A 57,671-nucleotide genomic window follows, 5' to 3' on the forward strand; every position below is an offset into this window, starting at 1 on the left:
GGTTGGAAATACCTCTTTAAAAAATTGTGAAATACACCACAATTGGTTTCATGATGCTACCGCGCCATCATATTCGTATGGTACTGGAGGTTCTGCTAAAGCTGCGGGTATCTATTTAGATAACGACAGTAAGGGCTACGTGGTACACCATAATGTGATTTGGAATGTATCTTGGACTGGCTACCAAGTAAACTGGAACAATACTAATTTAGATTTTTTCCATAATACCATTTGGAATACTGGTGGAGCCATGGGATCCTGGGTTAATGGTCGTGAACAAAAGGATAATAAAGTTTATAATAATTTTGCAAGTGATGGCGATTGGTTTGCTGGCAATGGTCCAAGCGAATTTGATATAAAAGACAATGTGATTTCTAGCACCTCTCCTTTTGAAAATGCCGACGGTCAAAATTTTATGCCAAAATCTGGTAGTGCTGTTATTGATAAAGCACAAGTCATTTCAGGATTTACAAAACCTTTTAAAGGAGCTGCTCCAGATATTGGCGCTTATGAACTTGGAGGCACACGATGGACAGCAGGTGTTAATGCTATTGAAGATACAGGTGAAGGAGAAAAACTTGTGATTTCTGATATTCAGTTCACTATTGCTGCTGCTTCTGAGACTTGCCCAAATAAAGACAATGGTAAAATTAGTATATCTGCAGGTTTTGTAGAAGACTATGTTGCAACTTTTAATGGTTCCAATACAGATTTCACACAAACATTAGACATTGAAAACATTGTTCCTGGGACTTATGATTTATGTATTTCCATTAAAGGTGATAGCGAAAGTAAATGTTTTAGTGTGGTGATTAAAGAATCACCTGCAATAACCAGTAAATCTAATTTGGGTGTCAATAAATTATCCGTAGCCATAGAAACGGGCACAGCACCTTTTACTGTTACTGTAAATAATGAAGTTGTTCAAGAAACTTCAAGTACTTCATTTGATGTTGCTGTAGATCATGGTGATATTGTAAAAGTTAAATCAAGTAAAGATTGCGAAGGTGTAATTGTTGAAAATATCGACTTTTTTGGAAATATTCAACCCTACCCTAACCCTACAACTGGAGACTTTCAGTTTTTACTCCCAATAACTAACGGGCAGGTTGCTATCGAGATTTACAACATTCAGTCGCAGTTGGTTTCTTCAAAAATATATCAAATTAATTCTGGAATAGTTGACCTTAGCTTAAACAATAGACCATCAGGAATCTACTTTGCAAAAATTATAGCAAACAAACCAATCAATGTTAAAATTATAAAAAAATAAAAATATGAAAAATATAAAATTATTATTAGTACTTGTCATTATTATGGCATCTTGTTCTAGCGGTGGTGGTGATGACACACCTCCCATCGAAGAAAACAAAGCTCCGGGAAAAGTAGCTTCGTTAACGTATCCAACTAATAACCTTTTGTGTATTTCAAACACACTTTTATTTGAATGGGCTGATGCTATAGATCCTAATGGAGATCAAATAACCTATCTGCTTGAAATTTCTAAAAACAATCAATTTTCTAGTATTGAAGAGTCAATTACCTCCACAAATAATAATTCAAAACCTGTTACTTTAGAGAAAGGTATTGCTTATTATTGGCGTGTTAAAGCTACAGACAGTAAAGGTTTGTCAAGCGATTATTCTACCGTATTTCAATTTTATACAGAGGGTGTAGCAGAAGTAAATCATTTACCTTTTGCACCAAACTTAACTGCTCCAACTAATAACGGGGCTGTTTCTGGCGCGACTACCAATTTACAATGGAATGCCAGTGATGTTGATAACGACCCATTAACTTATGATGTGTATTTTGACACTGCTAATCCGCCAACAACTAAGGTTGGTGATAACCAAAGTACAAAATCTTTAACAGTAAACATAAACGCTGCAACAACATACTATTGGAAAGTAGTAGCCAAAGATGATAAAGGTGGACAAGCCTTAGGACAAGTTTGGAACTTTAGTGTGAACTAAATATATAACAGCAATATTTTTTAAACGACTGGAGTTAAACTTCAGTCGTTTTTTATTACGAACACATAAGCATGAAGACCATTAGATGATATATAATACCAATTTATCTCCCAGGAAACTCAGCCTTACGCTTCTCTAAAAAAGCTGTGGTGCCTTCTTCAAAATCATCAGTTCCAAAACAGTTTCCAAATTCCTGTATTTCAATATCAAAGCCGTTAACTCCATCTTTAAAATTGGCATTTATCGCCTTTATAGCTGAACTAATGGCCACTGAAGAATTACGAGATATTTTAGTTGCTATTTTTTCGCAAAACGGGAGTAATTCCTCTTGCGTAGTAACATGATTTACCAAACCATAATTTAAAGCTTGGTTGGCATCAATCATTCCAGCGGTCATAATCAATTCCATAGCACGTCCTTTACCAATAAGTTGTGGTAAACGTTGCGTGCCGCCATACCCAGGAATAACGCCCAATGACACTTCGGGCAATCCTAATTTAGCATTATTACTCGCCACTCTAAAATGGCACGCCATTGCCAATTCCAATCCACCTCCTAATGCAAAACCATTAACTGCTGCTATAACTGGTGTTGAAAGATTTTCAACAAAATCGAATAATATTTTTTGTCCTTTTTTAGCTAGCTTACTACCTTGTTTCACATTAAAATCTGCAAATTCGCTAATATCTGCTCCAGCTACAAATGCTTTTTCGCCACTTCCAGTTACAATAATAACTTTGGTGTTTTGGTCTTTATTTGCAACGTCGAATGCATCGTGCAACTCTTCAATAGTCTCTTTATTTAAAGCATTTAACTTATTTGGACGATTTATGGTTATAGTAACTATGCCATTGTTTTGTTGGGAAATTATGTTGTTGTAAGACATTTTTTGTTTTATTAAAAGACCTTTCGACTGCGATCAAGGTGACATTAATTATATATTTATTCTTTAGGAAATGACACTTTAAAAATTGTGCCTTTATCTTTTTCTGAAACAAAGGAGATGCTTCCCTTATAAGTTTCTACTATATTTTTTACCATAGCCAGTCCAAGACCCATACCACTTGTTTTAGTGGTGAATTTTGGTTCAAATACTTTATCTTTATTTTCTTCCGAAACTCCTGAACCATTATCGGATACAGTAATAACTACATTACCATTGTCATCTCCAACATTAATTACAATCTTTGGTATCTGGGTATCTGGAATAGACTGAATACCATTTTTAACCAAATTAGTTACCACACGTATAAGTTGTGTTCTATCAAATTTTGCGATAATTTCTTCTTTATCCGCTGTGAAAACTATATAATCTTCATTAAAAATATCCAATGCTAATTTTACAATTTTCACCACATTCAGCGTTTCATTTTGCTGCGCTGGCATTTTTGCAAAGTTTGAAAATGCGGAGGCTATAGAACTCATGGTATCTATTTGCTGAATCAAGGTTTTACTGTATTCATCTACCTTTGAATGGATATTTTCGTCTTCTGGATTAAACTTTCGCTGGAAATTTTGGACCGTTAATCGCATGGGCGTTAACGGGTTTTTAATTTCGTGTGCCACTTGTTTTGCCATTTCTCTCCAAGCTTGTTCACGTTCACTTCTGGCTAATTGCACGGCACTTTCTTCAAGTTCGTCAATCATGCTATTATACGAATTCACCAAAGTGGAGATTTCTTCGCTCGTATCATCAACATCAATTCTTTTATTGCGCTTTTCTAATCTCGTGGTATTAATTTTATCACTAATCGTTTTTAAAGATTTAGTTATGTACTTGGATAATAAAAACGCAATAGCAATGGCCATAAGTAATACCAGTGCAAAGGCATAACCTATACGCAGTAAAAACTCTTGTAGCTCTTTGGACAGAAAATCATCTTTTTCTAGATATGGTAAATTTAAAATGGCTATAGGTTTAGATTTTTGGTCTAAAATATAGGTATAAGATGATTGGAACGTTTCGCCGTTTTCTTTGTGTTTATCCACAAACCTATGTGAAGCCGTATTGGAAAGCGCATTTAATATATCAGCATTTAAACACTCCTCGGTGGTTTCTTGGTTTAAATCTGCTTTGGAGCTTATTAATAGCCCGCCTTCTAAATCATACAAATTTGTTTGAAGTTTATGTATATCGGCAATATTATAAATTTCTTCTTTAAAAATAAACTGAATGTTTTCGGTTTTTACTTCCCATGTGTTTTGTCTACCGTTCAAAACCCGTTTTAAATGGTTTTGAATGTTTTCTTCTTTACGTTCTAATCGCCCTTTATGATAATCTGAACTTTGCTCTTTGTATTGATAAATCGCTACCGCAGAAATAAGTACAGATGCCAATAACACAAGTAATATCATGGCTAGAAAAATACGGGTACGTAAAGAAGGTGTTTTAAATTTCATTGGCTTAAATATAGCAATAATCACACCAAAAACCGTATAGCGCTGTTTTCAAATTCTAAAAACAAAATTCCAATTACTTCCGCTTGGAATTTTAGTTACGCTTCAGGGTTTTTGTCTCGAATATTTTTGTAAATTTTAAAACCCAACATGATAAAAACACCTAAAATAATGATACCTACAACGCCCCAAATCCAATTAATGGCACTTTTTAGGACGACTAAAAATATAACTGCAAAAAGAATAAATGTGGCTCCTTCGTTCCAAATACGCATAAAACTGGATGATTTTTTTACCACATCGTTTTGTAATTGCTTATAATATTGATGCGTTTTTAGGTGGTAGATAATAAGTAAAACTATAAAGGCTAATTTTACTTGCATCCAAGGTTGCTGCAACCAATAGGGCTGTAAAATGAGTAGCCAAATAGCGAATAGCGTTGCCAAAATAGCCGATGGCCACGTAATGATAAACCATAGGCGTTTTGCCATAAGTTTGAGCTGTTTACCAAGAATTTCTTTATCTGGAGATGGTTTATGATAGGCTTCAATTTGATATACAAACAATCGTGGAATGTAAAATAAACCCGCAAACCAGGTGATGACAAAAATAAGATGAAATGATTTTATATATTGATAATATTCCATGTTTAACTAATTTTTACTGGCGTTTTTGACCATGTATTTATCCATTTAGATAGTAATGCCACAAATTCTTCATCGTCATTTAGGCAAGGTACTGTTGTAAAATCGTTTCCTCCCATTTCATGAAAAATTTCCTGACCTTCCATGGCTATTTCTTCTAAAGTTTCAAGACAATCGCTTACAAAGGCTGGCGTTACTATTGCCATATTTTTGATGCCTTGTTTACCTAAACGCTCAATAGTTCTATCGGTGTAAGGTTGTAACCATGGGTCAAACCCTAAACGGGACTGGAAGGATGTTGAGTAGGTACCTTCTTTAAATTTAAGTTTTTCTGCAACCAAACGGGTTACTTCTAAACATTGGTGCTTATAGCAAAACTCGTGGGCTTTACTTGGGGTTACACAGCAACTTTTATCTATTTTACAATGCGATTTTGTAACATCGCTTTTTCTGATATGCCGCTCTGGAACACCGTGGTATGAGAACAACAGATGTTCATGATTTTTACCTTCCAAATGTTTTTTTATTGAATTTGAAAGCACCTCGATATAATCAGGTTTGTTATAAAACGCCGGAACAGATTCAATTTTTAAATTCGGGAAATGTTGTTGGCGAAGTTCTTCGGCTAATACAGTAATGGTTTCCGTTGTTGCCATAGCAAACTGCGGATATAAAGGGAATAACAACACCTCATCCACACCTTTATCGACTAATTCTTGAAGTCCTTTTTTAATGGTCATACTACCGTAACGCATAGCCAATACAACAGGTTGTTCTACTTGTTTTTGTATTTTCTTTTGAAGCCTTTCAGACAAAACAATTAACGGAGACCCTTCATCCCACCAAATTTTTTTATAGGCTGCTGCCGATTGCTTGGGACGGGTATTCAATATAATACCTTTTACCAAAGCTGTTCGTGCAACAAGCGGGATATCAATAACCCGCTCGTCCATTAAAAACTCTCCCAAATATTTTTTAACATCTTTTGGATTTGGACTATCTGGTGAACCGAGATTAACTAATAAGATTCCTTTTTTCATATTGCAAAAATACAATACAAATTGCAATCATAATATTTAGCTCCAAATAATTCCATCCTATAATTACTTAGTAGATGTTTTCTCTTCCAATTTTTGCTGATGATATAACTTAGGTCTTTGCTCTTTATAATCACAATCTTGAAAAATACCACAAGACGTATTGGAGCGTGCTAATGATTTGGTGATTTTAGTTTTAGACAATGCGGCTATTTCTGGGGTTAGATATTTCATGATTTAAAAGGGCTTTTATATTTAACCTTGGTCTAAGATATACCATAAGGCTTACATTTTCTAACTTAACTCAACGACATCACATATTTCTTTGGAGTTGTACCATATTTCTTTTTAAACGCAGCTATAAAATGGCTAGATGTACTGTAACCTACCTTATGCCCTACTTCGTTTACATTATCGTTTCCAGCTTCCAATAATTTTCGGGCTACTTCCATTTTATAATCAAACAAAAAGCTAAAGACCGAATCGCCGTAAATTTGTTTAAACCCTTCTTTTAGTTTTTTAAGGCTCAATCCTATTTCATCTGCTAATTCTTGTAAACTGGGTGGTTCGGCCATTCTCGACACAATAATATCCTTTGCTTTTCTAATTTTAATCACGTTGGTTTCATCTACTAAAAATGGGCATTGCTCAATATCGGCATCCTCACTTCTATTAAAATACAAACTCAACAACTCATAAGCTTTCCCTTTAAAATACAAAGATTTGATGGATTGATTAAGATTATAATTGATTAACTGGTTTAAAACGATAGCCATAGAAGGTGAAATAACACCATCTTTATAATATTTCTTATCCTTATTATCTTCACTCAAAAAAGTAATATAATCGGCTTCTTGCGAAAATAACCCGTGAAAGGTTTTAATGAATATTAATATGGAAACCATCCACGAATTTGGATTTATTTCTAAATGTATTGGAAGGTCGCGCTGCGGATTATAAAGTAACAATGAGTTTTCCTCAAGAATATTTAGTCGATATCGCCCTTCATTAAAAACAAATTGACTAGAACCCTTGATACAAAAATGGAATTGAATATAGTCGCTATCTATTTCTTTAGCAACAGATTGCATTTTGGTTGTTTCATTTTTATACGCCAGTACTAAAACACCTTCATCAACTTTTGTTTCTTCAAAAGAACTTTTAGCGACACTTTTATTAGCATTCATTTCTTGATTCATAGCTCTGTTATTTAGATTCGTTCTAGATTAACCACTTAAAACCAACCCGATACACCACAAAAGTATGACATTTATCATGTTTTAAGAAAAAACAGCGCTAAAAAACTCGAAACGATACTAAAAGTTCTTTGAGCGTTACTTTTTTTTAAGCCATCCCTATATTTTTGCTTCACATTTTCAGGTATAAACATGCAGAAGTACAATATTTCAAGAAGCAATTACTTTTATGCCATTGGTTTGAGTTATAAAAAAGCCGATGCAGATATAAGAGGGCACTTTAGTTTGGACGAAGAATCTAAATTAGCATTGTTAACTCAAGCTAAAGAAAATGATATTGAAAGTTTGGTGGTTACCTCTACTTGCAACAGAACCGAAATTTACGGTTTTGCGCAACACCCCTTTCAATTAATCCAATTGCTTTGTGATAATACGCGTGGAACGGTTGAAGAATTTCAAGAAGTTGCCTACATCTACAAAAACAAAGATGCTATTGCACACATGTTTCGTGTGGGTTCTGGTTTAGATAGCCAAATTCTTGGAGATTTTGAAATTATTAGTCAGTTAAAAATTAGCGCTAAACTATCTAGAAAACATGGCTTATTAAATCATTTTACTGAGCGTTTGGTAAATGCAGTTATTCAAGCTAGTAAACGTATTAAAACAGAAACCGATATTTCTTCAGGTGCAACATCTGTTTCTTTTGCTTCAGTACAATATATTTTCAAAAATATTGAAAACGTTTCTAATAAAAATATTTTATTATTCGGAACAGGGAAAATTGGCAGAAACACTTGTGAAAATTTAGTAAAACATACCAAAAATGAGCATATAACCTTAATCAACAGAACAAAAACCAAAGCAGAGCAAATTGCTGGAAAATTTAATTTATTGGTTAAAGATTATGCAAATTTACAAGAAGAAATTAGTGAATCTGATATTCTAATTGTAGCTACGGGAGCGCAACGACCTACTATTGATAAGCACATTATCCAAGCAGAAAAGCCGCTCTTAATTTTAGATTTATCCATTCCCAAGAATGTTGACGAAAATGTTCAAGAATTAGAACATGTATCGCTTGTCCATCTAGACCATTTATCTCAAATTACTGATGAAACTCTAGAAGCGCGAAAAGCTCATATTCCTTCAGCCGAAGTGATTATTGAAGAAGTAAAAGCCGAGTTTAATAGTTGGTTAGAAACCAGAAAGTTTGCTCCTACTATTAAAGCTTTAAAACATAAATTATCTGATTTTGCTACTGCAGAATTAGATACACAACGCAAAAAAAATGCTGATTTTAATGAAGCTCAAGCGGAGTTGATTAGCAATAACATCATTCAAAAAATTACTAACCATTTTGCGCATCATTTAAAAGATGATGACGTATCTACTGACGATAGTCTGGAACTTATTAAAAAAGTATTTCAGTTAGAACCTTCTACAAAAAATGTCTAAAACCATAAGAATTGGCACGCGCGATAGTGAATTAGCACTATGGCAAGCCAAAATAGTACAAAGTTTACTTGAAGATGCAGGTCATAAAACAGAACTCGTTCCCGTAAAATCTACGGGCGATTTAGTTTTAGACAAACCGCTTTACGAATTAGGAATTACAGGTATTTTTACCAGAACTTTAGATATTGCCATGTTAAATCATGACATCGATATTGCGGTTCATTCTTTAAAAGATGTGCCTACAGTTTTACCAAAAGGCATTATTCAAGCAGCCGTTTTAAAACGCGGTAACGTAAATGATACGCTTGTTTTTAAAGACAATGAAGAATTTTTAGGTGCTAAAAAAGCTATTATTGCAACTGGCAGTTTACGTAGAAGAGCACAATGGCTAAATCGCTTTCCAACACATACTATTACAGATTTACGTGGTAATGTAAATTCACGTTTACAAAAATTGGAAGATAATGACTGGAATGGTGCCATTTTCGCAGCGGCAGGTATAGGTCGTATTGGTATCAGACCAGAAGAAGCTATCAATTTAGATTGGATGATTCCTGCGCCAGCACAAGGTGCCATCATGATTACTGCTTTAGAGGAAGATGAATTTGTAAAAGAAGCATGTGCTGCACTAAACCACGAAGAAACCGAAATTTGTACCACGATCGAACGTGAGTTTTTAAATAAATTAGAAGGTGGTTGCACAGCGCCCATCGGTGCTTTGGCCTATATTAAAGATGAAGAAATCAACTTTAAAGGCGTTTTATTAAGTCCTGATGGCACAAAAAGAATTGATGTTACCCGAGTTAAAAAACTAGGTGAACATCATGATATGGCCCAGTATTGTGCCGATTTTGTAATTGAACGCGGTGGTAAACGTTTAATGGATAAGATTAAACAATCTAGCAAAAAAACGAATGTGTTTTCTACAAAGAGTTTTACTGAAGACCAACGTTTATTATTTCATGAAAAGGTAGTTGCAGAAAGTACCGATTTTATAAAAATAAGCTTGAATCGTATTCACCCTCGTTTATTAAAAAATGAAATTCAGAATGTTGTGATTACCAGTAAAAATGCTGTTGAATCATTAACTACAAACTATTCTGCAATAGAATTACAATTTAAAAATATCTACTGTGTTGGGCGCAGAACCAAACGTTTGGTAGAAAACAAAATAGGTAAAGTAAAACACACTGAAAAGAATGCTAAAAAGTTAGCTGAATATTTAGTCGAGTATGTAGAAGGCACAGAAGTCACTTACTTTTGTAGCGATATAAGATTGGATGCCTTACCAACTATTCTAACAGAAAACAACATTGAAGTTCATGAAATTGAAGCTTACCAAACTAAATACGATGGCTTTAAAGTAGATGATTCTGTGGAAAGTGTGATGTTTTACAGCCCCTCAACCGTTGAAAGTTTTGTACGAAGGAACAAAGGTGACGTCATTGCTTTTTGCATTGGTGAAACTACAGCTAAAGAAGCAAAAAAACATTTTACTGATGTAAGAATTGCAAAAGTACCAACTGTAGAGAGTGTGATTGAGTTGGTGAACGAATATTATGTATAACGTTTGTCATGTTGAACTTGTTTCAGCATCTCATAATAATTAAGTTTCAATTAATAAGATTTCTGCATTCGCAGGAATGACAAGATATGATAAAGAACGATTTATTTTTAAGAGCATTAAAAGGAGAAACAGTAAACCGTCCACCCGTTTGGATGATGCGTCAAGCAGGACGTTACCTTCCAGAGTTCATGGAAATCAAAGCTAAATACGATTTCTTTACACGTTGCCAAACTCCAGAATTAGCAAGTGAAATTACCGTGCAACCCATCCGAAGATACGGAATGGACGCTGCTATTTTATTCAGCGACATTTTGGTTATTCCTCAAGCTATGAATATCGAGGTGCAAATGAAACCAAATTTTGGTCCGTATTTACCAAATCCTGTGCGCTCTCAAAAAGACGTTGATAACGTTATTGTACCAGACGTTAAAGAAGCTTTAAATTACGTTTATGAAGCCATAAAAGCAACCAAAGAAAAGCTTAATGACGAAATTCCGTTAATAGGTTTCGCTGGCTCACCATGGACCATTTTGTGCTATTGTGTACAAGGTCAAGGCAGTAAAAACTTTGATAAAGCCAAAGAATTTTGCTTTACAAACCCAATTGCTGCACACCAACTATTACAGAAAATCACAGATACTACTATTGCTTATTTAAAAGAGAAAGTAAAAGCAGGCTGCAACGCCGTTCAGGTATTCGATTCTTGGGGAGGTATGCTCTCGCCAGTTGATTACCAAGAATTTTCGTGGCAGTACATCCAGCAAATTATAGACGCGTTAAAAGACGATGCACCCGTTATCGCTTTCGGTAAAGGCTGCTGGTTCGCACTTGGCGAAATGGCAAAATCTGGAGCTTCGGCTTTAGGTGTAGATTGGACGTGTTCTCCAAGAAATGCACGTTATTTAACTGGTGGCAACATTACGCTACAAGGAAATTTTGACCCAACACGTCTGTTTTCTCCACCTGCAGAAATCAAGAAAATGGTACACCAAATGATTAACGAATTTGGTAAAGACAAATACATCGTAAACCTCGGCCATGGTATTCTACCCAACATTCCGCTAGATAATGCCAAGGCGTTTATAGATGCTGTAAAAGAGTACAAAAGCCCCTCTTAATCTCCCCGATGGGGAGAAACTCGTACTCAATTGAATACATTGTAAAATGACTTTTAAATTAGGAACGAAACTTAAACAATAAAACGACCCAAACTCCCTCTGCTTTAGAGAGGACTGGGGAGAGGCCTTATGATTAAAAACATCATTTCAGGAATTAAAGCATACTTCGGTGCTTTCGGTTTAATTTCAAAATTAAAACTTTGGAAGTATTTTGCTATTCCCATGATAATTAGTCTGGTAACAGCAATTGCAGTATTTGGTTCAGCCTACGGATTATCAGATAATATTGGTGTTTTCATTTCAAAAATCTGGATTTGGGATTGGGGTAAAGAAACCTTTTCTTCAATTAGCAATTTTATAGGCGGACTCATTGTTGTAGTTATAGGCCTCATTCTTTTCAAACATATCATAATGGCATTATCTGCACCATTTATGAGTCCGGTTTCAGAAAAAATTGAAGCCCATTTTACAGGCAATCCACCGCATTCACATAGAGACACCACCTTTGTTCAACAACTTTTCCGTGGCATCAAAATAAACGGCAGAAACCTAATCATGGAATTGCTTTTGACTATTCCAATTTTGCTTCTAAAGTTTATCCCAATAGTCAACATATTTTCAACTATTTTGTTATTTATGGTGCAGGCCTATTATGCAGGTTTTGGAAATATGGATTATACTTTAGAGCGTCATTTTCAATATAAAGAAAGCTTACAATTTGTTCGTAAACATCGTGGTTTAGCAATCGGTAACGGCATTGTATTTATACTGTTTTTATTAATTCCAATAATTGGCGTAATTTTAGTGCTGCCGCTATCAGTTACAGCAGCTTCAACAAGAACTGTAGAAGCACTTCAACTTAAAAACAAACCAATACATGCCGCTTAATTTTGGTTCATATCATATCATCCCAATCCATCCAAAAGATGGTTGGAATATCTGCAATTTTGCAGTAGCTAATGAAGACCGATTAAAACACTATTTCCCAAAAACATTAGAGCAAAATTTAACTCCAGATTTATCAAACATTTTTGTCGCGAAAAAGGTCAAACAGTTCGAAGCTAAAGAAGAATTTTTATTCACTTTAAGAGAAAACAAATCCAATAAATTAATCGGTTTAGTATACATCAAAAAAGTCGATTGGAACAAAAAACAAGGCGAATTTGCATATTGTATAGATTATACGGCTGAGGGGAAAGGGGTAATGACTGAAGCGATAGAACAATTATCTGATTATGCTTTTGATATAATGGGTTTCGAAACCCTTCAAATTATTGTTTACAAGAATAATATAGGAAGCGTTAAAGTTGCAGAAAACAATAACTTTACTTGGATTAAAACGCTCAAAAATGAGTTTACACCTCCAGGAAAGAGCCCACTAAACATGGAATTATACGAATTGTATAACGAGATTGAATAACAAGAAAGACCTACAAGGTTTTAAAAACCTTGTAGGTCAAGTAAAAAAAAACAGGTAATTTACAAGGTATCGAAGACCTAGTAGGTTTGAATGAAACAGAATCAATGAAAGACAAATTCTACCAATACATACAAGATTTACAAGACCGCATTACATCAAAGCTTGAAACCATTGATAGGAAAGCCAAATTTCAAGAAGATATCTGGAAACGTCCAGAAGGAGGTGGTGGACGAACACGAGTTATTGAAAATGGCAATGTTTTTGAAAAAGGTGGCGTTAATATTTCTGGTGTGCATGGAAAGCTACCAAAATCAATGCAAGCTTATTTTAAAGTTGGCGATGTCGATTTTTTTGCTTGTGGATTAAGCTTAGTATTACATCCTAAAAACCCAATGGTTCCAACGGTTCATGCCAACTGGCGCTATTTTGAAATGTATGATAAAGATGGAAACATCATTGATAGTTGGTTTGGTGGCGGACAAGATTTAACACCTTATTATTTATTTGAGGAAGATGCAAAACACTTTCATCAAACCTGCAAAACAGCTTGTGATAAACACAACTCAGAATTCTATCTAACTTATAAAAAGCGTTGTGATGAATACTTTTATAATGTACACAGAAATGAAGGTAGAGGCTTAGGAGGTTTGTTTTTTGACTATTGCAAAGCTTCAGAAACCATGACTATGGAAAATTGGTATAACTTTGTAACTGAAGTTGGCGATAGTTTCCTAGATGCTTATATTCCAATAGTTGAAAAACGAAAAGATTTACCATACACTCAAGAACAAAGAAACTGGCAAGAAATCCGTCGTGGACGTTATGTAGAATTTAATTTAGTACATGATAAAGGCACATTGTTCGGGCTTAAAACTAACGGACGTATTGAAAGTATTTTAATGAGTTTACCACCACATGTGCAGTGGGTTTACGACCATCATCCTGAAGCGGGAAGTGATGAAGAAAAATTAATTGAAGTATTGAAGAATCCAATAGATTGGATATAAATTTAATAAAGTGATGAGACTTTATATTATAATATTTACGCTTCTTTCTGGATACAATGCCTTTTCCCAATATGGTGTGTTTCCGTTTAGCGAAAATGGAAAATGGGGTATTATTGATTCTGATAAAAAAGTTTTAATGAAGCCCTCTTACGGATTTGAAATTCCATTTTTCAAAAATCATGATGGGAAATATCCATTAGCCATATACAAGAAAGATTCATTATTTGGTGTTTTAAACAAAAATGGAGAAGTATTAGCTAAACCTATTTACGAGAATATTAATGCAACTCATGCCCCAGTTATAATACTACAAACAACTCAAAACACAAACGTCTACAACCTTGATTTACGAAAAATAGTATTAACTATCAGCAATACAAGTAAATTGGTTTTATCAATTAATATGCCCCAAAATGAAATAACAATAAGCAATTCTAAAGAAGCTAAAGTATTTGGTTTTAATGGTAAGTATAAAAGGTCATGGAATATTCCAAAAAAGGTTGCTTCTAAATCAGAAAGCCCTAAAACCAATTCTGTCGCAAATAACTGGCATCCCAAAATCTCTATTTTAGGTTCCAAAGCTTCAACTTGTGACAAGGCCTTAAAGCGATTTAAGAAAAAACTTAACAGAATAGATTCAGAAATTGAACTAATTCAAGACGTTGAAAGAACCGATAAATGCTACCCTACCCTATCAATTGTTAGTAAAAACGGAAAACAAGGTCTTCTAAACAGTAATTTTAAAATGATTTTGGATTTTCTTTATGATGAAATAATCTATCTTTATAATCATAACGCTGCTCTTATTAAAGTAAATAACAAATACGGCTATTTTGATATCAATAGAAATAAAATTATTATTCCCATTGAATATGATAAAATTGAAACTACTGGCTTTTATATCGGTTCTTACAACCCATATTATTATACTTTAATGAATTACTTATTAATAGAAAAAGGAAACTTCTCAGGATATGTCGACAAAACTACTGGTGAAGTTTTTCTTCCAAAATAAAAAACTATGTTCCCACTTAGAAGAAACCGAAGATTAAGAACCAACGAAGCAATCCGCTCCTTAGTTCGTGAAACCATAATTACACCAAACGATTTTTTGGTTCCACTTTTTGTAGTTGAAGGCAAAGGTATTAAAGATGAAATTCCATCCATGCCAAATTACTTTCGTTACAGTTTAGATTTGTTAGAAGGTGAAGTAAAAGAGCTTTGGAAGCTAGGTTTAAAATCGGTATTACTTTTCGTAAAAGTCCCTGATAACTTAAAAGATAATAAAGGCACAGAAGCATTAAACCCAAATGGATTAATGCAACGCGCTATTAAAACCGTAAAAAATGCATGTCCAGATATGGTGGTAATGACAGATGTGGCATTAGACCCATATTCAGTTTACGGACACGATGGCATTATCGAAAACGGACAAATAATCAACGATGAAACTGCTGAATTTTTAGCAGAAATGAGTATTTCTCATGCGCAAGCTGGTGCTGATTTTGTAGCACCAAGTGATATGATGGATGGTCGTATTCTTACTATTCGTGAAGCTTTAGAAGATGAAGGTTTTATCAATACAGGCATTATGAGTTATTCAGCTAAATATGCCTCAGCATTTTACGGTCCATTTAGAGACGCCCTTGATTCTGCTCCTGTTGATTTGGTGGATATTCCAAAAGATAAAAAAACCTATCAAATGGATTACGCCAACCGTTTTGAAGCCATTCGAGAAACCGAAATGGATATTGACGAAGGTGCAGACATCGTTATGGTAAAACCAGGTATTTCATATTTAGATATTCTTAGAGACATTAAAAATGAAGTAGATGTGCCTGTAGCCGTTTATCAAGTTTCTGGAGAATACGCCATGATTAAAGCTGCTGCAGAAAAAGGCTGGTTAAACCACGACCAAGTGATGATGGAAACAACTACAGCTTTTAAACGTGCAGGTGCCGATATTATAGCGAGTTATTTTGCTAAAGATGTTGTTAAACTTTTGAATTTGTAAATTCTTATTGTTCAGACAAATAATTCGCATAAAAAAATAAGAATTCTTAACATTTCTTTTCTGTTAATGTAATTATCAACTTATACTAACGACTTAGTACCAAAATATAATGTTATGCGAAAAATACATTTGGCCTTTATTCTAATTACTACTGTTCTCTTATACAATTGCATTGGCGAGGACACAATTGATGATGCTATTCCTGAAGAAATTCGATTTTTAAATCCCATAGAAAGTATTTCTGCTTCTGAATCCTATCAACTTAATATTAGGTTTTTTAATAATATAGGAGAAGAAGAAACTGTAACTATTACTTGGTCTAGCGAAGACCCTTCCATTGCTGCTGTAGACACTAATGGTTTAGTTACCGGTATTTCAGAAGGGTCAACAAACATAAAAGCACAAGTAATTGTAGATAGCAAAACCATAGAAAACACTATCCCTATAATTATAACTGCGGATACTTCTGGTCCAAAATCAGAAGAAATAGTATTTTTAAACCCAACGGGAAGCATTGCCATTTCTAAAACCTACCAATATAATGTTGCCTACTATAATACTTTAGGGGAGGAGGAAGCCACTACTATTACTTGGTCAAGCAACAACCCTTCTGTAGCTACAGTTAATGGCAATGGTTTAGTTACCGGTATTTCTAAAGGTACAGCAACTATAAAAGCTCAAACAGTTGTAAATAATAAAACTATAGAAAATACTACTGCTATAACTATAACTGAGGTTGCCCAAAATCCAAATTCAAAATCTGGAACTATAACAACTACAAGTAGCTATACTTTAAAAGGAGATTTTACTTTATCCGAAATAGATAATTCTAACAGCTTAGAATTATCTATCGCTAGTAATTATGAGGCTTCAACTAGTTTACCAGGGCTTTATATTTATTTAAGCAACAACCCTAACTCTATTGGTAGTGCCCTTGAAATAGGTGCTGTAACCGTTTTCAGCGGTGCACATTCTTATACTATAGAGAACAAAGGTATTAACGATTATTCCTATGTGCTATATTGGTGTAAACCCTTTGGTGTTAAGGTAGGCGAAGGAAAAATAAACGATTAATAATTTACTTTTTTAAAATGATGAATTCAAAAAAAATTCTTTTTGTAATAATACTTGCTTTTTTATTTTCTAACTCTGTTTTTTCTCAATGGACTAAAGAAAAAGGGAAAGGGTACTATAAATTATCTGCTTGGTATTTAGAGGCAGACCAACATTACACAGATACTGGCGAAACTGACCCCAATATCACAAGAAGTCAATTTAATATTAGTTTTTATGGCGAATATGGAATCTCTAATAAATTTGACGTTATCACCTATATTCCATTTTTTTCAAGAGCTGTAGAAAATGATGAGGTATCAGGCACTACAGGTCAAATAATATCTAAAGGCGAAGCATTTAATAGTTTTGGAGACGTAGAAATAGGTCTAAGATACGGCATTCTTAAAACCAGTAACTATGCCTTATCAGCAACTTTAAAATTAGGAATCCCTACTGGTGATAATTCTGGAGGAAGCGATGGTAGCTTTCAAACAGGCGATGGTGAATTTAATCAATTACTACAAACCAATCTTGGAACATCATTTAATCTAGGCACAATACCATCATACGCTAAAACTTATTTAGGTTTCAATAACAGAACTAATGGTTTCTCTGATGAACTTAGAGCCGGCTTAGAAATTGGAAGTAATATTTTAAAAGACAAATTGTGGATAATAGGAAGAGTAGATATTTTAGAATCACTTAGAAACGGTGAATTAAGTGCTCAAAATTCACAAGGGAGCATTTTTGCCAACAACATTGAGTATGTAAGTTTAGGGGCAGAAATTGCTTATTATATTACAAAAAAAGTAGGCGTCTCTTTTAATTATACAGGTGCGGTGTCTGGAAAACTAGTTTATGCAGCACCTTCCATTTCTGGAGGTATATTTTTAGATATCAAATAATAACCCATAAACCCTATCTGGTCTTGATAATGAAATAATCGATTTACATTCTATTCCATCATACAAAGGATGGTATTAAATTACTTTCGTAAATTAGCCTTCAACTAAAACCTATTTAATGACCACATTAATTTTTTGGGCAACTATTTCTATTTTCTTTTCCTTTTTATGTTCTATTCTCGAAGCTGTATTGTTGAGTATTACACCAACTTTTATAAACGTTAAAAAGCAAGAAGGCAAAAACTATGCTTTAACTTTAGAAACTCTAAAAAAAGATGTAGACAAACCACTTATTGCCATACTCACACTTAATACCATTGCGCATACTTTAGGAGCAATGATGGTAGGTATCGAAGCCGAAAAACTACCTTTTAAAATTGAACTTTTTGGAATCAACACCGTGGGTGTGGTATCTGCAATTATGACGTTTTTAATTTTAGTAGCTTCAGAAATTATACCTAAAACCATTGGTGCTACCTATTGGAAACAATTAGCCAATTTTACGTCAAAAGCATTAATCGTTTTAATTTTTCCGTTAAAATGGACAGGGATTTTATGGTTACTTCAACTCACTACCAAACTAATTGGTGGCAAAGGTCACGGTAGTATTTTAAGCAGGGAAGGTTTTATGGTTATGACAGATATGGCACATGAAGAAGGTGTTTTTCATGAAAACGAAAGTAAAATCATTAAAAACTTACTCACTTTTAAAGAGGTATTTGCTAAAGATGCCATGACTCCGAGAACGGTCATGCTAACTGAAGACCAAAACACCACCGTTGAAGACTTTTTTAATAGAAATTTAAATCTACGTTTTTCAAGAATTCCTGTTTATTCAGATAATCCAGACAATATAATAGGACTTGTTTTAAAAGATGAAATTTTTAAAGAAATGGCACTTGGCCACGGCAATAAAAAGTTATCCGAGTTAAAACGAAATATCATAATAATTGATAGAAATTTACCGATTCCTGATTTGTTTGAACAGCTCATTGAAAGCAGAAACCACATGGCATTGGTCGTTGACGAATATGGTTCCGTTAGTGGTTTGGTAACCATGGAAGATGTTATTGAAACGCTTCTTGGTTTAGAAATTATGGACGAAAGCGATAACGTTTCAGACCTGCAACATTTAGCCAGAAAAAGTTGGGAAACACGTGCTAAAAAATTGGGTATTTTTGAAGAAAACAAACCTTCAGAATAATGGAAACCTGTATCATCAATTCGCCTTTAGGTTTCACTAAAATTGTTGGTGATGAGGATGGTATTTCGTCTGTAACGGTTCTTAATAATATAGAACTTTCCGAAGGAAAATCAGATGAATTGTCTTTCCTGCGAAAGCAGGAATCTAAAGAAAAAATCACAGATATTATTCCTATTGCATTGGAAGAATGCGTCATTCAACTCAAGGAATACTTTGAAGGAACCCGTAAAACATTCGACCTTAAATTAAATGCAAACGGTACTGATTTTCAAAAGAAAGTTTGGAGACAATTAGAGCAGATCCCTTATGGAAAAACAACTTCATATTTAGAATTATCAAAACAATTAGGTAATGTAAAAGCAATTCGAGCCGTCGCAAATGCCAATGGTAAAAACCCTTTGTGGATTATAGTACCATGCCATCGTATTATCGGTAGCGATGGTAGTTTAACAGGTTATGCTGGTGGGTTATACCGCAAAAAATGGCTATTGGAACATGAAAGTCCTTATAAACAACAATCTCTTTTTTAACCTTAATTTCAAAGAAATCTCTTATCTTTAATTTCTCCAAATAACGGATTATGAAATTCTTAAAAAAACTCTTAAAATGGATTGTTATCTTATTCGGGTTAATAATCATTGTACTTTATATTACTGACACAGACTATCTCATTAAGGCTGTTAGAACAATATATCTACAAGGTTATACTACGGCTTATTTAGAAGATTACAAGAAATTTGACAACCAAGTTATTGAAAATAGCACGCCTCAACCTTGGCCAAATCACAAGAATTATAATTCGATAAATGAAACGGAAACACTTAATCAAATAAATAAAGCAAATGGAACTATAGCTTATGTTATTATAAAAAACGATAGTATCTGGTTTGAAAATTATTATGATGGCTTTAATGAAAACTCTCAGTCCAACTCGTTTTCAATGGCGAAAAGTTATGTGTCTGGTCTTATGGGAAAAGCCATCCAAGAAGGTTATATTAAAAGTTTAAACCAGCCAGTAAGTAATTTTATTCCTGAATTTAGTGACGGTCTTGCAGCTAAAATGACAGTAGGAGATTTATCTAGTATGGCATCTGGCACAAATTGGGACGAAAAATATTATTCCCCTTTATCTATTACAACACGTGCATATTTTGATGATGATTTAGAAAAAGTAATGCTAGGACTAAAAGTTGTTAACGAACCCGGAAAAAGCTTTAAATACTCTAGTGGTGATACACAAATGCTAGCCATGGTTATTGAGAAAGCTACAGGTAAAAAACTATATAACTATTTAACTGAAAGTTTATGGAAGCCTTTAGGCTGTGAAAACCAAACGCTTTGGCAAGTAGATAGCGAGGCACATGATTTAGTTAAAGCTTACTGCTGTATTGCAAGTAATGCTAAAGATTTTGCCCGTTTTGGCAAACTCTATAAAGATCACGGAAAATGGAACGGGATACAAATTTTAGATTCTACTTTTGTGGCAAAATCTATAAAGCCCCGTTTTACTGATGGCACAATGTATGGCTATGGATGGTGGTTAAAAACTATTGGAACCAAAAACTTTTTTATGATGCGCGGACACTTAGGGCAATACGTGATTGTTGAGCCTAATGATAATGTTATTATTGTACGCCTTGGACACTCAAAAGGTTCTAATAAAGAAGTTGGTAAATTTACTTTAGATATCAATACATATATCGAAGAGGCTTATAAGATGCTAAATAATGATTAGTAAATTAGATCTTGAAAACATTTTATTTTTGGATATTGAAACTGTTCCAGAAACACAATATTTCTCTGATTTAGACGAAGCCAAACAAGTCCTTTGGGAAAGTAAATCACAATATCAAAGGAAAGATGATTTTACCGCTGAAGAGTTTTACGACCGTGCTGGTATTTGGGCAGAGTTTGGAAAAATAGTTTGTATTTCTGTTGGATATTTTACATTTCAGGGAGAAAACAGAATGTTTAGAGTTACCTCTTTTTTTGGTGATGAAATTAAAATATTAAAGGACTTTAAAAATCTACTCATCTCTCATTATAGTCAAACAAAACATCTACTTTGCGCTCATAACGGAAAGGAATTTGACTTTCCTTATATTGCTAGACGCATGATAATCCATAATATTGAACTTCCTTATAAACTTAATTTATTCGGTAAAAAACCATGGGAAGTACCACACTTGGATACTTTAGAATTATGGAAATTCGGCGATTATAAAACCTATACGTCATTAAAATTATTAACCAATGTTTTAGGAGTTCCTTCACCTAAGGATGATATAGACGGCAGCGAAGTGTATCGTGTTTATTATGAAGAAAACGAAATTGATAGAATTGTTATCTATTGCGAAAAGGATACCATTGCAGTAGCACAAATCTTTTTAAGATTACGTGGTGATGCCATTTTAACTGATGATGAAATCATACACATTTAATAAGCATAGATGGCAGAAACTCCAATATTAAAAGTTAAAAACCTCTCTATTTCATTTGGAAATAATGAAGTGATTCATAATATTTCATATCAACTAAATAAAAATGAAATTTTAGGAATTGTTGGCGAATCTGGCTCAGGAAAATCAGTCTCATCTTTAGCTATTCTGGGACTTCTCCCTAAAAATATTTCAAAAATAAATTCTGGAAAAATCACTTATAACCAAGATGATTTAACGATTCTATCTCCTAAATTATTTCAAAAAATTAGAGGCCATAAAATAGCGATGATTTTTCAAGAACCCATGAGTTCTTTAAACCCATCGATGACTTGCGGCAAACAAGTGCAAGAAATATTATTACAGCATACAAAATTATCAAAACAAGACGCCAAAGAAGAAACTATTTCACTTTTCGAAAAAGTAAAACTACCTGATGCAAATCGAGTCTATAATTCATACCCTCATGAGGTTTCTGGAGGCCAAAAGCAACGTGTTATGATTGCTATGGCTATTGCCTGTAAACCAGATATCCTAATTGCTGACGAACCCACTACAGCACTCGATGTTACCGTACAAAAAGATATTATAAGCCTACTAAAAGAATTACAGATTAAAACTAAAATGAGTATCATTTTTATTACCCATGATTTGGCTTTAATTTCTGAAATTGCCGATAGGGTATTAGTGATGTTCAAAGGTGCGATTGTTGAACAGGGTTTAGTGGCAGATATATTCAAAAACCCACAACACAATTATACAAAAGCGCTGATAAATTCTCGCCCTTCTTTAGATACTAGATTAAAAACATTACCAACTATTCAAGATTTTTTAAATGATACTATTTCGACTGAAATCGTTTCAACGGAACAACGTCAAAAAAATCACGAAAAGCTTTATCGCAATCCACCACTTTTAGAAGTTATTAATGTTGAAAAAGAATATATTTCTAAATCTGCATTATTCACAAAAGCCCAATCTTTTAAAGCCGTTAATGATGTCAGTTTTAAATTGTATGAAGGCGAAACTTTAGGGCTAGTAGGAGAATCTGGTTGTGGAAAATCTACGCTTGGAAATGCTATTCTTCAATTAGATAAAGCCACATCTGGACTGATTTTATATAACGGTGTTGACATTACAAAGCTTTCAAAAAACGACACTCGAAAACTTAGAAAAGACATTCAAATTATATTTCAAGACCCTTATTCCTCATTAAATCCAAGAATCCCAGTAGGCGAAGCTATTATGGAGCCTATGAAAGTTCATAACCTTTTTCATTCCGATACCGAACGAAAAGAAAAAGTGATTGATATTTTAAATCGAGTTGGATTGTCTAAGGATTATTTTAATCGTTATCCACATGAATTTTCTGGTGGTCAAAGACAACGTATTGGTATTGCAAGAACGATTGCTTTACAACCCAAGTTAATTGTTTGCGACGAGTCCGTTTCGGCATTAGATATATCCGTTCAAGCGCAAGTTTTAAATCTGCTCAACGAACTTAAAGCCGATTTTGGATTTACCTATATATTTATTTCACATGACTTAGCAGTGGTAAAATATATGTCTGACCAATTGCTGGTTATGAATCAAGGTGAAATTGAAGAATTAGATGATGCAGATATCATCTATAATAACCCAAAAAAGGATTATACAAAAAAATTAATTCATGCTATTCCTAAGGGAATTTAAACAAACTTGAGTTATAATAAATTTTAATTGTCAAAAGCACCCACCCCTAGCCCCTCCAAGGAGGGGAACACTCAAAAACTAAAAACGGATATAGATAATTTTCTATACCCGTTTTTAGTTATATCTGCAATTCTTTATATCCGTAATATTTCCCCTCCTTGGAGGGGCTAGGGGTGGGTTTTCAAAACCATAAATGTTTTTCAATTGCGAATAGTAAACCTTTACATTGAAATAACTAAACAAAAAAAATCCCAAAAAATATTTCGGGATAATCTAATTTTTTCGTGCTACAGAATTATTCCTATAACATAAATATTTTTTTTGTTAAATAAAGTAAGCTCTTTAAAAACTGTAAATTCTCTTTTATAGTTTCCTTGAATTTGCTTTCATTATTTGTAGGAAGTTCAGGTAGATTTGTTGCAAAATTCATAAGTTTTAAGTTTATGGTAGATTTGGGGAAATCTATAATTTATTTGGTTTCTTTGGGGACTGCTAATATCAGACTTATTTTCAATTTATCTGTTTAAAAACATAAAAATTCGATGAAATACACTTTTATTTAACATTTCATAGAGTTTTTATATAACTTGATATTTGTTTTTAACCCACTTTGTCTGGTTGAGTGCAGTGGAAACCTACTTAATTACAAAAGCAAAAAACTGTAGAATAAATTCAAGAAGACAATTTGTGAAATAGTTCGAACAATATATCGGGTGTAGGCTAAAAGATTTTAAAAAAAAGTCCCCTTTCCTTTTTGAAAATATAAATTCTATTTCAAAATGATTATCAGTTAGTTAATATCAAGTCTTGATTCTATTTTCTATCAGCGCAGCGGTCTTGATTCTTTTGTTGAATAACCATGTATCTAAATATCCATTTCTGGAATATCACCTTCAACAATTAACGTGCCTTCTGTAGCTTTTTTTATCTCCTCAACAGAAACCCCTGGGGCACGCTCTAATAATTTAAAGCCTTTTTTGGTGACTTCAATAACGGCTAGGTTAGTCACGATCTTTTTAACACAACCAACTCCTGTAAGTGGCAATGAGCATTGTTTCAATAATTTTGATTCACCTCTTTTGTTAGTGTGCATCATAGCAACAATAATATTTTCTGCACTTGCAACTAAATCCATCGCTCCTCCCATGCCTTTTACCATCCGTCCAGGTATTTTCCAGTTTGCGATATCACCATTCTCTGCAACTTCCATAGCCCCTAAAATGGTTAAATCGACATGTTGACCTCTAATCATCGAGAAACTCATGGCGGAATCAAAAAAACTGGCTCCAGGTAAAGTGGTTATAGTTTGCTTGCCAGCATTTATGACATCTGCATCTTCTTCGCCTTCAAACGGAAAAGGTCCCATACCTAAAACACCATTTTCACTTTGGAATTCAACTTCAATATCATTACGCACATAGTTTGCTACAAAGGTTGGAATTCCAATCCCTAGGTTTACATAATAGCCATCTTGTACTTCTTGCGCTATTCGTTTTGCTATACCTGTTTTATCTAACATTTTCTAAAGTTATAAAGTTTTAAGTATTTGAAGTTATAAGTTGCTCACTCAATCGGAAGTTTAACTTTAGTGCACTTTAGGCACTTGTAACTTTAAGTGCTTTTTGTTCTAACAGTTCGTTGCTCAATACGCTTTTCATAATGTTCCCCTTGAAAAATACGCTGTACAAATATTCCTGGAATATGAATTTGATTAGGGTCTAACGCACCAAGTGGCACTAATTCTTCAACCTCAGCTACCGTTATTTTAGCAGCACCACACATATTAGGATTGAAATTTCTAGCAGTTCCCTTAAAAATTAAGTTTCCAGCTTTATCACCTTTCCAAGCTTTTACAAAAGCAAAATGGGCTTTAAACGCATGTTCTAAAACATACATTTTCCCATCAAACTCGCGGGTCTCTTTACCTTCAGCTACTTCGGTTCCATATCCAGCAGGTGTATAAATAGCAGGAAAACCAGCTTGAGCTGCTCTACAACGTTCTGCTAAAGTACCTTGAGGAATGAGTTCTACATCTAATTCACCAGAAAGCATTTGACGCTCAAATTCATCATTCTCACCAACATAAGACGATACCATTTTTTTGATTTGTTTTTGCTGAAGTAATAACCCCAGTCCAAAATCATCAACTCCTGCATTATTTGAGATACATGTTAACCCGTTAACACCCAGTTTTACTAGTTCTGCTATAGCATTTTCAGGAATACCACTAAGCCCGAAACCACCTAGCATAAAAGTCATGTTGCTTGACACGCCTTCTAGAGCCTCTTGAACATTTGATACTTTTTTATTAATCATAATTATTCGGTTTTTGCATTTGAACTTATTTTCAGTTTTTCTATTTCTTAAAAAATGAAATTAGTTCATTAAATTTACGAATAATTGAATGATATGTCGAAAATATTATCAAATAAAAAAACCATTCTAAATTACAATGGTTTTTTTATCGTTTAATTTAGAATAAAGGATTATCCAAAATCTAAATCGTCGGGCGTTTGTTCATCAGTATTATCATCAGAAGTTTCACTGGTGTGTTTAGAACAATCTACATTTATAGAAAGGTCTATAGGTTCTTCAAATTCTTCTGTAGAAATATTAAGCTCTTCATCTGCATAACAGCTTTTCATATATAGACCCCAAATTGGCAATGCCATTGCTGCCCCTTGGCCGTAAGTAATCGTTTTGAAATGGGCTGCCCTATCTTCTGCGCCTACCCAAACACCTGTTACTAAATTAGGCACCATGCCCATAAACCAACCATCACTTTGGTTTTGGGTAGTTCCTGTTTTTCCAGCTATAGGATTTGTAAATTCATAAGGATAGCCTGTAACAATCTCTTTGTAATCAGGTTTATTTTTAGCCGAACTGTGCCTTAACCTTGTACCCGAACCTCCTTGAGTTACGCCTTCCATAAGTTTAACAGCAACATAGGCAGTTTCATCACTTAATACATCTCGAGTTTCTGGTTTAAATTGATAAAGCATGGTTCCATTTTTATCTTCAATACTGGTTACCATTACTGGCTTGGTGTAAACCCCCTGATTAGCAAATGTTGAATACGCACCAACCATTTCATATACACTAAGATCTGGAGTTCCTAATGCTATGGAAGGTACAGGAAGCATTTCTGACTCAACCCCTAATTTTTTAACCAAATCAACAACTGTTTGCGGGCCAACCTTATCAATTAACTGCGCAGTAACAGTATTCACAGAGTTTGCTAGCGCCCCTTTTAATGTTCTTGTACCACCATAATCATTACCAGAATTTTGTGGACACCATTCTTCTGGATTTCCATACTTATTAGCTTCAATGCAAAATGGAACATCCGGAAATTCGTCGCAGGGCGAATAGTGTAATTGATCTATTGCTGCCGTATATACGAAAGGTTTGAATGTAGAACCAACTTGACGCTTTCCTTGTTTTACCATATCGTATTGAAAATGCCTGTAATTAATACCACCTACCCAAGCTTTTACATGACCTGTTTGTGGATTCATAGACATCATTCCTGTTCTTAAAAACGATTTATAATAACGCATCGAATCTATAGGTTTCATAATGGTATCAACCTCTGAAGCTTTACCTTCTTTCCATGTAAAAACACTCATTTTTACAGGCTTATGGAACGAATCTTCGATTTCTTTATCCGATTTCTTTAAATCATATTTCATGTGCCTTCTCCGTTCGGATTGTCTCATGCCTCGTTTCATTAAAGCATCAATCTCTTCTTTTTCAAGTTCTAAAAACGGGGCTGTTGGATTTCGTTTTGGAGTATTTTGATTGAAAAATTCTGCTTGTAATCTTGGCATATGTTGTTGCACAGCATTTTCGGCATAAGTTTGCATTCGGGAATCTATAGTCGTATATATTTTCAATCCATCGTTATATAAATTCCATTTTGTACCATCTGGTTTTGGATTATTTTTAATCCAATCTTTCATAAAACCATCTAAATAGCCTCTAAAATAAGTGGCTATACCTTCGCGATGCGATTCGGGAGAATAGTCCAAATCTAATTCTGTTTTTTGAAGCGAGTCTTTTACTGTTTTATTTATAAACTCATATTTTTCCATTTGAGCCAAAACCACATTACGTCGGTTTTTTACTCCAATGGGATTACGCTCAGGTCTTGGGTTATAAAGTGATGAGTTTTTAAACATCCCAACTAGCATGGCAGACTCCTTAAGATTTAAATCTTTTGGCTCTTTATTAAAATAAATTCTTGAAGCACTGCGGATTCCATCGGCATTATTACCAAAATCATAAATATTAAAATATTGCGCTATAATTTCTTCTTTGGTATATTGACGCTCTAAACGAATAGCAATAATCCATTCCTTAACTTTTTGAGTAATCCTCCCAATTGTACTCCTTGAAGCCACTCCTGTAAACAACTGTTTTGCTAATTGTTGCGATACAGTACTCGCTCCTCCATCTCTTCCTAAAGCTACCAGAGCTCTTAATGTTCCGCGAGCGTCGATACCAGAATGCTCGTGAAAACGCGCATCTTCAGTTGCTATTAAAGCATCAATTAAATGTTTTGGTAGTTCATCATAACCTACGGGCGTTCTATTATCATTTAAATAAAACTTCCCCAAAGTTTCTCCATCTGAAGAAATAATTTCGGTGGCTAAATGCGTTTTAGGGTTTTCTAAAACAGTGTGATCTGGTAAATCACCAAAAATAGATGTTATTAAAAAAATTAGGAATACAGTCAAAATCCCTCCTAAAAACACAATCCAAAACCAACGGATGTATTTTGAAAAATCTTGAACTGCCTTTGTTTGTTTCTTTGCTTTTGCCATAGTTTAAGTGTCTTAAGTTTTAAGAGCCTTAAGTATTTTAAAGTTATGATTGTTTATTTAATTGTTGGGTTTTCTATTCTGAAACCTATATCCGTTACGCCTTCAAGCTCTATTACGCCATTAACCTTACCGTTTTCTCGCATAGCGTGCTGAATGTTTAAGGTGTATTCTCCAGACTCTTTAAAAACGACTTGTTCTTTATACCAGAGCTTATTTTCTTTAACCTCAGTATAGCCTTCGCCTAGAAGTTTTCCACTGGGTTCTGCCATTCTATACTCTAAAGTGTCTTTTATAATTTTACCATGTGGAAACATCATTTCAACAATCAAGAATAGATTATTGTACTTGTAAGCATTCGTATTTCTTAAATTAACAAATAAATTATAGGCCTTTGTAGAGTCTGGTGGATTTACTTTAAAACTAATAACAGAATCTTTATGCCATTTGTTTGGAACCGATTTGTATTCATCAAAAACACGATTAGAATCACAAGAAACAAATACAAAAGAAACTATTAAGAAAAATAATAAAACTCTATTTTGAAGCATTGTTAGTGTTTTGAGGTTTTCTCCTATTGTTTTTATTTCTATTAGTCTGGTTTGGGTTGTTTTTCGGTTTAGCATTTTTACTTGCTTGTTGATTTCCCTTTGGGTTTTGTCCTCCCTTTTGATTCCCTTTCCTCCTATTGTTTTTACGTTTATTATTGCGTTTTGGGCTATCAAAACGTGTTAAACTATCTTGCCCTACAACGTTTTCAAACTCTGTTTTAGTATCCTCTACAAGGTCTGAGGCATATTCTTCAAGGCTTGCAATTTTTTTATTTTCCTTATTTAAATCAATAATTTCATTGGCTTGCTGCGTGGTTATTTTGTGCCAATTCATCCATTCGCCTTCGTAAGCATACCACATGTGACCTTTAAAAATATCGGTTTTTTGACATACTGCAGTCCCTTTTTCCGTTTGAAGTTTTATATCCGTTTTTGGGAAACTTTTTAAGGCATCTAAATACGTGTCAAGTTCATAATTTAAACAACATTTTAGTTTACCACATTGCCCTGCTAACTTTTGCGGATTTAGTGACAATTGCTGGTAACGTGCCGCCGATGTGCTTACCGATCTAAAATCGGTTAACCAAGTAGAACAACATAATTCGCGTCCGCAAGAACCAATACCACCAAGTCTGGCTGCTTCTTGACGAAACCCAACTTGTTTCATTTCTATTCGGGTTCTAAACTCCCGGGCGAAGACTTTTATAAGCTCTCTAAAATCTACGCGTTCTTCGGCTGTATAATAAAATGTAGCTTTACTAGCATCACCTTGAAATTCGATATCTGAAATTTTCATTTGAAGCCTCAAATCGATGGCAAACTGTCGAGCCCTTACTTTCATAGGCTCCTCTTTATCGCGCGCTGCCGACCAAATATCAATATCTTTCTGGCTTGCTTTTCTGTAAATTTTTAAGGTTTCCTCTGGGGTTTCTGAAATATTTTTACGCTTCATCTGAACACGCACCAATTCCCCCGTAAGGGTAACCATACCGATATCATGCCCCGCTTTAGCTTGTGTAGCGACAATATCGCCAATACTGAGTGTTAAATTTTCGGTGTTGTGGTAGTATTCTTTTCTGCCGTTTTTATAACGAACCTCAACCCAATTAAAAGGCTTTTCGCCATTGGGGAGAGACATGTTTGCTAACCAGTCGAAAACGGTTAACTTATTGCAACTATCTGTACCACAAGTACCATTATTTTTGCAGCCTTTTGGTGAGCCGTCTTTAGTTGAGCAACTTGCGCAAGCCATATGTTTTTATATATTGATTCCGATTAAAACCAAGGTTCAATCGGAAGAAGATTCATAAATAATTTAGTTTCTCAGTTTTACTTCGACTTTAGTCAGTAACTGTATGAGAATGATAATTTAATAGAATTATTTGAAACAGAATTTCAAATACCACTTATCGACGTAAAGATAAGATTATTATAACTTATACCAATTACAATTTAAAATATGAGAGAAATTAATGGGTTTCAAATACTCTTAACGCTAATTATTTTTACAGGACAGGCTTTTGCAGCCTTATCACAGTCATCAAAAACGACTTCATCATAAGATTTTACAGTAAAAAACCCTTTCTTTTCCTTAGCATGCAAAAGCACCGTTTTACCATCCTTTTTTGACATTTGAAATTGAAGAGGTGCCAATTCTACGCAATAATTACAACCTATACATTTATTGCGTTGTAAAGTAATTACAACCATTAGGCTTCAACTTTATTTTCTACAACTTTATACAATTTGTCCGACTGTCTGATTCGAAACGGTAATGGGATAGTAACTAAATCGCCTTTAACACCTTCTGCTAATTTTTTATCATTAACCAAAAACTCGTTTATAACAAATTCTTGCGCTCCAGTGGTTGGCCCCGTAATTAAAACCGTATCGCCTATATTCAGATTATAAGCTTCAATTTTAAACTCGCCAACTTTTGCCTTAGGAAAGAAATGTATTCCTTTTCCAATATACACTTTCTTTTGTGTAGCATGCGAACCGGAACCTTTACTCCATTCGCCTAGTTTTTGCCCTAGATAATACCCGTTCCAAAACCCTCTATTATAAACAGTTTCTAAAGTTTTCATCCATGAAATGACTTCTTCTTTATTATAACTTCCGTTTTCAATACTATCAATTGCCTCACGATAGCATTTAATAACTTTTGCTACATATTCTGGAGCCCTTCCGCGTCCTTCAATTTTTAAAACTTTAATCCCAGCATCTACCACTTCATCTAAAAAATCGATGGTGCACAAATCTTTAGGAGACATAATATACTCATTATCCAGCTCCATTTCAAAACCAGTTTCTTGATCTATAACGGTATATTTTTTTCTGCAATTCTGTTTGCATGCTCCTCTATTGGCAGATGAATTTTGAGAATGCAAACTCATATAACATTTCCCAGAAACCGCCATACAAAGGGCACCATGCCCAAATATTTCAATTTCAACCAACTTTCCCGAGGGCCCTTTTATCTGCTCTTTTTCTATTTGTTCGGTTATTTTTTTTACTTGGCGCAAACTCAACTCGCGACTAAGCACCATAGTATCGGCAAATAGGGCATAAAATTTAACCGTTTCAATATTTGTAATATTGATTTGGGTTGAAATATGCACTTCCATTTTCGCCTCACGCGCCATTGATATAACAGCTTGATCCATGGCTATAACGGCTGTGATATCTGCTTCCTTAGCCTTTTTAACTAAGGTTTTAACAATGGACAAATCGTGATCGTAAATAATGGTATTAAGTGTAAGGTAGCTTCTTATGTTTTTAGATTTACAACGTTTTGATATTTCTGGCAAATCATCTAATGTAAAATTCACAGACGCCCTAGCCCTCATATTTAACTGTTCTACCCCAAAATAAATGGAATCTGCACCATTATCTAAAGCGGCCTGAAGCGATTCGAAATTTCCGGCAGGTGCCATTAACTCAATTTTTTGCATCTTCTTAAAACTTCTAGAAATTAATTTAATTCAATCTCGTAATTTAATCGATTTGTAAGTGATATCAATTCTTTTTTTGATTTGAAAATATTCATAAAAAGCTGATTTCCCCATCCTATTTTTTTTGCAAAATCATTAAATGATTCTTCTTTCCAATTAAAACCATCTTTCCAAAAGCTTGTTGGAGAAACATAACAAAACGTATAATCGTAAATAAAACTTGAATCATTAACATGACTATCCTTCGGTATCTTTTCAGAAGCAAGCAATGTTATTTTATTTTCCAAGCATGATTGCCTTATCTTTTTTATTAAACCAGGATAATCCTCTCTAACACTATCCAAATTAAAATCATTGTACTCTGTATTGCCAATTTTCCTGATGGGTCTTATTTGAAGAATATCAAAACTTTTTCCGTCGAAAAAATCAAATAAATCATTCAATTCATAAAAATTATCTTTATTAAAAGTGTAATTAATCCTCACTTTAAAATCATAGCTATTCTTTAAATGCTGAAACGCCCTGAATACATCATGAAACTTTTCATAATTACCTTTTTTCATAAAATTTTCATAACTCTCTTTTGTAACTCCATGCAAAGAAATAGTAAACTCATTCAACCCAGCTTTTAAAAGCTCTTCTATACTTTCAGAATTTAATAAGTTAGCATTAGTAGTCAATGAAATATATGGTACATCATACTTTTTACCCAACCTAACAAGTTTTGGTAGGTTTTTAAAAAGAGTAGGCTCAGTTCCACACCCTATTTGAAGTTTTAAAGCTCTTTTGAATATAGTTTTTGCAACTCGATCCAACTCATCTTCCTTAAACTGACCTTTTAGTTTTTTTACATATTCTTTATCAGTGAAATAGCACATCTTACAACGAAGATTACAGGCTAAAACAGGATCAAGATTAACAGCTAAATAGCGTTTATTAAAAACATGAAGCAACCAAATAGCAAAAAACTTAAGGCGATAGTTTTTAATCTTCCTGTTAAGCTTTAGTAGCTTGTATACATTCATATTATTTCTTTAAAATCTCAAAAATATTCCTCAAATCTTTTTTATAGGGCAAGTGATCGGCACGTCCTTTTTTAAAAATATCATTGCTATTACCTTGCCCTTTGCGAAGTTCTTTTTGTTCTTCGTGTGGCAAAGCGTTTATTTCTTTACAATTTGTTGAGCAGCAATTGTTCATTTCTGCTTTACACTCATCACATTGAATAAACAATAAATGACAAGCTTCATTGGCACAATTGGTATGCACATCAAATGGGGTTCCGCATTGGTGGCAATTAGCAATAACATCATCACTAATGCGTTCTGCTCTGCGCTCATCAAACACAAAATTCTGACCTAAAAACTTGTTTTCAAGGTTTTCGTCGTTCACTTGTCTGGTATATTCAATAATACCGCCCTCTAACTGATATACGTTTTTAAAACCCTTATGCTTAAAATAGGCACTCGCTTTTTCGCATCGAATGCCGCCAGTACAATACATAACCAAGTTTTTATCTTCTTTATGGTCTTTTAAATCATCTTCAATAATATCTAAAGATTCTCTAAACGTGTCAACATCTGGAGTTACGGCGTTTTTAAAATGACCTATTTCGCTTTCATAATGGTTACGCATATCAACCAAAATAGTTTTTTCATCTTCGATAAGGGCATTGAATTTATCTGCACCAACATGAATACCTTTGTTGGTAACATCAAACGTATGGTCATTCAATCCATCGGCAACAATTTTATTACGGACTTTTACTTTTAACTTTAAAAACGATTTATTGTCTTGCTCAACAGCAATATTTAATCGGATGTCTTTTAAAAAATCAATAGAATCTAGGTGTGTCTTAAATTCGTTGAAACGGTCTGCCGGAAGTGAAAGTTGCCCATTAATACCCTCGTGTGCCACATAAATCCTACCTAAAACGTCTAATGCATCCCAAGTAATAAATAAATGGTCTCTAAAAAGTTGTGGATTGCCAATTTTGGCATACTGGTAAAAAGAAAGGGTTAATCGATTTTTTCCTGTTTTATCGATTAATTCTGCTCTTTCTTTTGAACTTAATTTATTGTACAGTTGCATGCTATACTAATTTTTAAGGTTAAAGACATATTTTGAAACGCAAAAATACAATTTTAAAGGGACAGGGTGAATGCATTGTATAAAAAAAGCACCTAAATAAATATTTAGGTGCTCCAAGTTGAGTTTGAGTTAGTCGTTTAGTTAACAACTCATTATTGTAAATTTCATAGCAAAAAAATTTCCTTTTTCATTATATAGATGCAAAATAAGTAAAAGGGTTGCGTGCTATTATTCTTTTTATTCTAGATTTTATTGAAAAGCACCTTTTTATTTCAAGGTTTATGTTGAAAACTATTATTGTACCATGACAAAAGATGTAGTATTTTAGCGTACCTAATTTCAGAAAAAAATATATAAATGAGCAGTGAAAAAGAAGCTAAATTAAAAGCACTTAAACTTACATTAGACAAACTAGATAAAGCCTACGGCAAAGGAACGGTAATGAAAATGAGCGATGCAGCTATACAAGATGTAGAGGCTATCCCTTCTGGTTCTTTAGGCTTAGATATTGCGTTAGGCGTTGGAGGTTATCCACGAGGGCGTGTTATAGAAATTTATGGACCAGAATCTTCTGGAAAAACCACATTAACACTACATGCTATTGCTGAAGCTCAAAAAGCTGGAGGTATTGCGGCTTTTATTGATGCAGAGCATGCTTTTGATAGATTTTATGCCGAAAAATTAGGTATAGATATTGATAATTTAATCATCTCACAACCCGATAACGGGGAGCAAGCTTTAGAAATTACCGATAATTTAATACGTTCTGGAGCTATTGATATTGTTGTAATCGATTCTGTTGCAGCCTTAACCCCTAAAAGTGAAATTGAGGGTGAAATGGGTGACTCTAAAATGGGATTGCATGCCCGTTTAATGTCTCAAGCTTTAAGGAAGCTTACAGGATCCATTAGTAAAACCAACTGTACCGTAATATTTATTAACCAATTACGTGAAAAAATTGGAGTGATGTTTGGCAATCCGGAAACCACAACCGGTGGTAATGCTTTAAAATTCTATGCTTCTGTAAGATTAGACATTAGACGCTCTACTCAAATAAAAAGTACAGATGGCGATGTTATGGGTAATAAAACAAGAGTTAAAGTGGTTAAAAACAAAGTGGCTCCGCCATTTAAATTAGCCGAGTTTGATATTATGTATGGCGAAGGCGTTTCAAAAGTTGGTGAAATTCTAGATTTGGCTGTTCAATATGAAATTGTTAAAAAGAGCGGTTCTTGGTTTAGCTATGATGAGACCAAACTGGGTCAAGGTCGTGATGCTGTAAAAGCACTAATTAAAGACAATCCTGAGCTTATGGACGAATTGGAAGCCAAGGTTAGAAAAATGGTGTCTGAGAAATAGAAAAAAAATATTTAAATGAAAAGTTAAAAAATCCCGTTAATTCGGGATTTTTTGGTTTCATACGCAACCTTTCCGAGTATTTTGCATCTACAAAGTGCAAACATGTATATTTAACCCTAAATTTACTTGCTATGAAAAGATTTATTGTACTTTGTTTAACACTAGTACTATTTTCATCTTGCAGTATTGATGATGATGGTACAACTTATAGTTTTGACGTTTTACCTGTTGAGAGTGTGGATATTCCTAATGAATTTACATTAGGAGAAACATATCCTATCACAGTGTCTTATTTAAGACCCTCAACATGCCATGCATTTAAAGAGTTTTATTATTTAAAAGAAAATAATGAACGTACTGTTGCTCCTATAACTTATGTTTTTGATAGGAACGATTGCGAAACTCTTGAAAATGAATTGGTAGAAGCTACTTTTAATTTTATTGTAACCAGCAATGGTTCCTATATTTTTAAATTTTGGCAAGGTGAAGATAACGAAGGGGAAACTCAATATTTGACTATTGAAGTTCCTGTTGTTGATTAAACTATGGTATGCATTTTTAAGTATTAATTAACACATGTTTGATTTTGAGTTTAAAACAACTCATAGAAAATTGTAAAATTGATGATACTAAAGCACAAGGTGAATTATATAAACTCTTTTCGAGTAAACTATTCTCCGTATGCTTAAAGTATTCAAGAAACTATGCTGAAGCAGAAGATAATCTGCAAGATGCATTTTTAACGATTTTTAAAAAAATTGAACAATATAAAGGCAAAGGCTCTTTTGAAGGTTGGTTAAAACGCATTACTGTAAATACCGTATTGCAACGCTACCGAAACGAAAAGGTTTTTGATATTATAAACGAAAACACTATTGAAGACGTTGAGTTAGAAGTTGATGAAGCCCAAGTTTCCATTGATTATCTTTTACAAATTATTCAGGAATTACCAGATAGATACCGATTGGTTTTTAACCTATATGTGCTTGATGGATATTCACACAAGGACATAGCAGAAATGCTAAATATAAATTTAGGAACTTCAAAATCTAATTTATCGCGAGCTAGGCAGATTTTGAAACAAACCATTGAGGATTATAAAACAACACAACGTTTACAATCATTATAATGAGTGATAAAAAACATATAGACAGATTATTTCAAGAAAGTTTCAAGGATTTTGAAGCCACTCCCAGTGATGCTGTTTGGCAAAATATTGAAACAAAACTTAACCAGAAAAAGAAAAAACGTCATATTATTCCAATCTGGTGGCGTTATGCTGGTGTTGCAGCTTTATTAATACTTCTTTTAACTATTGATGTTAATTATTTAAACAATACTGACGATACGCAACAAAATCAAGTTGTAGAAACAGAAAATAATACTGATGAAAAAACAAACATTAATGGTAATAAACCTTTAGATAATGCCGATAAAATTGAAAGCATCATCACTGATAATAACAAATCTGGAGAAACTTTAAACAAATCATCTGAAACAAAACTTGAAGCACGAACAAATAAAATAACACCTTCAAAGGAGTCATCAATTGCTGAAAATTCTTCTTCAAAAAATAAGAATGAAAGCAAAACCAACCTATCTTCAGATAAAATATTGAATACTAACAACAACCAGTTAAATCAAAAAAACAGTAGTAATAACGCTTTTGCAAATCAATCCGAAGAAAAAAATAGTGTTATAAAACTTCCAAATAATCCGAAAAGCAATCATGTTATTGGGGCTTCTAATGAAGAAAAAAACAACAGTTCCATTAAAAACGAAACTCCTTTAATTAATAAGGAAAAAGGAAAAGAACTCATAAATAATACGTCCAAAAACACTATTATAGCTGAATTAGAAAAAGAAACGCCCGAAAACGTTGTGGACAATAAAATACAGGAAAATGCACTTACTATAGAGGAAGCCCTAGATAAAAACAAAGATATTATTGAAGAAACAAATCAAAACAGATGGAGTATAGCTCCTAATGCTGCGCCTGTTTATTTTAATACCTTAGGAGAAGGCTCATCTTTAGACCCTCAGTTTAATAGCAATTCTAAAAGTGGCGAACTTAATATGAGTTATGGTATTTCTGCCAGTTATGCTATAAATAATAAACTTAAAGTTCGTTCTGGTATTAATAAAGTTAATTTGGGCTATAACACAAACGATGTTATTGTTTTTCAGTCTCCTGGTTTAAGCACTAATACCAGTGCCTTACAAAACGTTAATGGAGGTAGAGGTTCTGTTTCCCTTATTAGCGCTGAAAGTTTAAATAGCGATTCGCCTGAATCACTCGCATCTTCGAACTCCTCAATTAACCAAGCTTTAGGCTATATAGAAATACCTTTAGAAATTCAATATACCCTTTCTGATAAAAAATTAGGTATTAACGTTATTGGTGGTTTTAGTTCATTCTTTTTAAACAACAATGAAATATTTTCTGAAGCTGAAAATGGCAATAGAACCTTTTTAGGCGAAGCCAATAACATAAACACAATAAGCTATAGTGCTAATTTTGGTTTAGGTTTAAACTACCAAGTCTCTAAAAAAATAGACTTAAATTTAGAACCTATATTTAAATATCAAATTAATACGTTTAAAAATACTTCAGGAGATTTTACACCTTTTTTCATAGGTGTTTATACTGGATTCGCCATTAAGTTCTAGGTTTTTGGTTAGATCTAGATATACATTTTCAATTAAGCTCGAAAATGTATATCAAAAAAAAACTGCTCGTCCCCTCGAGCAGTTTTTTATTAATTATTTATTTGTAACGTCTTTTTGAATTCCAAACTATTGAGCTTGCGTTTCTAAAGGTTTTTGTTACTGTTCCAACTTTACTTTCTACTGCAATTTTTCGACTACTTGTTTTCATGATTTTATTTATATTTTAATGGTGCAAAAATAAACGCCTTAGAGTCAATGAAAAACAACAATTTTCGTAAGATTATATGCTATATTATCTTTACAACCCGTTTATGCCCTTTTTACAAGCCTAAACCAATAGATAGCTGCTCTAATTTTTATTTTTCATAAAAAAGAACCTATTATTTTGTCTTACTAGTGTTTAAAAATACAGATTTCCATAATTATAAAAGATGAAAAATATTAATTATACGTGCAAGATTTTTGTTGTTAAGAGACTGTGATTAAAAACTCTTTTTAATAAACTTTCAACTTCTAAACTTTTACATTACTTTTGGTTCTTTAAAATCAATCTAAATAAGCTTGCAGTACACATTAGCACATCTAAAACGTGGCGAAAAGGGTATCATTACTGATGTTTCATCTATTCACATTCCGTTAAAACTCTTAGAAATGGGATGTTTACCAGGTAACTCTGTTGAGCTTGTTCAGCTTGCTCCTTTTCATGACCCCATGTATTTAAACATAAATGGTACGCATTTAGCCATTAGAAAGGAAACCGCTTCTCATATTCTAATTGAAAAAGCAGGGCATGAGTAAACAAATAAATGTTGCCTTAATTGGAAACCCAAATACTGGGAAAACCTCCGTTTTTAATGCCTTAACAGGTCTAAACCAAAAAGTAGGCAACTACCCAGGGATTACGGTTGAAAAAAAAGAAGGTATCTGTAAACTTCCTCGTGGTGTTAAGGCACATATTATTGATTTACCGGGAACTTACAGTTTAAATGCGTCATCACTTGATGAAAACGTGGTTATTGAACTGCTTCTAAATAAAAATGACAAAGATTTTCCAGACATTGCTGTTGTTGTAAGTGACGTTGAAAACCTAAAACGAAATTTATTATTATTCACCCAAATTAAAGATTTAGAAATCCCTACACTGCTTGTCATTAACATGGCAGACCGCATGAATTACAAGGGTATTTCATTAGATATTGATTATTTAGAAGAACATCTTAAAACTAAAATAGCACTAATTAGTACACGCAAAAATGAGGGTATTGATCATTTAAAAACCCTAATTACCAATTATAAAGATATTTCTATAACCCCATGTTTAAATGCTTCGGAAATTGACAAAGACTACTTTGATAATTTACGAAAAACGTTTCCTAATCAACTCTTGTACAAGCTTTGGTTGGTGATTACTCAAGATGTTAACTTCGGAAAAACAGACCGACAAGAAATAGATGCTGTTGCAGATTTTAAAATCAAAAGTAAAGCCGATTTAAAACGTTTACAGCAAAAAGAAACCATAAAACGCTATCAGTTTATAAACAATGTGCTTAAAAAAGGGCAAACTATTGATGTTTCGCAAGCCAAGGACTTACGTACAAAATTAGATAGAATTCTAACCCACAAAGTTTGGGGATATCTTATTTTCTTTGTCATTTTATTGACTATTTTTCAAGCCATTTATGATTGGTCAAGCGTGCCAATGGACTTTATAGATAGCACTTTTGCTTCGTTAAGCGAATGGACAAAAACGCAATTACCCCAGGGTGCTTTTACCAATTTAATAGCCGAAGGTATTATTCCGGGGCTAGGTGGTATCGTGATATTTATTCCACAAATAGCCTTTTTATTTTTATTTATTGCTGTACTTGAAGAAAGCGGTTATATGAGTCGAGTGGTCTTTTTAATGGACCGCGTCATGCGACGATTTGGGTTAAGCGGAAAAAGTGTAGTCCCTTTAATTTCTGGTACTGCTTGTGCTATTCCAGCAATTATGGCAACCAGGAATATTGAAAGTTGGAAAGAGCGTTTAATAACCATTTTGGTAACACCTTTTACCACATGCTCCGCTAGACTACCAGTATATTTAATTATTATTGCTCTAGTTATTCCTGAAGGGCGATTTCTAGGTTTGGGCTATCAAGCCTTAACCCTAATGCTTTTATATTTAATTGGCTTTGGAGCCGCCGTTATTTCAGCATATATCCTCAACAAAATATTGAAAATTAAGAGCAAAACGTTTTTTGTAGTAGAAATGCCCAATTACAAATTACCCCTTTTTAAAAATGTGGCTTTAACAGTTATTGAAAGAACAAAAGCATTTGTTTTTGGTGCTGGTAAAATCATTTTAGCTATATCTATTGTACTTTGGTTTTTAGCATCTTATGGACCAGGGGACCAATTCAATAACGCCGAAGACATTATCAAAACAGAATATGCTTCTAATCATTTAGCTGAAGCAGATTTACAACAAAAAATAGCATCATACAAACTAGAACATTCCTTTATTGGTATAACAGGACGTGCCATAGAACCTGCCATTAGACCATTGGGGTACGATTGGAAAATAGGAATAGCTATAGTAAGTTCTTTTGCCGCTCGTGAAGTATTTGTTGGAACTTTAGCAACTATTTATAGTGTTGGGAACGATGATGAAGCGACTATAAAAAATAGAATGGCAGCAGAAGTGAATCCTATTTTAGGAGGGCCTTTATTTACCTTTGCTTCGGGTATTTCACTACTATTATTTTACGCATTCGCCATGCAATGCATGAGCACATTAGCTATTGTGAAACGAGAAACAAATAGCTGGAAATGGCCAATATTACAGCTAGTTATTATGACAGCATTTGCGTATATTGTAGCTTTAATTGCGTTTCAGTTTTTGAAATAACTATATTTCCTGTAAAGACAGGAATCTTATGAAATGAAACGATTATTGTCTCGACAAAATAAAAATGAACACCTTTATTCAAAATATATTAGTCTTTACGGCAATGGCTTTTGCCATTACTTTTTTGGTTAAAAAATTCTTCTGGAAAAAGTCAAAACCCAAAAAAGCTTGTGGTGGCGATGATGGCTGTGGGTGTCATTAAACCGCATTTTTTTTTATATTTGGTCACACCAAACCAACCCACGCAAAATGAAAAATAAATTAGGCTTTGTTATTCTATTAATTACTGTAATTAGTACCAACTGCTTTTCTCAAAAGAAGAAAAAACCAATTGAATTATTAGATAAAGAACTTAGCCATTTTGATATTTGGTTAAGTATTCCTCATCCATCTGTTACTAATCTTCCAGAAAAAACTTATCAATCTGACAAAATGAATTCTGGAGCCCCAATAGGTTTAAATAACAACCTAAAAAACGTATTTTCTATAATTGAAGAAAATGGTGAGCCTATTTTAAAAATTACAGGCGAAATTTTTGGTTGTATCTCTAGCAAAGAAGAATATGAAAATTACCATTTAAGCGTGATGTTTAAATGGGGAGACAAAAAATGGGAGCCTAGACTAGATCAAAAAAGGGATAGCGGTATATTATACCATTGCTATGGAGAGCATGGGAGTTTTTGGAATACTTGGAAAACATGCTTAGAATACCAAGTACAAGAAAGTGATTTGGGTGATTTTATTCCCTTAGGAGGTAATAGCTTAATCCCAAAAGTAGGTTCTCCCATTGTAGATATTCGAGGTGATTTTAAAGACGAAAAGAAATTCGACCCAACCTCTGAAGCTTACTCAATTGGTAAAGGATACATTCAAGCAGCCTCTGAACACGATGCGCCTCATGGTGATTGGAACCTTTTAGAAATTTATGTTTTAGGTAATAATGCTGTCCATATTGTAAATGGTCATATTGTTATGGTTGTTGAAAATGCTAAAAAACATGATGGCACTATATTAAATAAAGGAGAAATTCAAATTCAATCTGAAGCTGCAGAATGTTATTACAAGCAATTGGTACTAACCCCTATAAAGAAGTTTCCAAAATTTATAAAAAAACAAGTACGGTTTAAGTCAAAAAAATAATCCAATCCGCATTTACTTTTCTTGAAAATTAAAAACAAGAAATCCTCTTTAATACCAAAAAGTTGGATTTCTTGTTTTTTTAGTTACATTTGCAAAATATTTAAGCTTACTTAAAAATATTTTAAAGCAAACACAAATGTCAGTAGCTATTGAAAATTTTGTAAAGGCTATTTACAAAAACGGAAAACGTGATAATAACGATACCAAACCTGGTAATATCGCGAAGGAATTAGGTATTTCTAACGCCGCTGCTACAGATATGGCTAAAAAACTGGCTGTAAAAGATTTACTGCATTACCAAAAATACCAAAAACTTAAGCTTACTGAAAAAGGCACTAAAATGGCACTTACCGTGGTGCGTAAACATCGGCTTTGGGAATCCTTATTGTTTAAATTGTTCGATATGTCTTTGCACGATATTCATCGCGAAGCAGAATTACTAGAACATCAAACCTCCGATTTACTTGCTAATAAAATAAGTGAGTATCTAGGAAACCCAAAATTTGACCCACACGGTGACCCTATTCCAAATGCTGACGGAGAAATAACCACAACGGATACCTCTATAACACTGTCTCAAACTTCAGAAGGTAAAACCTATATCATTTCTCGATTAATGAGCGATGATAAAGAATTCTTTGATTTCTGTGCACAACACGGATTGAAATATGGAAATACCGTTTTGGTTTCAAAACAATTCACTAAAAATAAAATGACTCAAATTTCAATAAACAATAACACCATCCTTCTAAATGAAGATTTCACCTCAATTATATATGTCAATGAAACAAATTAAATTAATAACATTAGCAATAGTTCTAAACAGCTCTTTTTCTTCCTTTTCACAAGAAGAAAACACCCCTTTAGGGGCACTAATAACAGATAGACCCGATGCTACCGAATCTCCATCAACCATTCCGGTAGGCTATATACAAGTAGAAACAGGGGCTTTTTACGAAAGCTTCGAAGAAAATAATATTAAGAACGATACCTACACATTCAACACTACGCTTGTTAGATTAGGATTATTAGATAATTTAGAATTGCGCTTAGGCTGGGATTTTGTAGAACATAAAATTAATGGATTTGATAATATTTCCAGTGGTTTTAATCCCCTTTTATTAGGTGCAAAAATTGCGATTTCAGAAGAAAAAGGATGTTTTCCAGAAATAGGTTTTTTAGGGCATTTATATTTACCATTTACAGCAGGAAAAGATTACAAGCCAGAAACAACAGGTGTCGATTTTCGATTTTCGTTTGCACATACATTAAGCGAAAATTCCAGTTTATCGTACAATTTAGGAGCGCAATGGGGCGATGATTCTCCTGAAGCAGCATACGTTTATACTATAGCCTACGGCTTAGGCTTAACCGCTAAACTTAGTGCTTACGCAGAGTTATATGGCGATTTACCAGAAAACAACAAAGCCAACCACCTTTGGGATGCGGGACTTACTTATTTAATTTCAGATAATGTACAGTTAGATGCTACAGTAGGATCCAGTATAACCAAAGGACAAGATATTTTATTAAGCGGAGGCGTTAGCTTCAGATTACCTACTAAAAAGCATTAAAATGAAAAAAGGCACAATTATATTATTACTATCTGTCATTTTTGTCAGCTGTAAAACCGAAAAAAAAGCTAACGATACACTAAACGTTGTTACCACAACCTCCATGATAACCGATTTGGTTAAAAACATTGGAGGCGAGCATATCAATTTACAAGGGTTGATGGGCAGTGGTGTAGACCCACATTTATACAAAGCTAGTGAAGGCGATGTGTCCAAACTTTCAAATGCCGACATTATTTTTTACAACGGTTTACATTTAGAAGGCAAATTAGTGGAAGTTTTTGAAAAAATGAAAAACATCAAAACCATTGCCATTGCTAATGCCTTAGACGAAAGCACATTGATAGGTTCAGAATATTTCGCATCAAATTACGACCCACACATTTGGTTTAACGTAGATTATTGGATGCAAGCCACACGGTTTGTTGTCAAAAAACTTTCTGAGGCTATACCAGAACAAAAAGTGGCTTTTGAAGCCAATGGCGCAAATTATATTAAGCAATTAGAAAGCTTAAAAACAACCTTAACCTCAACTATTCAGGTACTTCCAAAAGAAAAACGTGTATTGGTAACCGCTCACGATGCGTTTAACTATTTTGGGAAAGCGTTCGATTTTGAAGTCGTTGGGCTACAAGGTCTATCAACAGCAACCGAAGCCGGCGTTCAAGATGTTCAAAAATTGTCTGCATTTATCATTGAAAAGCATGTGAAAGCTATTTTTATAGAAAGCTCAGTACCAAAACGCACCATAGAGGCGTTGCGGGCCGCCGTAAATTCCAAAGGCCACAATGTTACCATTGGTGGTTCGTTGTATTCTGATGCGCTAGGAAATGCAGAAACTATCGAAGGTACCTATATAGGCATGTTTGAGTATAATGTGAACACTATTGTAAATGCACTTAAATAAGTTTGTAGTATTAAGTTGACAGTACTTACTCGAATGGTAAAAAAATGTAAGTATAAAAAGAATTATTAGAAGCTATTTCCTGCTATCCACTGTATCTTTTCTTGTGCTGAACGCGTTTCAGTATCACATCAAGTTAAGTACAACTAGTAAAATTCAGTTTTCACTAATAACATCAGAGTAGCACAAAAAAAGGATGCCGCTTCTATCAGGGCTAGATTATCAGTAAAGTTCAGTAATAAACGCTAATTTTATTTTATTTTTATAAATTAATAGACCAAAAGAACATCAAGTGAAGGAGCATATAAATAAAAAAGAAGTTCCTGCCAAAGTTCCTCTTGAGCAGGGTCGAAAGGCAGGACGAATAGCAGTACAAATAGACGATTTAACTGTAGCTTACAACTACAAACCTGTACTTTGGGATATCGATTTAGAAATCCCTGAAGGTGTTCTAATGGCCATTGTAGGGCCAAACGGCGCAGGAAAATCTACGCTTATTAAATCCATTTTAGGTATTTTAAAACCCATTGCGGGCAGTGTATCTATTTATGGTAAATCTTATGACAAACAACGTTCCTTAGTGGCTTATGTACCACAAAAAGGAAGTGTGGACTGGGATTTTCCAACCACCGCTTTAGATGTTGTAATGATGGGAACTTACGGAAGTTTAGGCTGGATAAAACGTCCTGGACAAAAAGAAAAAAAGGCAGCTCTTGAAGCTCTCGAAAAAGTAGGCATGCTTCCTTTTAAAAACAGGCAAATAAGTCAGCTTTCAGGCGGGCAGCAACAACGTATTTTCTTAGCGCGTGCCTTAGTACAAAATGCTTCTATTTATTTTATGGACGAACCCTTTCAAGGGGTTGATGCTACCACCGAAATTGCAATTATTAACATTTTAAAAGAATTACGAAAAGCAGGAAAAACAGTAATTGTTGTGCATCACGATTTACAAACGGTTCCAGAATATTTTGACTGGGTAACCTTTTTAAACGTTAAAAAAATAGCCACGGGTCCAGTTAAAGATATCTTCAATGATGATAATTTAACAAAAACTTACGGTATTAATTATAAAGTAAGTATTCAGGAGTAAAAAAGTTTGCAGTATTCGGTCGGAGTAAACAGCGCTTAGGCTTATGAAAAAAAACGCTTTCCGAGGACGAAGGAAGTGGGAATCTTTCAAAAATAAAATGCAACATATTGCTTAATAAACAGACAAATGAAAAGCAAAATTTACATAAAACATTGGTTGGCAGTAAAGCCCCAAAACTATAGTGGAAAAACAGATTTATATTATCTTAAAGTCGCTAATAAGATCAACACTAATTTTATCCCATCTTCCGAATTTATGCTTTCCCAATTTATTGAAAAGGAGGACATCTTTTTGTTATGCTGTTTCATAACCTCTTATTTCGAAGACATCATATCTCAAACCAATATATGGAGAAGCTTTAAACTAATGCACAATAAGCTCTATAGCAAAAAACTTCCATTTTATAGTATTGATGAAGACTATGAAGATGATGAGATTAATTTTGAAGATGTTGCATTCTTAACATGGTATTTTCTAAATACCATTCAGCAAGAAAAATTCATTAACCCTTACAATGATTTTATATTTGACATTGCAACAACTTCCATGCAAGTCCTTGAAGAAGAATATGAATATGCTCCAGAAAACAATACATTAAAAAACTTATATAATTTTGAAAACATTGCGGGTGATTTTTATAATTCCAGAGCATTTATACAGTTTGTTTTCTTCGAATCTTATTTGTTCTTTCCAGATGTAAAACAAGGATTTAACAATGATATTTTAGATGCTTTGGAAGACACCAAAGCAGACGAAGACAATCCCAATTTGCTAATGAGTTATGTGCGTGAAATAACAGAACATTTCACTTTTAACAAAAACAGCTCGCTTTTGGCACTAAAAGCCAAAGATTGGACAAAAGAACTCTTAGGGGAATCCCATAATAGTTACGATGATATTTCAAGTATATCAGAAAAAATTTCAGGATTATTTTTATACAAAAAACAAAATACCACTTCGGTTTCCTTAGAGCATATTGCCTCTGGTATGTCTTTTGAAATGACAAAAAAATCATTTGAACATTATGATGATTTAGAAGAAGATGAAATTCTCTATATTGGATTGGTTAAATATAAAAACGAATGGTGGTTTTCTGGTAATTTTTCAGCACAAGATTTTGATGCTGATCTTATATTGGATCAAAAAAATTCTGCAGATGCAAGGTCTCAAGTTAATTTTTTACATGACCAATCAGAAATCCAAAACATACTTGTCAAACAAGAAAAAGCATTTTTGGAATTTAATAACCAATCGCCTATAGCATACATGAACTCAAAGCATGTTGAAGGTTTTTCTAATAGTTTCATGGATTATTACAACGATTCGCTTAGTTTATCAGCCAAGGAACAAAAAGAAGCCAAACAGCGGGCAAAGAATGATGGTTATTTTGGTGCTGATAATCCTTTTGAAGATTTCAATTTAGAAGACGACCAAGCCATTGTTTTTTTCAATCCAAAAAAAGGAATAGAAATTTATTTTGATGTCATCAACGCCTTCCCAGATGAAAACAATCCGTTTTTCGAACATGAAAGTGATGATGATATTATGCACTTGTTAATATCTCCTCTTTATTCAACAGAGTTCGTTTATTATTTTATAAACACCTTTAAAGACACCTTATTATTTTTTAAAAAAGAACCTTATAAGACATATTTAGAGGATATAGATTTTTTGCTTAGATTTTGGAAAAAAGACCTCTATTTCCCTCAATCAACATTAGTACTAACAGGAAAAAAGGACTAGCCATCGATTTAACAGAATACATACAACTTGTCTTTACAGACTACACGCTAAGAACCATAACTCTAGGAACTGCAATTCTTGGAGCAGTAACTGGTATGTTAGGAAGTTTTGCTGTATTAAGAAAGCAAAGTTTGTTGGGCGATGCCATTTCACATGCTGCATTACCGGGCATTGCCATTGCCTTTTTAATTACAGGCGCAAAAGACAGTAATGTATTGTTATTGGGCGCACTAGTCAGCGGACTTATTGGCACCTTCTGGATTAGAGGTATTATTAGTAAAACTCATTTAAAATCAGATACGGCATTAGGTTTAATATTGTCTTTGTTCTTTGGATTTGGGATGCTATTACTCACATTCATTCAAAAGCAACCTAACGCCAACCAAGCAGGATTAGATAAATATTTATTCGGACAAGCCGCTACTTTAGTGGAAAGTGATGTTTGGATGATGGCCATCGTCACAGGCATTTGCCTTTTTGTACTTTTGCTTTTCTGGAAAGAATTTAAGATACTTCTTTTTGATGCCGATTACACAAAAACCCTAGGTTTCAATACCAAATTCATTGATGTTTTAATCACAACATTTATCGTTTTAGCTATAGTTTTAGGACTTCAAACGGTCGGTGTAGTTCTAATGAGTGCTATGTTATTAGCACCAGCTGCCGCTGCAAGACAATGGACAAACGGTTTAGGAATCATGGTCTTTCTAGCAGCTATTTTTGGTGCTTTTTCTGGAGTTTTTGGAACGGCAATAAGTGCCAGTCAAAACAATTTATCAACAGGTCCGGTTATTGTCATTGTTGCAGGTGTTTTTGTGTTGTTTTCATTTATTTTTTCGCCAAGCCGTGGTTTATTATTTAAACAAATTCGTTTTATAAAAAACCGTCGTGATTTAAAACTTCACAAAACATTGGCATTTATGCATCAAATCGCTAAGACACATGATAACATTTCACATCCGCACACTATTAAAATTTTAAACAACTTTCAAGGTTATACAAAAAGCACTTTACAAAAATTGGTAAATAAAAATTATGTGGCTTTAGATGGCAATATGTGGAGCTTAACAGAAGAAGGCTATAAAACAGCTTCAAATTTGTACAACCAACAAACTGAAAACAATGAGTAACGCTCAAATTGAAATACAGCTTATTGCAAGTATCGTAGCTATTGCTTGCGCCATTCCAGGCACCTTTTTAGTGCTCAGAAAAATGGCCATGATTAGCGATGCTATTAGCCATTCCATTTTACCAGGGATTGTTGTTGGGTTCTTTATTACCCAAGATTTGAATTCGCCATTACTTATTTTACTAGCAGCGTTAACAGGCATTATTACTGTTGTTTTAGTTGAGTACATTCAGAAAACAGGTCTAGTAAAAGAAGATACTGCCATTGGTTTAGTGTTCCCTATTTTGTTTAGTATTGGTGTTATTATGATAGCTAAGAACGCGAACGACGTACATTTAGATGTTGATGCCGTTTTACTAGGCGAATTAGCTTTTGCTCCTTTTGATAGACTCATGATTTCAGGTATTGATGTGGGGCCAAAATCATTGTGGGTAATTGGTAGTGTTTTAATGATAACAGTCGGGTTATTATTTTCTTTTTTCAAAGAATTAAAAGTCAGCACTTTTGATGCCGGTTTATCAGCTTCATTAGGGTTTTCACCAGCAATCCTTCATTATGGTTTAATGACGGTTTCATCTGTGACCACCGTTGGCGCTTTTGATGCTGTAGGGGCTATTTTAGTTGTCGCTTTAATGATTGCACCAGCAGCTGCGGCTTACTTGATTACCAATAATTTAAAACACATGCTTCTTTATGCTATTTGTTTTGGTGTTTTTAGTGCCATTTCTGGGTACTGGTTAGCCCATTGGTTAGATGCTTCAATTGCAGGGTCAATTACAACTATGTTAGGACTACTGTTTTTAGCAGTTTACTTATTCGCACCAAGTAAAGGTGTTATAGCTGTGCTCTACAGAGAAAAACAACAACGTACCGAAGTATCTTTATTAACTTTTCTTCTTCATTTAAAAAATCATACTGAAGAACGAGAACGCCATGTTAACCATCTCAACGAGCATATTAATTGGCAAAAAATACGTTCAAAAACAGTGTTGGATTTAGCGCTTAAAAACAATATGATAAAGTTTGATAAAAATATTGTGTCTTTAACTAAAAAAGGAAATAATTTCACTTCTCAAGCTATTAATTATATTATTACCAATGAAGACGCACAAATTGAAGATATGAAAGATGATTTCTTTTTATTTAGGGGGTAACACTAATAGACAATGGCAAAACACAACGAACTCGGTAAAAAAGGCGAACAACTTGCAGTCGATTTTCTTTTAAAAAACGGTTACGATATTGTTGAACGCAATTACCGATTCGACAAAGCTGAAGTTGATATTATTGCCCAAAAAAAGGACATTCTTGCTATTATTGAAGTAAAAACACGATCAACTATTGATTTTGGAAATCCTGAAGACTTTGTAAAGCCAAAACAAATCCAACGTTTAGTAAAAGCGGTTGATGAATATGTAAATGTAAACGAATTAGATGTTGAAGTACGCTTTGATATAATTGCCATTGTTAAAGAAGGCAAAGGCTTTAAAATTGAACATTTAGAGAATGCATTTTATCATTTCTAAAAGCATTTATCATGCTAATTTTGAAATAACTTCAGAAGACTAAAGAAACTTATATATTTTCAAGACCTTTCGACTGCGCTCAAGCTCAAGGAGACAAATACCAATATTATTAACTTTTTACTTAAAATAGAATTGCTTTTACATCGAAGTCTTTCGAAACTGAAACCACACTTTTTATAGACCGCTTTATTATTTACCATTAAAGGCATTCATAGTATTATTGATTCCCGCTAAACCGAAAGATTTAATAAGTTCTACAGATTTATCTAGGCGTTCTTTCAAGTTTTTATTTTCTTCATCTGTCCATTCTCCTAAAACATAATCCACTTGTCGCCCTTTGCTAAAAACATCACTTATTCCGAACCTGAATCGGTTGTATTTTGTGGTGTTCAATTTATCTTGAATATCTTTCAAACCATTGTGCCCACCATCGCTACCTTTTGTTTTTAAACGAATACTTCCAAAAGGTAAATTTAAATCGTCTGTGATAACCAATAGATTTTCTAAAGGAATTTTTTCTTTAGTAAGCCAATACAAAACCGCTTTTCCGCTTAAATTCATATAAGTGTTTGGCTTTAATAAGATAAACGTTCTCCCTTTTAACTTATAGGTCGTTATATCGCCTAGTTTTTGGGTTTCAAAAGTTAGACTTTCTTGGTTTGCAAAATAGTCTAACACTTTAAAACCAATATTATGACGTGTGTTTTCATATTTTTCACCAATATTACCTAAGCCAACTATTAAATATTTTTTCATAGGATCTTGTGCTTTTATATGCGTTTTCTTCCTAAATAATTTCAGTAAAAATCGGTACATAAAAAGATTGATTTTTTTGTAAAAATAAAGATTTTTTTAAAGCTAGTTAGTCATACCAAATAAACTTCAGACATTAAGAAGGTCATTTTTTGCTTTATGATTCCAAATCAGAATTCTATTATTTTTAGATTCCCGATTTCACGGGAATGACAATTTCAACTTTAACCTCGAGGATAAATCCACGAGGAATTTTTTTTTTCAAATAAAAAAGCATCCCGAATAACAGGATGCTTTTAATATTTAGTTGAGAATATGTTCTATTCTTGAGTTGCCTCAGCAGCTGGTGCTTCTGCTCCTTCTGCCCCTTCTTCTAATTCATCTTCATCTTCTTCATCTGCAATCGCTACTCTAGATGTACTAACTCGACAAACTACAGTAGTATCTGTCTGTAAAAAAGTATAATCTCCTGCAGGTAAATCACCTATCGCTACTTTATCTCCAATTTTTAGAGGTGTAATATCTATCTCTATAAAATCCGGTAAGTTAGCTGGAAGTGCTTTTATACGTAGCTTTCTGTTATTTCTTCTTAAAACACCACCGTTTTTAACACCTTTAGAGTTACCAACAAGGTTAACAGGAATATTTAACGCTATTTCTTTGTCTTCAAATAACTGATAAAAATCTACGTGTAAAATTCTATCGGTAACTGGATGAAATTGAATGTCTTGAAGTACTGCATTTAATACTTCACCACTTTCTAAATTAATCACAACTGTATGCGCATTAGGCGTGTATACTAGTTTTGAGAAAGCTAATTCTGGTGCTGAGAAATGCACTGGCTTGTCTCCTCCGTATAATACGCAAGGAACCTGACCAGCATTACGTAAGGCTTTTGTTGCTTTTTTGCCTACGCTTTCTCTTTGAGATCCGTTGATTGTAATTGATTTCATAATTTCTATTTAATGATTTTTAATTGTATTGTGTAAATAATTTAATTAATATTCTGTTTTGAGTGATTTACATGACAAATTTTGAACTAATAGATTGATTATTGTGTACTTTATCCATAACCTGTGCAAATAAATCAGCGCAGCTTAAAACTTTAATTTTATCACTTAAAGGTTTAACGGGTATGGAGTCAGTAACTATTAATTCTTCTAATTTTGAATTGTTTATATTCTCATAAGCTTTACCTGACAATATTGGATGTGTACATATAGCTCTTACACTTAATGCACCACGCTCCATCATTAAATCAGCTGCTTTTGTTAAGGTCCCTGCCGTGTCTACCATATCATCAACAAGTACTACATTTTTCCCTTCTACATTACCAATAAGCTCCATATGAGAAATTATATTGGCCTTTGCCCGTTGTTTATAACAAATTACAACGTCACTTTTTAATGCCTTAGAATATGCATAAGCTCTTTTGGAACCTCCCATGTCTGGCGAAGCAATAGTTAAATTATCAAGGTTTAAACTTTTTAAATAAGGCAAGAATATCGTTGATGCAAATAAATGGTCTACGGGTTTTTCAAAAAATCCTTGAATTTGATCGGCATGTAAATCCATAGTGATAATTCGTGTTGCACCAGCAGCTTCGAGCATTTTTGCAACTAATTTTGCTGCAATTGGCACTCTTGGCTTATCTTTCCTGTCTTGTCTTGCCCATCCAAAATAAGGTAGCACAGCCGTAATATGCCTTGCTGAAGCACGTTTTGCCGCATCAATCATTAACAACATTTCCATTAAGTTTTCTGGACCAGGATTGGTAGAACCAATAATAAAAATCCGTGTTCCTCTTATAGACTCTTCATAGGATGGTTGAAATTCACCATCACTATAAGTTGAAGTAATAACATTTCCTAATTTAGCACCAAAAGCCTTGGCGATTTTCTCACCTAGAACTTTACTCTGTGTACATGCAAAAATTTTGGCTTCTGTTATAACAATCGGCATAGTTAACTTGTTGTTTTAGAGTGCGCAAACACCACGTGATTTTTAACGAGGTGCAAATTTATGCATTTATTTTAACCTAAAAAGTATATTGAGTAGTATTTTTGTGTTTCATATCGAAAAAATATATATTTTTGTGTTCTGAAATTGCTCAAGTGGCGGAATTGGTAGACGCGCTGGATTCAAAATCCAGTGACTTCGGTCGTGTGGGTTCGATTCCCACCTTGAGTACTTTTAATTTCTTAAAACACCCTATTTACGATATCTAAGTAAGTAGGGTTTTTTATTTGTGCCGACATAGTGTACAACAATAGACTAAAACCTTATTTTATTTAGCTATTATAAACTTATTAAGTAATTCAATTGGAACAAATAACTCAATCCCTTCATTTTTTGTTATCCCAGTACAGGCATTAGTCTTAGTATTTAATAATTTTGAGTTATTGGAAATATAAACATCATCACTTAACTTTAATTCAACGGGGGCCAGTATATTATTAACATCTGTAAAATGTATATAATGGTAATTATCTATATCTAGTATAGGAATATCAAATTGTTTCCAGTAGTTCACTGTTTCAAAAATCATCATTAATATTGTTTTATATTATTAATATTCAATTACTTATACCCCCCCTATGCGTTTTTTTTCATTGTGTAAAATCCTGACTAAACAGCGATGTAGGATATATAAAAACGCTAGTGATTTAACCCCACACCCCCTTAATACTATTTAAAATATCAATAATACGAGCGTCAACATGTTTATCTCTCTTCTTTTAATATTTCTTTTTTATTATATATATTATTGGTGTAAAATAATTCATAGTAGGTATGCATTATTATTCATAGAGGGTATGTATTATTATTCATAGTTAATTAAATAGAATCAACTATTTAGACCTACCATACAACTCAAACTTTACAGCGTTTAAAAGATGCTCATAAATATTCTTTGTATTATAGTTATACTCGTTTATATCTCTTGTATCATTAAACCTATCAATGAATTTTTTAAAACTTTCTTTATCATTAAAAAGAGGTTGCCATTCATTTACGAATCCTTTCCAAAGGGTAGGTTTATTTTTTTCTAAAAAACTAATCGAACGTATAGAATAATCAACATCATAACATAATTCAATAAGTTTTTTATGCACATTAATATATCTATCCTTTCGGTTCTTAATATGAATTTTAATTAAACCATTATCTTTTAAAGGCACTAAATATTTTTTCAACATCCTACTACTTACCTTCAGATAAATAAGGTTGTCCAAAATATAATTGGTATTCATTAATACGTACTTTTCACCTTCAAACATAATCATCGGCATTTTATCATTTTTACGAAAACTTTCTATAATAAATGCCAACAACACACAATGAGAAACTTTTAAATATTCATCTTTTAAATTATTATTTAGGTGAAAATCTTTAATAGCCTTATAATTTATATAAGAACCATAATAATAGTTTACTTGAGTTTTACTACTCATGATTTTGTATATTTACGTTGTACTAACGATGCCTTGTTAGTACAACATTTGAACAATTTAAGGGAGCAATGCTCCCTTTTATTTTTTGTATAGTTTATGCTCCTGAATTATAGCCTTTTGAAGCTCTTTACTAACCGGATAAAAATCCCTGAAGATATCAACAACTAAAATTTTATTATCGTTGAGTAATTGAGCTATAACCCAATGTTGAGGTGTTTCAAAGTCTTTGCCTTTAGCTGTTTTTGTGTTTAGCTCTACTATTTGCGAAATGTTACCTTCAAAAACTTTAGAGAATTGAGTAAACGACAAACCAGTTTTAGAACATCGCAACCAGTTAGTATCATTTCTAAAATATAGGTAGTTTTCAAAAAACCTGCTAGTATCGTGAAAACCATTATCTTTTTCAATCCTTACAATATCAGTACACAACTCAAAACCATTTGATTTGCTACTTATTTCCTTTTTGTAGTAGCTCATTGTTTTAGCGTCATTTGTTGAGGTCCTACCATAAATAGCACGCTCATATTTTAAGTTCCCGGTACTATACATAAGACCTACTTATTAGAATTATACAATGTTTCGGTTACTTTTTTACGGCTGAAATAGGTTTTATTACCCATTTTATAAGGGTGCAAAATTCCTTTGTTTACCCAATCATGTAGGCATACTAAAGATATTTTTAAAAGGGCTGCGGTTTCCTTTCTCGACATAAAGTCGTCTGGTTCCTTTGGTGTGAAGTTCTTTTTTAAATCGTCTAATTGAGATTTAATTTTTTCATCGATTAGGTTTGCAAGTGCATTTGGACTTGTAGAAATAAATTGTATCGTTTCCATAACTTATAATGTTTAATGTTATGGCAAATATGAATTACAGATACCTCAAAAAACCCTCAATCTTACTCAATACCGTTGAGGTGTTTAAAATCTTTTAACAAATCAGTTAAAAACGATTCTTGTTTTAAATACTTTTCATCATTTATTTGGATATCATCTAAACGAGAAAACTTAATTTTACCCAAATCACAATTAAATCTTACAAATTCTAAATATCGAGTATTAGTGCCTTTAATATAGTTCTTGTATCGTAAGAAGTGAAGCATTATAGTATATTTAACGGTTATTGCACCCTCAAAACTTTCATTAATGTAATTAAATAGTTCAAGTCCATTTTCATTAAAAAGGTCTGTATATCTATTCTTTTGAGTTTTAACCTCAATACTTTGTTTTATAAAGCCTTTTAATTTTAACAGCTCATAATAATTGAAAACACACGAAACCCTTTCGCCCCAGTACTCAAATTGTTTATTTGGCAAATACTCTACTGGATAAGAATAATCTTTATCTAACAATAATCTTTCATTAATTGTTTTTAACAAAGAATCAATTCTAATATCAATATGCTCTAACAATTCATTTTTCAACACAATATCACATCTATTTAATCGAGCTGGAATTTCAGCAATTTCAATTAAATAGGTTTGTAAAGTGTGATAATCTGTTTTTAGTATTCCTTTAGCCATTTGAACATAGATTTATTTAACTATACATTTTACCTCTAAACTCTTTATAATCTTTATAAAGTTTTTTACCTATAATCCAGCCGACCTCGTTATTGAGATAATTAAACGCCTCTATATTTGTTCTATAAAAAGGCAACAGTTCAAAGAAAGTGTCGTAAAATCCTGAATTAGTGGTAAAATCTCGATTTGTTTTCATGCGGTTTCAGTTTTAATAATATTTAATTTTGTTTTTTGTTCTTTCTTTAACTCCTGGACTTTCCAAAATTCATTTAATACATTGGCGCTGTCCTTTGCTGTTTTTCCTATGTAGTTTAAAAACATTTTTTCCGTAGTGTGCCCAGTTACAGCCATAAGTACTGGAGTAGGTAATTTTCCGTAGTGATTTGTAGCAAATGACCGTCTGCAGATATGCGAACTAACTAACTCATGTTTATTATATTCGCCTTTAACCTTTCGCCAAACTCCTTTTTTAATTTTGGTTTGTTTCGACCCGTTAACCAATTCTTTAATTCCAGCATCTTTGCACACGGTTTTAATATAATCGTTAAATCTTTGGTCCGAAATTTCACGAGGGAATTCCCCGTTGAGATTGTTTAATATTTCCTTTACTTGAGGGTGTAAAGGCAGTATTATTTTTTGATTAGTTTTTTTAGCTGTATATTCAATAAAACCGTTTTGAATATTGTCTTTTGTAAATTTCAATAAATCACTAACACGGGCCCCAGTCCATAAACCTATGATCAACCAATTACGTGCATTTTCTAAATAAGATGTTTCCTTAAAATCGTGTGCAAAAATGGTTTGTATTTCGATTTCTGAAAGTGTTATAAAACTTACTTTCTCTCTTGTTGCTCTAAATTCCCCATTTAAAACCACTGGATTTATTTTGATGCCGTATTTTTTAGCATCAATACAAATGGTTTTAATGTAGTTTATATAACGTCCAGTAGTATTAAGGTTTAATTTTTCAATTTTCAATAAGTAGTTTTTAAAATCATTGTAAAACTTCAAATCAATCATTTCAAACGTATAACGTTTCTTTTTATAAGTTTCAAAAGCTGTAACCTTGTTAATTATAGTTTCATAACGTTTTAGTGTGTTACTGGTTACTCCGGTTACTCCAGTTGTTAGTACTTTCGATGTTAAATTTTCTTTGTAGTATTTTGAGTAATCTAAAATGTAGTTTAAATCGGTTTTGCCGTCTTGCTGAAAATACTCTTTAATGGTTTTATTTAGCCATTCTGAATTAATGATACCACCATTTGAATAATGGTCGTTAAAACTGTTTAAAATAGTTGTTTTAAGTCCGTTAAGGTCGTTTTGTAAATTCTTTTTATCGGCATACTCTGAAATCTGTTTTACAGTACCTTTTTGATTATTCCAATACTTTGGATTTATGAGTAAAGAAGTAGAACGTTTTAAATCTATTTTACGCCCTTGAGTGAAGCGTAAATAAACAGTAGTAGGGTTTTGATTTCCTTTTGTGAAATACTTTAAAGAAGCCATATTGTAAAGTCTAACATTTGAACAAATCAAATATAGCAAATAATTTCAATGGTGCCGACATGGTGTACAACATTTATCTAATTTATACGAATTACCTCTAACTTATACTAATTTTAAACATTAAATAAAAACACTATTAATAGTAATAAAACAAGGGGTTTAAGGTTATTTTAAAAGGATTTAAAACCATATCAAAATAAAGAGGGTTTCATTCCCACCTTGAGTACAAGTAAAATCCGTAATTCATTAATAATAAAATGATTACGGATTTTTGTTTTTAAATATTGTACGATTTATGTACGATTGATTTGTTTTTCTTTTACGTTTCAGTATCAGAGTCATATTAACAAAGAGCAAGAATAAAGTGGGTTCGCATTCCTCTTTCTCCGCATAATACAAATCTTAACAATTGTTTATCAATATGTTACGGATTTTATATTCAATATTAGCCACATATAGCCCATAATTATTTATTTCGATGCAATATCTAAAGTCTTTACATTTTAAATGAACTTTACATGGATGTAGCCACAAATGGGCCCAATGGTGCAATTTATGTTTAGCTACAGGTAGCTGTTCTTCATTCATGTTTTCAAAAACTTGTGGTGCGTTTTCAATATCCATAATTTTGTACTAATTTCTTTATTAGCTCAGCGTATTCTTATTAAACGTCAAAATGACGTTTATAATTAAAAACGTCCATCAGAATATTTAAACTCTCATAGCTCATGATTTTCAATCACTCCAATTTTTCCACATACACATAAAACGCATTTGAGCTACCTCCATTTTCTAAATCGAAATAAGCGGCCAAATCTGTTTCACCTTGTTCAACTTCTATTTCCAAAATTGCGGTATTCTTAGTGTT

60 protein-coding genes and 1 tRNA gene (2 of these 61 running past the window's edge) are annotated in these 57,671 nt (G+C 33.3%); 34 read left to right on the top strand and 27 right to left on the bottom strand.

From position 1 onward, the window contains the following. Nucleotides 1–1,273, top strand: partial view of a T9SS type A sorting domain-containing protein gene (locus ABD935_RS05630; RefSeq protein ID WP_345190697.1) — the end only. It extends 1,322 nt beyond the left edge of the window; only the last 1,273 of its 2,595 coding nucleotides appear in the window; its start codon lies off the left edge, out of view; the stop codon is at nucleotides 1,271–1,273. A 4-nt stretch (nucleotides 1,274–1,277) separates the two neighbouring features. Then, nucleotides 1,278–1,976: a hypothetical protein gene (locus ABD935_RS05635; protein WP_345190698.1), complete on the top strand. Its 699-nt coding sequence runs from the start codon at nucleotides 1,278–1,280 to the stop codon at nucleotides 1,974–1,976. A gap of 103 nt (nucleotides 1,977–2,079) precedes the next feature. On the opposite strand, the gene ABD935_RS05640 is transcribed toward ABD935_RS05635, so the two are convergent. The 6 genes from ABD935_RS05640 to ABD935_RS05665 form a co-directional block, all read right to left on the bottom strand. Continuing rightward, nucleotides 2,080–2,862: an enoyl-CoA hydratase/isomerase family protein gene (locus ABD935_RS05640; RefSeq protein ID WP_345190699.1), complete on the bottom strand. Its 783-nt coding sequence runs from the start codon at nucleotides 2,860–2,862 to the stop codon at nucleotides 2,080–2,082. A gap of 56 nt (nucleotides 2,863–2,918) precedes the next feature. Next, a complete protein-coding gene (locus tag ABD935_RS05645; protein WP_345190700.1) occupies nucleotides 2,919–4,376 on the bottom strand; it encodes a sensor histidine kinase in 1,458 nt (485 codons plus the stop codon). Between the two features lie 95 nt (nucleotides 4,377–4,471). Next, nucleotides 4,472–5,020: a CopD family protein gene (locus ABD935_RS05650; RefSeq protein ID WP_345190702.1), complete on the bottom strand. Its 549-nt coding sequence runs from the start codon at nucleotides 5,018–5,020 to the stop codon at nucleotides 4,472–4,474. Between the two features lie 2 nt (nucleotides 5,021–5,022). Next, nucleotides 5,023–6,057 carry a ferrochelatase gene (gene hemH / locus ABD935_RS05655; RefSeq protein ID WP_345190703.1) on the bottom strand — a complete coding sequence of 345 codons (1,035 nt, stop codon included), beginning with the start codon at nucleotides 6,055–6,057 and terminating at the stop codon, nucleotides 5,023–5,025. A 63-nt stretch (nucleotides 6,058–6,120) separates the two neighbouring features. Beyond that, nucleotides 6,121–6,288 (bottom strand): hypothetical protein, encoded by a 168-nt coding sequence (locus tag ABD935_RS05660; protein ID WP_345190704.1) that lies wholly within the window; start codon nucleotides 6,286–6,288, stop codon nucleotides 6,121–6,123. 65 nt (nucleotides 6,289–6,353) lie between these two features. Next, nucleotides 6,354–7,253 carry a helix-turn-helix transcriptional regulator gene (locus ABD935_RS05665; RefSeq protein ID WP_345190705.1) on the bottom strand — a complete coding sequence of 300 codons (900 nt, stop codon included), beginning with the start codon at nucleotides 7,251–7,253 and terminating at the stop codon, nucleotides 6,354–6,356. A 189-nt stretch (nucleotides 7,254–7,442) separates the two neighbouring features. Between ABD935_RS05665 and hemA the strand changes: the two genes are divergently transcribed. The 15 genes from hemA to ABD935_RS05740 all read left to right on the top strand — a co-directional run bounded on the left by hemA (nucleotide 7,443) and on the right by ABD935_RS05740 (nucleotide 23,126). Further along, nucleotides 7,443–8,705: a glutamyl-tRNA reductase gene (gene hemA, locus ABD935_RS05670; RefSeq protein WP_345190707.1), complete on the top strand. Its 1,263-nt coding sequence runs from the start codon at nucleotides 7,443–7,445 to the stop codon at nucleotides 8,703–8,705. Next, nucleotides 8,698–10,272: a hydroxymethylbilane synthase gene (gene hemC, locus ABD935_RS05675; RefSeq protein WP_345190708.1), complete on the top strand. Its 1,575-nt coding sequence runs from the start codon at nucleotides 8,698–8,700 to the stop codon at nucleotides 10,270–10,272. The genes hemA and hemC overlap by 8 nt, the downstream gene beginning before the upstream one ends. Before the next feature lie 86 nt (nucleotides 10,273–10,358). Continuing rightward, nucleotides 10,359–11,390 (top strand): uroporphyrinogen decarboxylase, encoded by a 1,032-nt coding sequence (gene hemE / locus ABD935_RS05680; RefSeq protein WP_345190709.1) that lies wholly within the window; start codon nucleotides 10,359–10,361, stop codon nucleotides 11,388–11,390. Between the two features lie 129 nt (nucleotides 11,391–11,519). After that, nucleotides 11,520–12,278 (top strand): EI24 domain-containing protein, encoded by a 759-nt coding sequence (locus ABD935_RS05685; RefSeq protein ID WP_345190711.1) that lies wholly within the window; start codon nucleotides 11,520–11,522, stop codon nucleotides 12,276–12,278. Continuing rightward, a complete protein-coding gene (locus tag ABD935_RS05690) occupies nucleotides 12,268–12,810 on the top strand; it encodes a GNAT family N-acetyltransferase (protein ID WP_345190712.1) in 543 nt (180 codons plus the stop codon). The genes ABD935_RS05685 and ABD935_RS05690 overlap by 11 nt, the downstream gene beginning before the upstream one ends. 104 nt (nucleotides 12,811–12,914) lie before the next feature. Beyond that, on the top strand, nucleotides 12,915–13,817 hold the full coding sequence (gene hemF, locus ABD935_RS05695; protein WP_345190713.1) for an oxygen-dependent coproporphyrinogen oxidase: 903 nt from the start codon (nucleotides 12,915–12,917) through the stop codon (nucleotides 13,815–13,817). 13 nt (nucleotides 13,818–13,830) lie between these two features. Next, complete coding sequence (locus ABD935_RS05700) at nucleotides 13,831–14,832, top strand: WG repeat-containing protein (RefSeq protein ID WP_345190714.1); 1,002 nt, start codon at nucleotides 13,831–13,833, stop codon at nucleotides 14,830–14,832. 6 nt (nucleotides 14,833–14,838) lie between these two features. Then, nucleotides 14,839–15,831, top strand: a complete 993-nt coding sequence (gene hemB / locus ABD935_RS05705; RefSeq protein WP_345190715.1) for a porphobilinogen synthase — start codon at nucleotides 14,839–14,841, stop codon at nucleotides 15,829–15,831. A 114-nt stretch (nucleotides 15,832–15,945) separates the two neighbouring features. Continuing rightward, on the top strand, nucleotides 15,946–16,905 hold the full coding sequence (locus ABD935_RS05710) for an Ig-like domain-containing protein (protein ID WP_345190716.1): 960 nt from the start codon (nucleotides 15,946–15,948) through the stop codon (nucleotides 16,903–16,905). A 17-nt stretch (nucleotides 16,906–16,922) separates the two neighbouring features. Further along, entirely contained in the window at nucleotides 16,923–17,792 is an 870-nt protein-coding gene (locus ABD935_RS05715; protein WP_345190717.1) for a hypothetical protein, read from the top strand. A 118-nt stretch (nucleotides 17,793–17,910) separates the two neighbouring features. Then, nucleotides 17,911–18,996, top strand: coding sequence for a CNNM domain-containing protein (locus tag ABD935_RS05720; protein ID WP_345190718.1), 1,086 nt, complete (start codon nucleotides 17,911–17,913; stop codon nucleotides 18,994–18,996). Next, nucleotides 18,996–19,526 (top strand): methylated-DNA--[protein]-cysteine S-methyltransferase, encoded by a 531-nt coding sequence (locus ABD935_RS05725; protein WP_345190719.1) that lies wholly within the window; start codon nucleotides 18,996–18,998, stop codon nucleotides 19,524–19,526. The genes ABD935_RS05720 and ABD935_RS05725 overlap by 1 nt, the downstream gene beginning before the upstream one ends. A gap of 50 nt (nucleotides 19,527–19,576) precedes the next feature. Next, nucleotides 19,577–20,731 (top strand): serine hydrolase domain-containing protein, encoded by a 1,155-nt coding sequence (locus ABD935_RS05730; protein ID WP_345190720.1) that lies wholly within the window; start codon nucleotides 19,577–19,579, stop codon nucleotides 20,729–20,731. Beyond that, nucleotides 20,724–21,437, top strand: a complete 714-nt coding sequence (locus ABD935_RS05735; protein WP_345190722.1) for a 3'-5' exonuclease — start codon at nucleotides 20,724–20,726, stop codon at nucleotides 21,435–21,437. Before ABD935_RS05730 ends, ABD935_RS05735 begins: the two co-directional genes overlap by 8 nt. Nucleotides 21,438–21,446: 9 nt before the next feature. Beyond that, on the top strand, nucleotides 21,447–23,126 hold the full coding sequence (locus tag ABD935_RS05740; RefSeq protein ID WP_345190723.1) for an ABC transporter ATP-binding protein: 1,680 nt from the start codon (nucleotides 21,447–21,449) through the stop codon (nucleotides 23,124–23,126). A gap of 865 nt (nucleotides 23,127–23,991) precedes the next feature. Here the strand turns inward: ABD935_RS05740 and ABD935_RS05745 are convergent. The 9 genes from ABD935_RS05745 to trhO all read right to left on the bottom strand — a co-directional run bounded on the left by ABD935_RS05745 (nucleotide 23,992) and on the right by trhO (nucleotide 33,545). Then, nucleotides 23,992–24,645 carry a 3-oxoacid CoA-transferase subunit B gene (locus ABD935_RS05745; protein ID WP_345190725.1) on the bottom strand — a complete coding sequence of 218 codons (654 nt, stop codon included), beginning with the start codon at nucleotides 24,643–24,645 and terminating at the stop codon, nucleotides 23,992–23,994. A 92-nt stretch (nucleotides 24,646–24,737) separates the two neighbouring features. Continuing rightward, complete coding sequence (locus ABD935_RS05750) at nucleotides 24,738–25,442, bottom strand: CoA transferase subunit A (RefSeq protein ID WP_345190726.1); 705 nt, start codon at nucleotides 25,440–25,442, stop codon at nucleotides 24,738–24,740. A gap of 170 nt (nucleotides 25,443–25,612) precedes the next feature. Further along, nucleotides 25,613–27,952 (bottom strand): transglycosylase domain-containing protein, encoded by a 2,340-nt coding sequence (locus tag ABD935_RS05755; protein WP_345190727.1) that lies wholly within the window; start codon nucleotides 27,950–27,952, stop codon nucleotides 25,613–25,615. Between the two features lie 53 nt (nucleotides 27,953–28,005). After that, nucleotides 28,006–28,500, bottom strand: a complete 495-nt coding sequence (locus ABD935_RS05760) for a gliding motility lipoprotein GldH (protein ID WP_345190728.1) — start codon at nucleotides 28,498–28,500, stop codon at nucleotides 28,006–28,008. Continuing rightward, nucleotides 28,487–29,752 (bottom strand): PSP1 domain-containing protein, encoded by a 1,266-nt coding sequence (locus tag ABD935_RS05765; RefSeq protein WP_345190729.1) that lies wholly within the window; start codon nucleotides 29,750–29,752, stop codon nucleotides 28,487–28,489. Before ABD935_RS05765 ends, ABD935_RS05760 begins: the two co-directional genes overlap by 14 nt. 227 nt (nucleotides 29,753–29,979) lie before the next feature. Then, nucleotides 29,980–30,210 carry a ferredoxin gene (locus ABD935_RS05770; RefSeq protein WP_345190730.1) on the bottom strand — a complete coding sequence of 77 codons (231 nt, stop codon included), beginning with the start codon at nucleotides 30,208–30,210 and terminating at the stop codon, nucleotides 29,980–29,982. Then, on the bottom strand, nucleotides 30,210–31,454 hold the full coding sequence (locus ABD935_RS05775) for a peptidase U32 family protein (RefSeq protein ID WP_345190731.1): 1,245 nt from the start codon (nucleotides 31,452–31,454) through the stop codon (nucleotides 30,210–30,212). Before ABD935_RS05775 ends, ABD935_RS05770 begins: the two co-directional genes overlap by 1 nt. 20 nt (nucleotides 31,455–31,474) lie before the next feature. Continuing rightward, complete coding sequence (locus tag ABD935_RS05780; RefSeq protein ID WP_345190732.1) at nucleotides 31,475–32,479, bottom strand: radical SAM protein; 1,005 nt, start codon at nucleotides 32,477–32,479, stop codon at nucleotides 31,475–31,477. A 1-nt stretch (nucleotide 32,480) separates the two neighbouring features. After that, complete coding sequence (gene trhO / locus ABD935_RS05785; protein ID WP_345190733.1) at nucleotides 32,481–33,545, bottom strand: oxygen-dependent tRNA uridine(34) hydroxylase TrhO; 1,065 nt, start codon at nucleotides 33,543–33,545, stop codon at nucleotides 32,481–32,483. Nucleotides 33,546–33,902: 357 nt separating this feature from the next. Between trhO and recA the strand changes: the two genes are divergently transcribed. The 16 genes from recA (at nucleotide 33,903) to ABD935_RS05865 (ending at nucleotide 49,570) form a co-directional block, all read left to right on the top strand. Beyond that, nucleotides 33,903–34,904, top strand: coding sequence for a recombinase RecA (recA, locus tag ABD935_RS05790; protein WP_345190734.1), 1,002 nt, complete (start codon nucleotides 33,903–33,905; stop codon nucleotides 34,902–34,904). Between the two features lie 131 nt (nucleotides 34,905–35,035). Then, entirely contained in the window at nucleotides 35,036–35,446 is a 411-nt protein-coding gene (locus ABD935_RS05795) for a hypothetical protein (RefSeq protein WP_345190735.1), read from the top strand. A gap of 44 nt (nucleotides 35,447–35,490) precedes the next feature. Beyond that, nucleotides 35,491–36,033, top strand: coding sequence for an RNA polymerase sigma factor (locus ABD935_RS05800; protein WP_345190736.1), 543 nt, complete (start codon nucleotides 35,491–35,493; stop codon nucleotides 36,031–36,033). Beyond that, nucleotides 36,033–37,574 carry a hypothetical protein gene (locus ABD935_RS05805; protein ID WP_345190737.1) on the top strand — a complete coding sequence of 514 codons (1,542 nt, stop codon included), beginning with the start codon at nucleotides 36,033–36,035 and terminating at the stop codon, nucleotides 37,572–37,574. The genes ABD935_RS05800 and ABD935_RS05805 overlap by 1 nt, the downstream gene beginning before the upstream one ends. A gap of 561 nt (nucleotides 37,575–38,135) precedes the next feature. Beyond that, a complete protein-coding gene (locus tag ABD935_RS05810) occupies nucleotides 38,136–38,372 on the top strand; it encodes a FeoA family protein (RefSeq protein WP_345190738.1) in 237 nt (78 codons plus the stop codon). Next, nucleotides 38,365–40,464, top strand: a complete 2,100-nt coding sequence (gene feoB / locus ABD935_RS05815; RefSeq protein WP_345190739.1) for a ferrous iron transport protein B — start codon at nucleotides 38,365–38,367, stop codon at nucleotides 40,462–40,464. The genes ABD935_RS05810 and feoB overlap by 8 nt, the downstream gene beginning before the upstream one ends. Before the next feature lie 64 nt (nucleotides 40,465–40,528). Continuing rightward, the gene (locus ABD935_RS05820) at nucleotides 40,529–40,666 is read left to right on the top strand and encodes a FeoB-associated Cys-rich membrane protein (RefSeq protein WP_345190740.1); all 138 of its coding nucleotides are present in this window, start codon (nucleotides 40,529–40,531) and stop codon (nucleotides 40,664–40,666) included. A gap of 47 nt (nucleotides 40,667–40,713) precedes the next feature. Next, complete coding sequence (locus ABD935_RS05825; protein WP_345190741.1) at nucleotides 40,714–41,604, top strand: 3-keto-disaccharide hydrolase; 891 nt, start codon at nucleotides 40,714–40,716, stop codon at nucleotides 41,602–41,604. A 136-nt stretch (nucleotides 41,605–41,740) separates the two neighbouring features. Then, nucleotides 41,741–42,400 (top strand): metal-dependent transcriptional regulator, encoded by a 660-nt coding sequence (locus ABD935_RS05830; RefSeq protein ID WP_345190742.1) that lies wholly within the window; start codon nucleotides 41,741–41,743, stop codon nucleotides 42,398–42,400. Beyond that, nucleotides 42,387–43,178: a transporter gene (locus ABD935_RS05835; RefSeq protein ID WP_345190743.1), complete on the top strand. Its 792-nt coding sequence runs from the start codon at nucleotides 42,387–42,389 to the stop codon at nucleotides 43,176–43,178. The genes ABD935_RS05830 and ABD935_RS05835 overlap by 14 nt, the downstream gene beginning before the upstream one ends. Before the next feature lies 1 nt (nucleotide 43,179). Continuing rightward, nucleotides 43,180–44,085, top strand: coding sequence for a metal ABC transporter solute-binding protein, Zn/Mn family (locus tag ABD935_RS05840; RefSeq protein ID WP_345190744.1), 906 nt, complete (start codon nucleotides 43,180–43,182; stop codon nucleotides 44,083–44,085). Between the two features lie 361 nt (nucleotides 44,086–44,446). Continuing rightward, the gene (locus ABD935_RS05845; protein ID WP_345190764.1) at nucleotides 44,447–45,172 is read left to right on the top strand and encodes a metal ABC transporter ATP-binding protein; all 726 of its coding nucleotides are present in this window, start codon (nucleotides 44,447–44,449) and stop codon (nucleotides 45,170–45,172) included. Between the two features lie 126 nt (nucleotides 45,173–45,298). Then, a complete protein-coding gene (locus ABD935_RS05850) occupies nucleotides 45,299–46,915 on the top strand; it encodes a DUF3843 family protein (RefSeq protein ID WP_345190745.1) in 1,617 nt (538 codons plus the stop codon). 2 nt (nucleotides 46,916–46,917) lie between these two features. Further along, nucleotides 46,918–48,045 (top strand): metal ABC transporter permease, encoded by a 1,128-nt coding sequence (locus ABD935_RS05855; protein ID WP_345190766.1) that lies wholly within the window; start codon nucleotides 46,918–46,920, stop codon nucleotides 48,043–48,045. After that, nucleotides 48,038–49,198 carry a metal ABC transporter permease gene (locus ABD935_RS05860; protein ID WP_345190746.1) on the top strand — a complete coding sequence of 387 codons (1,161 nt, stop codon included), beginning with the start codon at nucleotides 48,038–48,040 and terminating at the stop codon, nucleotides 49,196–49,198. Before ABD935_RS05855 ends, ABD935_RS05860 begins: the two co-directional genes overlap by 8 nt. Nucleotides 49,199–49,210: 12 nt before the next feature. Then, a complete protein-coding gene (locus ABD935_RS05865) occupies nucleotides 49,211–49,570 on the top strand; it encodes a YraN family protein (protein WP_345190747.1) in 360 nt (119 codons plus the stop codon). Nucleotides 49,571–49,759: 189 nt separating this feature from the next. Here ABD935_RS05865 and pth read toward each other — a convergent pair whose 3' ends face one another. The 3 genes from pth to ABD935_RS05880 all read right to left on the bottom strand — a co-directional run bounded on the left by pth (nucleotide 49,760) and on the right by ABD935_RS05880 (nucleotide 52,285). After that, the gene (gene pth / locus ABD935_RS05870) at nucleotides 49,760–50,386 is read right to left on the bottom strand and encodes an aminoacyl-tRNA hydrolase (RefSeq protein WP_345190748.1); all 627 of its coding nucleotides are present in this window, start codon (nucleotides 50,384–50,386) and stop codon (nucleotides 49,760–49,762) included. A gap of 257 nt (nucleotides 50,387–50,643) precedes the next feature. Beyond that, nucleotides 50,644–51,276 (bottom strand): 50S ribosomal protein L25/general stress protein Ctc, encoded by a 633-nt coding sequence (locus tag ABD935_RS05875; RefSeq protein WP_345190749.1) that lies wholly within the window; start codon nucleotides 51,274–51,276, stop codon nucleotides 50,644–50,646. Nucleotides 51,277–51,343: 67 nt separating this feature from the next. Then, complete coding sequence (locus tag ABD935_RS05880; protein ID WP_345190750.1) at nucleotides 51,344–52,285, bottom strand: ribose-phosphate pyrophosphokinase; 942 nt, start codon at nucleotides 52,283–52,285, stop codon at nucleotides 51,344–51,346. Between the two features lie 146 nt (nucleotides 52,286–52,431). On the opposite strand from ABD935_RS05880, the gene ABD935_RS05885 reads away from it, so the two are divergent. Further along, nucleotides 52,432–52,513, top strand: a tRNA-Leu gene (locus tag ABD935_RS05885). 97 nt (nucleotides 52,514–52,610) lie between these two features. On the opposite strand, the gene ABD935_RS05890 is transcribed toward ABD935_RS05885, so the two are convergent. The 9 genes from ABD935_RS05890 to ABD935_RS05930 all read right to left on the bottom strand — a co-directional run. Then, a complete protein-coding gene (locus ABD935_RS05890) occupies nucleotides 52,611–52,874 on the bottom strand; it encodes a hypothetical protein (RefSeq protein WP_345190751.1) in 264 nt (87 codons plus the stop codon). A gap of 301 nt (nucleotides 52,875–53,175) precedes the next feature. Beyond that, nucleotides 53,176–53,778 carry a hypothetical protein gene (locus ABD935_RS05895; protein ID WP_345190752.1) on the bottom strand — a complete coding sequence of 201 codons (603 nt, stop codon included), beginning with the start codon at nucleotides 53,776–53,778 and terminating at the stop codon, nucleotides 53,176–53,178. A gap of 78 nt (nucleotides 53,779–53,856) precedes the next feature. Continuing rightward, a complete protein-coding gene (locus tag ABD935_RS05900) occupies nucleotides 53,857–54,327 on the bottom strand; it encodes a hypothetical protein (RefSeq protein WP_345190753.1) in 471 nt (156 codons plus the stop codon). Nucleotides 54,328–54,332: 5 nt separating this feature from the next. After that, nucleotides 54,333–54,611, bottom strand: a complete 279-nt coding sequence (locus ABD935_RS05905; RefSeq protein ID WP_345190754.1) for a helix-turn-helix domain-containing protein — start codon at nucleotides 54,609–54,611, stop codon at nucleotides 54,333–54,335. Nucleotides 54,612–54,673: 62 nt separating this feature from the next. Continuing rightward, a complete protein-coding gene (locus tag ABD935_RS05910) occupies nucleotides 54,674–55,297 on the bottom strand; it encodes a hypothetical protein (RefSeq protein WP_345190755.1) in 624 nt (207 codons plus the stop codon). Between the two features lie 16 nt (nucleotides 55,298–55,313). After that, nucleotides 55,314–55,493, bottom strand: coding sequence for a hypothetical protein (locus ABD935_RS05915; RefSeq protein WP_345190756.1), 180 nt, complete (start codon nucleotides 55,491–55,493; stop codon nucleotides 55,314–55,316). Continuing rightward, complete coding sequence (locus ABD935_RS05920) at nucleotides 55,490–56,803, bottom strand: tyrosine-type recombinase/integrase (RefSeq protein WP_345190757.1); 1,314 nt, start codon at nucleotides 56,801–56,803, stop codon at nucleotides 55,490–55,492. Before ABD935_RS05920 ends, ABD935_RS05915 begins: the two co-directional genes overlap by 4 nt. Nucleotides 56,804–57,205: 402 nt before the next feature. Further along, the gene (locus tag ABD935_RS05925) at nucleotides 57,206–57,427 is read right to left on the bottom strand and encodes a hypothetical protein (protein WP_345190758.1); all 222 of its coding nucleotides are present in this window, start codon (nucleotides 57,425–57,427) and stop codon (nucleotides 57,206–57,208) included. Between the two features lie 115 nt (nucleotides 57,428–57,542). Continuing rightward, on the bottom strand, nucleotides 57,543–57,671 hold the 3' portion of the coding sequence (locus tag ABD935_RS05930; RefSeq protein WP_345190759.1) for a hypothetical protein. Its footprint extends 135 nt past the window's final position; the window shows 129 of its 264 coding nt (coding positions 136–264); its start codon lies beyond the right edge, outside the window; it ends in the stop codon at nucleotides 57,543–57,545.

Source organism: Algibacter agarivorans (genome assembly GCF_039543245.1).
GTDB lineage: Bacteria > Bacteroidota > Bacteroidia > Flavobacteriales > Flavobacteriaceae > Algibacter_G > Algibacter_G agarivorans.

Coding starts and splice junctions, on each gene's coding strand:
- hemE (WP_345190709.1), top strand. CDS start 10,359: ATGATAAAGAACGATTTATTTTTAAGAGCATTAAAAGGAGAAACAGTA.
- hemB (WP_345190715.1), top strand. CDS start 14,839: ATGTTCCCACTTAGAAGAAACCGAAGATTAAGAACCAACGAAGCAATC.
- ABD935_RS05900 (WP_345190753.1), bottom strand. CDS start 54,327: ATGTATAGTACCGGGAACTTAAAATATGAGCGTGCTATTTATGGTAGG.
- pth (WP_345190748.1), bottom strand. CDS start 50,386: ATGTACCGATTTTTACTGAAATTATTTAGGAAGAAAACGCATATAAAA.
- ABD935_RS05635 (WP_345190698.1), top strand. CDS start 1,278: ATGAAAAATATAAAATTATTATTAGTACTTGTCATTATTATGGCATCT.
- ABD935_RS05890 (WP_345190751.1), bottom strand. CDS start 52,874: ATGATGATTTTTGAAACAGTGAACTACTGGAAACAATTTGATATTCCT.
- ABD935_RS05840 (WP_345190744.1), top strand. CDS start 43,180: ATGAAAAAAGGCACAATTATATTATTACTATCTGTCATTTTTGTCAGC.
- ABD935_RS05685 (WP_345190711.1), top strand. CDS start 11,520: ATGATTAAAAACATCATTTCAGGAATTAAAGCATACTTCGGTGCTTTC.
- ABD935_RS05895 (WP_345190752.1), bottom strand. CDS start 53,778: ATGAGTAGTAAAACTCAAGTAAACTATTATTATGGTTCTTATATAAAT.
- ABD935_RS05700 (WP_345190714.1), top strand. CDS start 13,831: ATGAGACTTTATATTATAATATTTACGCTTCTTTCTGGATACAATGCC.
- ABD935_RS05850 (WP_345190745.1), top strand. CDS start 45,299: ATGAAAAGCAAAATTTACATAAAACATTGGTTGGCAGTAAAGCCCCAA.
- ABD935_RS05775 (WP_345190731.1), bottom strand. CDS start 31,454: ATGCAAAAAATTGAGTTAATGGCACCTGCCGGAAATTTCGAATCGCTT.
- ABD935_RS05765 (WP_345190729.1), bottom strand. CDS start 29,752: ATGGCTTGCGCAAGTTGCTCAACTAAAGACGGCTCACCAAAAGGCTGC.
- ABD935_RS05720 (WP_345190718.1), top strand. CDS start 17,911: ATGACCACATTAATTTTTTGGGCAACTATTTCTATTTTCTTTTCCTTT.
- ABD935_RS05715 (WP_345190717.1), top strand. CDS start 16,923: ATGATGAATTCAAAAAAAATTCTTTTTGTAATAATACTTGCTTTTTTA.
- ABD935_RS05830 (WP_345190742.1), top strand. CDS start 41,741: ATGTCAGTAGCTATTGAAAATTTTGTAAAGGCTATTTACAAAAACGGA.
- ABD935_RS05735 (WP_345190722.1), top strand. CDS start 20,724: ATGATTAGTAAATTAGATCTTGAAAACATTTTATTTTTGGATATTGAA.
- ABD935_RS05920 (WP_345190757.1), bottom strand. CDS start 56,803: ATGGCTTCTTTAAAGTATTTCACAAAAGGAAATCAAAACCCTACTACT.
- ABD935_RS05770 (WP_345190730.1), bottom strand. CDS start 30,210: ATGGTTGTAATTACTTTACAACGCAATAAATGTATAGGTTGTAATTAT.
- ABD935_RS05880 (WP_345190750.1), bottom strand. CDS start 52,285: ATGCCGATTGTTATAACAGAAGCCAAAATTTTTGCATGTACACAGAGT.
- ABD935_RS05740 (WP_345190723.1), top strand. CDS start 21,447: ATGGCAGAAACTCCAATATTAAAAGTTAAAAACCTCTCTATTTCATTT.
- ABD935_RS05640 (WP_345190699.1), bottom strand. CDS start 2,862: ATGTCTTACAACAACATAATTTCCCAACAAAACAATGGCATAGTTACT.
- feoB (WP_345190739.1), top strand. CDS start 38,365: ATGAGTAAACAAATAAATGTTGCCTTAATTGGAAACCCAAATACTGGG.
- ABD935_RS05730 (WP_345190720.1), top strand. CDS start 19,577: ATGAAATTCTTAAAAAAACTCTTAAAATGGATTGTTATCTTATTCGGG.
- ABD935_RS05875 (WP_345190749.1), bottom strand. CDS start 51,276: ATGAAATCAATTACAATCAACGGATCTCAAAGAGAAAGCGTAGGCAAA.
- hemA (WP_345190707.1), top strand. CDS start 7,443: ATGCAGAAGTACAATATTTCAAGAAGCAATTACTTTTATGCCATTGGT.
- ABD935_RS05825 (WP_345190741.1), top strand. CDS start 40,714: ATGAAAAATAAATTAGGCTTTGTTATTCTATTAATTACTGTAATTAGT.
- hemH (WP_345190703.1), bottom strand. CDS start 6,057: ATGAAAAAAGGAATCTTATTAGTTAATCTCGGTTCACCAGATAGTCCA.
- ABD935_RS05805 (WP_345190737.1), top strand. CDS start 36,033: ATGAGTGATAAAAAACATATAGACAGATTATTTCAAGAAAGTTTCAAG.
- ABD935_RS05660 (WP_345190704.1), bottom strand. CDS start 6,288: ATGAAATATCTAACCCCAGAAATAGCCGCATTGTCTAAAACTAAAATC.
- ABD935_RS05780 (WP_345190732.1), bottom strand. CDS start 32,479: ATGAATGTATACAAGCTACTAAAGCTTAACAGGAAGATTAAAAACTAT.
- ABD935_RS05690 (WP_345190712.1), top strand. CDS start 12,268: ATGCCGCTTAATTTTGGTTCATATCATATCATCCCAATCCATCCAAAA.
- ABD935_RS05750 (WP_345190726.1), bottom strand. CDS start 25,442: ATGATTAATAAAAAAGTATCAAATGTTCAAGAGGCTCTAGAAGGCGTG.
- ABD935_RS05760 (WP_345190728.1), bottom strand. CDS start 28,500: ATGCTTCAAAATAGAGTTTTATTATTTTTCTTAATAGTTTCTTTTGTA.
- hemF (WP_345190713.1), top strand. CDS start 12,915: ATGAAAGACAAATTCTACCAATACATACAAGATTTACAAGACCGCATT.
- ABD935_RS05905 (WP_345190754.1), bottom strand. CDS start 54,611: ATGGAAACGATACAATTTATTTCTACAAGTCCAAATGCACTTGCAAAC.
- ABD935_RS05860 (WP_345190746.1), top strand. CDS start 48,038: ATGAGTAACGCTCAAATTGAAATACAGCTTATTGCAAGTATCGTAGCT.
- ABD935_RS05745 (WP_345190725.1), bottom strand. CDS start 24,645: ATGTTAGATAAAACAGGTATAGCAAAACGAATAGCGCAAGAAGTACAA.
- ABD935_RS05725 (WP_345190719.1), top strand. CDS start 18,996: ATGGAAACCTGTATCATCAATTCGCCTTTAGGTTTCACTAAAATTGTT.
- ABD935_RS05650 (WP_345190702.1), bottom strand. CDS start 5,020: ATGGAATATTATCAATATATAAAATCATTTCATCTTATTTTTGTCATC.
- trhO (WP_345190733.1), bottom strand. CDS start 33,545: ATGCAACTGTACAATAAATTAAGTTCAAAAGAAAGAGCAGAATTAATC.
- ABD935_RS05755 (WP_345190727.1), bottom strand. CDS start 27,952: ATGGCAAAAGCAAAGAAACAAACAAAGGCAGTTCAAGATTTTTCAAAA.
- ABD935_RS05925 (WP_345190758.1), bottom strand. CDS start 57,427: ATGGATATTGAAAACGCACCACAAGTTTTTGAAAACATGAATGAAGAA.
- ABD935_RS05915 (WP_345190756.1), bottom strand. CDS start 55,493: ATGAAAACAAATCGAGATTTTACCACTAATTCAGGATTTTACGACACT.
- ABD935_RS05645 (WP_345190700.1), bottom strand. CDS start 4,376: ATGAAATTTAAAACACCTTCTTTACGTACCCGTATTTTTCTAGCCATG.
- ABD935_RS05865 (WP_345190747.1), top strand. CDS start 49,211: ATGGCAAAACACAACGAACTCGGTAAAAAAGGCGAACAACTTGCAGTC.
- ABD935_RS05820 (WP_345190740.1), top strand. CDS start 40,529: ATGAACACCTTTATTCAAAATATATTAGTCTTTACGGCAATGGCTTTT.
- ABD935_RS05710 (WP_345190716.1), top strand. CDS start 15,946: ATGCGAAAAATACATTTGGCCTTTATTCTAATTACTACTGTTCTCTTA.
- ABD935_RS05795 (WP_345190735.1), top strand. CDS start 35,036: ATGAAAAGATTTATTGTACTTTGTTTAACACTAGTACTATTTTCATCT.
- recA (WP_345190734.1), top strand. CDS start 33,903: ATGAGCAGTGAAAAAGAAGCTAAATTAAAAGCACTTAAACTTACATTA.
- ABD935_RS05665 (WP_345190705.1), bottom strand. CDS start 7,253: ATGAATCAAGAAATGAATGCTAATAAAAGTGTCGCTAAAAGTTCTTTT.
- ABD935_RS05910 (WP_345190755.1), bottom strand. CDS start 55,297: ATGGCTAAAGGAATACTAAAAACAGATTATCACACTTTACAAACCTAT.
- ABD935_RS05835 (WP_345190743.1), top strand. CDS start 42,387: ATGAAACAAATTAAATTAATAACATTAGCAATAGTTCTAAACAGCTCT.
- hemC (WP_345190708.1), top strand. CDS start 8,698: ATGTCTAAAACCATAAGAATTGGCACGCGCGATAGTGAATTAGCACTA.